The sequence below is a fragment of the Desulfitobacterium sp. THU1 genome (genome assembly GCF_038181555.1).
Taxonomy (GTDB): Bacteria; Bacillota; Desulfitobacteriia; order Desulfitobacteriales; family Desulfitobacteriaceae; genus Desulfitobacterium.
Genome location: NZ_JBBWUA010000002.1, coordinates 230,687 through 288,357, shown reverse-complemented (window position 1 = coordinate 288,357; position 57,671 = coordinate 230,687). Strand labels below are relative to the sequence as shown.

Here is a 57,671-nt window from a genome sequence, read left to right as displayed (position 1 = left end):
GACGAGGTCTCACAAGTGCGCAAGCTTTTACTGGAAAAGGGCGAGCTTCAACAGGAGGGGAAGCATCTTCTGCTCCTCGGCTATCGAGGTGGACAGGTTAATCCTAAAACAGGTGATTTTGTCTTCCAATGTGATGGAATTATTGATGTTGCAGACCCTGAGTTAACTATCTATCAACCGAGTATTTTCAGTGGGAAAATCCTCTCAGCCTTGCAGGCCATACGCGTCGGCTTAGGCGGAGGGTGTTATGATGCCATTGGAACCTGTGGTAAAGGGGGGCAATCCGTTCCTTCCAGCGGAGGGAGTCATCGCTACCTCCTTCTCGATCAAGATGAAAATGTAAGTTTGGGAGGGGAGTAAAGATGAAGCTCGTAGCTCAGCTTGAGGAATTTCTCCATAGCGCTAAAAGCACACCGAGTAGAAATGACTTGGGGATTCGTGATTGGAGGATTTTGGTTCACGAGGCCTCGGCCTTATCATTGGGTATTAAGGAAAACTCACCGGGTAGTGTCTATACTCCTCCTAGCTATCGACAGGGGGAGAGCGGCGACATCTATATTATCTGGGAGGATGGTCGCTTAACTCAAGCTCAAGTGCAAGTACCCCCTCAACATGGTGCGAGCGCTTATTGGCAAATGCAACTTGAGGAATGGCGACAAGCTTCATATGAAGATCCCGAGGGGGCAGATATCCCTCTTCCCGAGCCCTTACCGATCGTGGCCGTAGAGGATCGAGAGATAGAGCGGATTTTAGCTGGAGAAGACGAACTGCTTTTTGAACAACTGGCAAAGCTTTTGCAAGATATTCAGCCGGGTATTAACTTAAATGCTAGTATTCAAGCTGGCTGGGGATACCGCCATGTTCGTAATTCCAAAGGTCTTGCAGTCAGCTACCAACAATCGCAATATGCTCTTTCCTATTCCTTTGATAGTTTAGTTGGTTCAGGCTTTGCAAAGCGACGCTTGATTCGACCTGAAGAGTGGGATAATCTATGGAAGCGGACAAAAATATATTATAAAGCTTTGCAGGATAATGCTCCTGAAATTAATGCTAAGACAGTAGTTGTCTTCTCACCGAGTGTTGTTGGAAGCCTCCTTGGTCAGTTCATTTTTCCGAACCTGATTGGGCAAAGCATCTTAGAAGGACAAAGTGCCTTTAAGGCTGATGAATTTAAGGCAAATAAGCTGGTTTTCCACGAGGACTTGGACCTGTATGTAGACCCTCTGCGGCCACTTGAATGGGGTTCTTATCTCGTGACTCCTGAAGGAGTCCCCGCTCAAAAGACCGTTCTTATTAAGAATGGAAGTCTACAAACTCCAATTTTGCGGATCAAGGATGCGAAAAAATGGGGAGCATCGCCAACCGGGGTTTCCAGTGGGACATCGGGACTTTACCTCGAATCAAGGCAAGAAAAACCTTGGGAGGAAGTTCTCTCCGGCATTGAGGATGGCATCCTTATCTTATCCGTTCTAGGTATGCATACCCAAAATAGCGCCTCGGGAGATTACTCTTTAAGTGCTCCACAGAGTCTGCGTATTCTCAAAGGGAAGATCGTGGGCAAGCGAGATGTGAAGCTCAGTGGGAACTTTTTCAAGGATTTGGCTTTCTCGGAGACGATTTTAGGGCAAGAAGAGATGGAAACTAAGCCTTACCTGGTGGTAAGGACTGGGGTTCAGAATATGTAAGGATTTTACTTTACAACGATCACTCAGTAAGCTGCGCGGACAAAACTAATGCTCAAGCCATCCGCTCCATCGGGTCCACCTGCGCCGCATAAGATCCCTTTGTGGTCTGCGGCTTGGGCGAAATCCTCATCCGGATTTCGTGCCCAAATCGCTCCTGCTCAATGGGCGGTTGGAAACGTCCTGTTTCCAACCCGATTCCGCTGATTGCTTTTCGCAAAGTTTTGTTTCCGCTCGCTTAGAAGTCGTTCTCTGTTGTAAAGTAAAATCTGGTAATTTATAGAGTATGACTTTGGAGGAAAAGAATGATGCTAGACATGCATGTGCATTTAACAGGTCATGAGGACCGTTTAGCTACTGCCGAGAATATTCGGGAGTATCTTGAGCAGGCTCGGCGAATTGGCCTTAAGGAAATTGGCTTTGCAGATCATGATTATTACTATCAGGATTTGGATTTGCCCTTAATCCGTAAGGTGGCCACTGAGTATCCCGACTTGAAGGTCTCAATTGGCCTTGAGGTAGACTATCGACCAGAGGAAGAAGGGAAAATCAGAGCCATTTTAAGGCAGTTTCCCTTTGATTTTGTGATTGGTTCGGTTCATGAGGTAAATACGTGGATTTTTGATCTTCCCGAGGCAGAGCCAATGCATCATCAACGAGATGCTGATAAAATGTACGAAGAATATTTCGCTTGGGTCGAGCAGGCCGCTGCTAGTGGGCTGTTTACTACCCTAGGCCATTTTGATCTCATTAAATTATATGGTGTTCGACCGCAGACCGACGTCCTGAGTTTAGCGGATGCAGCCTTGACACGAATTCAAGAGATGGGGTTGGTCGTCGAGCTTAATACTGCAGGACGTTATAAGCCAGTGGGAGAGTATTATCCCGAGGTGAAAATTATCCGGGATATTCAACGTCGAGGAATAGGGATGACTATGGGCTCCGATGCCCATCAGGCAGGGCACGTGGGTCGTGATCTGGATCTTGCTACACAACTTCTCAAAGAGTGTGGCATCAAGGAATGCATAGGATTTTGCCAACGAGAAAAGGAATACTATTCTTTATAGTTGACAGTTTTATAGCTAATAGAATTCGATTGTTAGTATTCGTTACAGCATAGGTCATTAGAGGTTTCATGGAAAGGAAATTACTGTATGTACGGTAAGGAAATACGACTTCTTTTGCAAGATCTTGCTTGGGTAGATGACATTAGCTATTATCATAGCTTGCGGGTAGGATATTTGATGAGCTGTTTTGCAGAAGTTGAAGTAGGAAAACAGTTTGTAAAACAGGCTTGGGTTACTCGCAACGAGTTTGTCGCGACAGGTTTTTTGCATGATATCGGCAAGTTGCGTTGGCCTGCAGATGTGCTTCTTGAGGGAGGTAAGTTTGAGGATCTTAATCGGGAAATGCTGCTGAAGGTGTGGAATTTTATGATTGAGCACCCCTTAGGGTCAGCAGATATCGTCCTCGACTATTACAAAAAAACGGGTAACCGTTTCTGGGAAAGAATAGCCAAGGGAGTAATCTCCCATCATGAAGAATATTCAGGTGGTGGTTATCCCTATAAACTCAAAGGGACGGGAATTCCTTTATTAGCTCGCGGACTGCGGGTTTTTGACAATTATGCTAGGGGAATTGAGGTGCGTCGTCATAGGAAGACTCCTCAGAACCCCAATTTAGTGATTAAAGAAATGCGCCTCGCTTTGGGAAGTGTCTACGATCCATTCTGGGGCGAGAAGATTCTGGACTTCCTCGAGACCATTCCCAGCATCCCAAGCAATTTAGATGAATGGTATGTCGAGGAGATAAAAGTTTTTGACATTTAGCTAATCTTTAAAGATTGGGTCATGTAGCTTCTCACACATCGTTCACTATTGGGTTAGAAGCTACGCGAATGGGTCTTTGTAAGATAGCATTTCAAGCAGTAGTAAGGAGCCTTCCCAAAGTCCTCGGATAAAAGTCCTGCTCCTAAGCCAAACTATGCTAAGATTTGGTTTGGGTAAGGAGCGAGAGTATGCCTTGGATGGAATTATGTATAGATCCTCTGACAGATTGGAATGAAGAGGGCTTGGCTGATTGGGCTGAGGCTTTGGGTGCTTTTTTAACGGAGAGGGGAAGGGAGATAAAGACTTCTCTGCAGCGACTGCCGGGCTATCTCATCGTTCGCATGGGTGAAGAGGATGAGGCTGGAGAGCTACTGGTGAGCTCCTCTGAACGATTGATTGTGATGATGGGTTTAACTGTTAAAGATGATTCGGAGCGTGAGTTTGCGGAGATGCTAACTCGATTTGCTAAAGAAATGGGGGCAGTTGCTTTAAGAGCTCCTATCCATTATCTCGCCGAGAAGAAATTTTGGCAAAGGCTGGGGGCACTGGACGTTCCGGAACCCGTCCCTTTGCATGAAGAAATTCAAAGGAGTAAGGTTGGAGTTGAGCTTCTCTATAAGCAAAGTTTACTTGTGACTTATCGAGGCCAGCCTGCACTTTGTTTGGAACCGATCTTTTGCACGGCTCGGCCTGACGGTCCCCAAAGCCTAGCTGCCCGAAGAGTGGAGAGGCTTCTTGGCGGGGGACGCCCGATCGGGTTTGCCAGTCGAGTGTCGTCGTATTCGCCTTGGCAGTTCGAAAAAAAAGAATGGGACGAACTTTTAGCTTACAGTAGACTAGAATCCTACGAGAAGCTGGAACAGATCGTCAGCCAGAGCCTGCCTCAGGAGAATACTGCTTTCTTTTGATCGTGATTCCTATCCATAGCTTTTGTTTAGAAGCTGCAACTACCCGTTGGGTGCTTGCAGTTTTTTGTGTAGTACTGGCGGAGGTCAAGGTAATTTGTGAAAATATCTGAATTTTCAAAGGGGTCAACTCGTGATATGATGAGGGTAATTTAGTTCTGATCTGATCGTGATATAGAGAAAACTTGGCTGATGTTCGAAGACACTACAGAACATGCTTCTGAAGTGAAGTGGAGGAGGGGCCTTATGAAGCTGGATATGTCATTGAATGATTTTGAGCAGGCTTTGACGAGAGAGGGGTATATTACCGAAAAAGAAGATCGGATTGCTCTTACGGCTTATTTAGCGGCTCAGTTAGAAAAACCCATGCTTATTGCGGGACCGCCGGGGGTGGGAAAAACGGAGATCGCAAAAGCCTTGAGTCAGGTTTTCTCTGCCAACCTGATTCGGCTGCAGTGCTATGAGGGGCTCGATGAGAACAAGGCTCTTTATGAGTGGAACTATCAGCGGCAGCTTATTAGAATTCAGATGAAAGAAGCGAATCTCAGGGAAGAGGATCTCTTTGGTCTGGATTATCTCCTTCCTCGTCCTCTTTTGCAAGGACTCATGAGCGAAGAGCCCTCGGTATTGCTCATTGATGAGATTGATAAGACGGATGCTGAATTTGAGGCCTTTTTATTGGAGGTTTTAGGAGAGTTTCAAGTGACAATACCCGAGATGGGAACAGTGAAGGCTAGGCAACGACCCTTCGTGATCCTTACCTCGAATGGGGAGCGGGAATTATCCGATGCTTTGAAACGCCGCTGTGTCTTTCTTTATGTCAATCCACCCACCGTGGAGAAGGAAGTGCGAATTCTTCGCTCTAAATATCCGGAATTACCGGATAAATTAGCCTTTCAAGTGGCTAAAGCCGTGAGCATTCTTCGGGAAAGACTGGCGCTGCAGAAGATACCATCGATTGCTGAGACGATGGATTGGGCGAAGGCTTTATTGGTTATGGGTAAAACTGACCTTGATCCTGCGTGGGTTGATGCCACCTTGAATCTGCTCCTCAAAAGCAAGGAGGATCTCGAACTCTTTTACCGGGAGATGGGAGCAGAACGACTCTTAGGGGAGGCGAAAGGAATTTGAGGGGGGACCCTGAGTGGAACGAAGCGAGTTGGACCGGCATCTTTTAGAATTTATTCGTCTCCTTCGTGAAGGAGGCATCTCTGTCAGCCTTACAGAGGTTCAAGATGCCTTGCAAGGCTTAACGTTGATTGGGATGGCAGATAAATCGCAGGTTGAGGGGGTTCTACAAAGCACCTTAGTGAAATCCGTGAATCAACTACCCTGGTTCCAAGAAGTCTTTCGCGTGTTCTTCGCTACACCGGAAGCCCAATCCAATTGGCAGAAAGAGGCACAGGAAAAGGCGGAAAGCTGGGAGAAGGGGATGGCAGAAACCCGAAAAGAGTTGCGCTTTCAAGGCGAGGAATTAGAGCTTACAGATGAACAGCGGGCAACTTATATGAGTCTTCCTGAAAATGAAAAAGAGCGGCTGAAGAAGTTTCTTGAGCGTTCAGAGGAAGGGGTTAGAAATGGAATTCCCGTGGATCATTCCTTCCAGCCCGTGGTTGAGAAAATGTTTCACGGCTCCTTGGAATATTGGAAAAGAAAATTAGGAGAAGATTTTCTGATCGCACCGCCGGGCCAAGAAGGCCTATTGAGCGAAGTTGAGCGAGCTGTGCGTCAGAAGGAAATGCACTACCTAACTAAAGATTTAAAAGATATACCTCCCGAAGAGTGGCCGGAAGTGAGCAAACTAATCCGAAGATTGTCCCGAAGATTGGCTTCACAGGTCTCACGGAGACTTAGGCAAGGCAAAAGAGGAAGCTTGGATATGCGCCGAACAGTCCGAGAAAACCTTCGCTACGGAGGCGTCTTAATAAAACAGAGCTATCGCAAAAAGCGTAAAGGCAAGCCTAAGTTTGTTCTCATCTGTGACTTATCCGGGTCTATGGTAAAATATACAGAGTTTATTTTGCAATTCATTTATGGTTTAACTAGCTTAGTTGCTGGGATTGAGACCTATGTCTTCGCTAGTCATTTAGCAGATATCACGCCAAGAATACGGGGGGGGATTCAGTCCTTTCAGGGAATGGTGAATACATCCTTAACAGGTTTAGTCGAAGAATTTGGCGGTGGTACGAATTTAGCTGTGTCGCTAGAGGAACTCCACGAACAGCATGGGCATTCTCTTTCTCGTCGTACTGTTCTTTTTATCCTTAGCGATGCCCAAACTTTGGAGGGCGAGAAGGCAGCAGTCTATCTTAAAAAGACGCGCAGGAAGGTACGGGAGATTATTTGGCTTAATACTCTGCCCGAGAAACGCTGGAAGGATGTCAAATCCATTGATCTTTTCCGACCCTATTGTCAGATGTTTGAATGCAATACCTTGGAGCATTTGCAGGATATTCTAAAGAAATCACCGGGTTTTGTTTAAACTCCAACGTTGTGAGACATACTAGAGGTATAAATACATCGTTCATAAGCTCACAATCTAGGAGGTTAATCAGGTGTTAGAAAAATGTCGTTCTTGCGGATTTGAACATGAAGATTTAGAAAAAGTCCTTTTTCGGAGAAATCATGTAAGCAATCGAATGCTACCTTATTGTTCTCATTGTATGCGGAGACTTTATCAAGTACCTTATCGACCTGACCGGGATATCTAATTTTGCATAACACTTAGTATTTTGGACAAAATATTGAATTGCATATTGCCATACTTTCTTTTCCTATGATATAGTGACACTTGAGAATGGAGAGAAAGGGGTTGTATGCAATGGCATATTTTATTAATTCTGAGTGCATAAGCTGCGGAGCTTGTGAAGCTGAATGCCCAGCAGGAGCTATTAGCGCTGGAGATGACTCATACGTCATTGATGCTGACGCTTGCACTGATTGTGGATCTTGTGCTGAGGTTTGCCCAACTGGCTCACCAAATCCAGCTTAAATTGTGTACTAAAAAAGGAGAGTCGGTTAAAAGACTCTCCTTTTTTAAGTTGAAAACATTTCTATTGACAGTTGACATATATTTAATTAAACTAAAAGTAATAATAATTTTAAAGACTAAGGAGATGAGGTCATGACTGCAATAGAAATTCTTAAGCACCTCAAGGATAAAGGGGTGCGTTTTACGCCTCAACGTCAGGCTATCTTAGAATTTCTGTTAGGTACCGATACTCATCCAACTGCTGAGGAAATCTATCATCATGTCAAGGCAAAATTTCCTGGGGTAAGTTTAGGGACAATCTATAACACCTTGAATATGTTGAAGGAACATGGATACATCTTAGAACTTTCTTATGGGGATATGTCAAGCCATTTTGATGGGAATGCAAAGAACCACTATCATGTTGCCTGCACAGAGTGTGGGAGAATTGTAGATTTGCATCGTCCATTACTGGAGTTGGAGAACGAAGTTGAAGTGAAGACAGGCTTTCAAGTCCATGGACACCGCCTGGAGTTTTATGGGGTTTGTCCCAATTGTGCATCGCCTGATCTGAAGAAAATGAATTAAAATGTAAAGCTGTTTTATAAGTCTGATCCTAGATCAGGCTTTTCTTTATTAAAGGAATTTGAGAGCTTCTCTAGAAATTATAACGGACGAACAATCTTTTGTTTTCTAACAGGTTGATTAAGAAAGGCATTTGTCCATATGTTTAATAAACGTCTTTACATATTAATACTTACCCTTGCCATAACTTTAGGGCTGCTCCTCTGGAATTGGCATTCGGCTCCTGGAGTTTTACTAAAATCTGCCTCATCTTTAACCAGTGTAAATCGCTGGGAAATGGATTTGGGTGGGCAGTGGAAGATATATCCTTCTTTGAGACAAGCATGGATTACGGAAACGGATCTTGAGGGAAAAGAGAATAACTCACCGTTAACGGGTGGAGAGTACGGTTTTCTCCCTTCGAACTTAGATTTCCATGTTGCAACAAAAGCCTTTACCGTACCTGCGGAATGGAACGCTCGGAACCTCATGCTCCAAATCAATGGAGTGTACGGGGAGGGTGCAGTTTATCTCAACGGAATGGAGAGTGGCAACCGGATTGGGTATGTGGAAAGCGAGGGGGGGAGCAGCCGAATACAGGTGCCTGTTTCGGCTCTGCGACATGGTCAAGAAAACCTTCTTCTACTGGAGATTGCAGCTCCTTCATCTCAAAAAAACACTTTTTTAGGATCGCCATATCCGGCCAAAGGTAGGATAACGGGAGCAGTTTCTTTACAAGCGGTAATGGAGACAAGTATTGAGAGTCCTCGGCTTTATATTGATTGGGAGGGGGAGACCGCTCTTGTTCGAGTGGATTTTCAGCTTAGTCATCATGGATTCTCCGAATATGGCCCATGGACTGTTCAAGGGGTATTTTCTGACGGTTCGGCTGAGGTAGCTCAAATTACAACCCAAGTTCAAGCCGATGAGAGTCCGGTACAACCGGTGAGCGTCACTTTTCAGGTTCCCAACGGTCATCTATGGAGCCCTGAAGATCCCTTTCTGTACCAGGTTTATTTAACCGTAAGTAATACCCGTGGAGATCGTGATGATATCGCCTTTGCAGTCGGGCTTAAATCCTTAGGCTATCAGGATGGCAATTTCTCCTTGAATGGTCAACAGCGTGCAATCAGAGGATTGGCACTCTCTCCGACCATGGGGTATGAATTAAGAAATCGTGGCGAGGTTGCGGATTGGCTCAAGGAATGCAAAGCCCAAGGCTATAATCTCATCTATTTTCTAGGTGATTTACCCGATGAATATTGGTTACTAGAGGCCGACCGAGTGGGGATCGGAGTATGGACAGAATTGCCTAATAGCTTGATGATTCCTGCTCAGCGTCTCCCAGAACCTCGGATATGGGAAGATTGGGTTCGTGTAAGTAGCCTCCATCCCTCAGTTTGGGCCTATACCTCTGGGATGGGGTTGGAATATAATTCTCAAGCTGCGTTAAAAATCCACGAACAAGCAGTTCGGACTATCGTAGAACCGATACCGGTGTTTAATTTTAATTTAACCGACCAGGCATCCATTCAAGGTACTTGGGGAGAGGTTGAACAGCCACAAGCTACCCGAACAACTTCGGAGCTTTTATGGCCCGAAGAACAATGGGTAAGTTGGGTGTGGACTGCCCTGCTCATCATAGTAGCTTGGTCAAATTTGGTGGCGGTGACTTGGCGATACAAGGAGCTGCAAAATAGAAAGCCCAAAAGGGCTTTGCGGATGGCTTGGTTTTGGCAGTGCTTAGCCATGTTGACAAGAGAGATGACCATCGCGGGTTTGCTCACAGCTCTGGTTTTTAATACCCAGGTACCATGGGCACACTGGATTCCCAACCAATGGCCGATTTGGGAGGGGATACAGCTGCAATCACCATGGCTAACTTGGGTGATGATGGGTAGCTTATTTGCGCTGTTTAGATTGCTTCAAATTGGAGTTGTGGCACCAAGAATGCCAGGCACACCTGATGTCATGGGGCTTGCGGCGTGGCTGGAAAGAAGATATTTCTGGAACTGGATTGTGGGAGTCTTGTGGGTATTGCAAGGGTGGGGAGTTCCACGCTCCGTACCTATATTAGCTTATGCAGCTTTTCATATTCTCTTTCTCCCCTTTAAAATTCGGGACACTCATCGTGTAGGAGGTCGTTATGTAGACTTGCTTTGGGTTCCGGGAATTATTCTTGTGATTCTCGGTGTCGTAGCAGCTTTTCGCTGGGAAGATCTTCTCTACGGCCTACATTTAGTCCAACAATCCGACTGGCTTAAGGTAATTCTGTTTAAGTAGAAAGAGTTGAACTTCATATCAAAATACTTTATAATAAATCCGAGTGATTTAGTGAGAATTGAGAGATGATAGGAGGCCATTACATTGATTACCAAGGATATGACTGTGGGGCAAGTCTTACGTACCTATCCTCAGACGGTTCAAACCTTTCTTGAATTAGGTATGCACTGTTTGGGTTGCCCATCATCCGCGATGGAAAGCATCGAAGGTGCAGCGCTTACTCATGGTAAGAAACCAGATGAACTAGTGGAACATTTGAATAAAGTCATTGCAGCCAATTAGCGGTTTCGATTAAAGCTATTGATTTTGAATAATAAGGGAAGCCTATTTGTGAGTACCCACAAAATAGGCTTTTTTCACTATCAAATGTTGCGAAGGTAATGCCTTCATGGCATTCAATTACGAATAATAACTGAGTGGATTAATAAAGCGAGGGGAGAGATGGCGATGGAACGTTATCAGGTGGGTATCTTAGGGGGAGGGCCTGGAGGATATGTCTGCGCTTTACGTGCGGCCCAGCTTGGCTTATCTGTGATTCTCATCGAGGAAGGACGTCTTGGCGGGACCTGCTTGAACAAAGGCTGTATTCCTACGAAGACCCTGGTTAAAAGTGCTGAGCTTTGGCGGGAGCTAAAGCATGCAGAAGAATTTGGTATCACGATTCAGGGTGCGGGTTTTGATTTCTCGCGAATCATGGCAAGAAAAGATCAGGTGGTTAATACCTTGGTGGGTGGAATCGAACAGCTCATCAAAGCTAAGAAGATTAATGTGGTCAAAGCTTGGGGTGAGGTTAAAGAAGCCGGTTATCTGGAAGTCCATTCCGAAACTGGCGCGGATCGTATACAGGTCGATAACCTTGTTTTGGCTACGGGCTCACTTCCCGCAAGTATACCCATACCGGGGGTGGAGCTGCCGGGAGTGGTCACTAGCGAGGAAATTCTAGAACAAAAGACGCTGCCTGACAGCTTGGTCATCATCGGTGGGGGAGTCATCGGCTTAGAATTTGCCTCCATCTATCATGAGCTTGGGGTCCAGGTGAGCGTCATAGAGATGCTCCCTACCCTCCTCCCAATGATTGATGAGGAGATTCCTAAACGTTTAACTCCCTTGCTTAAGAAAAGTGGTATCCAGATTTTTACGAAAACCTCGGTCAGAGAAATTAGCGCCAGAAACGGGGGCTTAATTGTCCGTGTTGAAGATGCTAAAGGACTTAAGGAGTTGCCGGCTCAGCAAGTGCTTTTAGCCACCGGGAGAAAGCCAAATCTGCGCGGAGTTCATGCGGAGACCTTAGGGCTTGAGCTTGAACGGGGAGCCATCAAAATCAATGGACAGATGCAAACTTCCGTCCCGAGGGTCTATGCTATTGGGGATGTTGTCGGCGGGACAATGCTCGCCCATGTTGCTTCGATGCAAGGTATGATAGCGGCTGAGCATATTGCCGGGAGACAGGTTACGATGGAAGGTCGGGCGATTCCCAGTGCCATTTTTACATATCCAGAAATCGCTGCGGTTGGAGAAACTGAACAAGCCTTAAAGGCTTCTGGAAAAGCCTATAAGGTCAGCAAGTTTCCTTTCAGTGCCAATGGAAAAGCCTTAGCACTGGGAGAAGTCATGGGTTTGGTAAAGCTTCTTGCCAATGAAGAGGGCGTAGTGTTAGGTGCTAGTATCATGGGACCTCAGGCAAGCAGCCTGATTCAAGAATGTGTTCTCGCCGTGGAAAAAGGCCTATCTGCAGAAGACCTAGCGCAAACCATTCATGCCCATCCGACGTTGCCGGAAGCCATTATGGAGGCCGCACACGGAATCTTTGAGAAACCACTGCATTTAGCCTAGACGATCTAGTTGAGGGAGTACGGCGTAGCATCCAAAGAGCTTGCCTACTCCCTTTTTTGTCCTCCATTCATAGTGTCTGTTCAATTAGAAAAGAAGAAAGAAAAAAGGAAAGAAATCTCCGAACGAATCGCAGAAAGCATGGACTAACGTTCGGAAATAAAGTATAATAAATTCATTAAATAAATGCAGCTTGATGTCTGTTGAAGACGAAAAGCGGCAAAGATAACAATAAACAGGAGGAATCAGGGTGGAAAACTTCTTCAAACTAAGGGAAAACGGCACTAATGTTCGTACTGAGTTCGTTGCCGGACTAACTACTTTTTTCGCAATGGCCTACATCATTATGGTTAATCCAACAATGCTCTCACAAGCGGGTATGCCCTGGGGTGCAGTATTTCTGGCGACGATTATCGCGTCAGTGATTGGAACTCTGGTTATGGGACTGGTCGCTAATGTACCTTATGCCCAGGCACCTGGTATGGGTCTCAATGCATTTTTTGTATTTACGGTTGTATTCGGTCTCGGCTTTACATGGCAAGAAGCTCTCGCGATGGTTTTCTTATGCGGTATTATTAATATTATAATCACTGTAACAAGTATTCGGAAAAAGATTATTACGGCTATTCCTCCAAGCTTACAAAACGCTATCGGCGGCGGTATTGGTATTTTTATTGCTTATATCGGAATTAAAAACGCTGGCTTACTTTCTTTTACCTCTGATCCTGGAACCTATGTGCAACTGGGTGAGGCTGGAACCGTTATCGCTAGTTCGCGTGCCATTCCCGGGCTTGTGACCTTGAATTCTGCTCCGGTACTTCTAGCTATCTTCGGTCTTATCCTTACCGTTATCTTGCTTATTCGCAATGTTAAAGGTGCAATATTAATTGGAATTGTCGTAACTGCCCTAGCAGGTATTCCCCTAGGAATTACCCACATGGGTTCTTCCATCAGCTTTAGTCAAGCACTTGCGGAGTTACCGCAAACTTTCATGGCCGCTTTTGGTAACCCTGGCTTAGGTTCACTTTTTAGCGATCCTGCCAAGATTCCCCTCGTCTTAGTCACCATTTTTGCCTTCAGCTTATCAGACGTGTTTGATACTATTGGCACATTTATAGGAACGGGTCGCAGTTCGGGAATCTTCTCTGAAGCGGACCAAAAAGCCCTTGAAACCAGTAAAGGCTTTAATTCCAAAATGGACAAGGCTCTTTTTGCTGACGCCATCGCGACTTCCGTGGGCGCCATCTTCGGTACTTCGAACACGACCACCTATGTAGAGAGTGCGGCAGGTATCGGTGCTGGTGGACGCACTGGATTGACCAGTGTTGTCGTAGCCATCCTCTTTGCCATAAGTGCTTTCTTAGCTCCAGTGCTAAGTGCTATTCCAGGAGTGGCAACGGCTCCCGCATTGATTATTGTGGGTATCATGATGCTTTCTTCCTTTAAAGAAATTAAATGGGGAGATTTAAGTGAAGCTATTCCCGTTTTCTTTGCCGGTATTTTCATGGCTCTGTGCTACAGTATTTCCTACGGTATTGCTACAGGATTTATCTTTTACTGCATTGTTAAGATTGTTAAAGGTGAGGCAAAAGATGTTAGTCCCGTATTGTGGGTCTCAACCCTCCTGTTTATCCTGAACTTTATTCTCTTAGGGAGACTCTAAACGCAAAGATTCAATTAGCCTGACTCAGGGAGGATGGCAAGCTGCTTTCAAAGCAGTTTGCCATCCTCTCTTTTTTTGTTGGGATTGGGACAGGGCTATTGCCCCAGAGAAGTCTCCAGGATTTTGCTTTACGCGTTCACTCTGTAAGCTGCGCGCACCCGTTCTAATGCTCAAGCACTTCGCTCCGTCGGGACGCCGGCTAAATCGGCTCATGCCTCGTAGCCGGTTGGAAACGTCCTGTTTCCAACCCGACTCCGCTGTGTGCTTTTCGCGAAGAACGGGTAGTTGCTCGCTTAGAAGCCGTTCTCTGCTGTAAATCAAAATCCTTGGGATGTTTCTGGGGATTGGCTTCAGTCTAAATCTTAGTGGTGCAGTCAAGTTGAAGGCCCGGTTTCCTTGTCTGGCCCCAATCCATATTTCCCCAAAACCTATCTTGAAAAGACCCGTAAGCGTAGCTTCTCACACAATAGTGAACGATTTTAGCGGAGGGGCTGTTAAGCGAACGAGGATTTCGGGACGAAAGGCGGGCGAGCCTTTCGCACTTGTTTAGCGGCGCCGCCGGTTCACATGCAGAAAGCAAAAGGGTTTGGCAACGAAAGTGTCCAGTGGACATTTTCGCCGAGGCGGAATCCACCGATGATGCTTACCCGCCGAGGATTCTCCCCGAAATCGAAGTGAGGTGGCCCTGTAGCTACTGAGTACGTGAGATCCGAAGAAGAAAGCCTCCAGTGACGAAACCATCCAGTGAATGGTTTCGCTCAAGCCGCCCTGCTACAAACATGAACTTAGCGGCGCAGGTTGGTTTCAGGAGCTCACGCCCGAAGGTCCGATGTGTGAGAAGCTACTCGACCCAAACTTTTCAGCATTAGCGGATGGGCTAGTGACCCGTTCTCCCGGACTAGGACTTTCTTCCCTATTTCAAACTTTTTCTTAAAAAGAGGAGACAGAAAGAAGGAATATCCCTCCGAATGGAGAATAAGTGGGGTAAAGTGGAGTAAAGTGGAGCAAAGTGCGTACGCTGTGGGGTGAAAGAACATGTTCATGGGGGAATACCTCCATACGATCGATGGAAAAGGTCGGCTGATTGTGCCGTCAAAGTTCCGAGAAGCCTTGGGCGAGCGATTTATTGCCACGAAAGGCTTAGATCACTGTCTTTTTGTTTACCCTCAAGAGGAGTGGAAGATCCTTGAAGAAAAACTCCGCGCTTTACCCTTTACCCAACAGGATGCACGAGCATTTGTCCGATTCTTTTTTTCCGGGGCCACTGAATGCGAGATTGATAAGCAAGGTAGAATTCTATTGCCAGCAAATTTGCGTGAATACGCCCAGCTTGATAAAGATGTGGTATTGGTCGGAGTCTCCTCACGAGTGGAGATTTGGAGTCAAGGCCTTTGGGCAGACTATTCTCGTCAGGCTGAAGATGCCTATGCTAGTGCAGCAGAGTCTTTAGTGAACCTGGGAATATAGAGAAGAGGTCGAACGCTTTGGAGTTTCATCATGTCACGGTTTTGTTAAAAGAAACTGTCGAAGGGGTTATCAAGGATCCCTCCGGAACTTATGTGGATTGCACTTTAGGAGGTGCCGGACATAGCACTTTGCTATTGTCTAAACTAAGCAGCGCGGGCAAACTGGTGGGTTTAGATCAAGATCCTTTAGCCATCGCCAACGCACGACTTAAATTTAAGGAAGACCCTCGAGTTTTTTTGGTCAATCGCAACTTTGAATCCCTGGAAGAGTCATTACAATCTCTTGAGCTTTTGCCTGTTCAAGGTATTCTCTTTGATCTTGGGGTATCATCTCCTCAGTTAGATGAGGCTGAACGGGGATTTAGTTATATGCAAGACGCCGAACTGGATATGCGGATGAATCCACAGAATCCTATATCGGCAAAGGTTATAGTCAACGAATGGACCCCAGGACAACTCTCTGAGATCCTCTGGAAGTATGGAGAAGAAAAATGGTCGAAACGGATCGTTGAATTTATCGTTAATGCTCGAGAGGAAGGTTCGATCGAGACCACTGGGGAGTTAGTAGATATTATTAAAAAAGCGATCCCGGCAGGGGCTCGCCGAGAAGGACCTCATCCGGCGAAAAGAACCTTTCAAGCTCTTAGAATTGCCGTGAACGACGAGCTGGGAGTCTTAGAAAGGACCTTGGATCAGGTTATACGCTGTCTTGCCCCCGGTGGGAGGGTAGGAGTCATAACCTTTCACTCCTTGGAAGATCGCATTGTGAAAGAGAAGATGAACTCTTGGTTAGGGCGATGCAGTTGTCCTCCGAGTTTTCCCATATGTCAATGTAACGCAAAACCTTTAGCGCGTTTAATCAATAGAAAACCTATTTTACCTAGTTCTCAAGAGGTTGAGGGAAACCCTCGAGCCCGCAGTGCCAAGCTGAGAATAGCCGAAAAACTATGAACTAGAATTTGAAGTATAAAGAGAACGGAGGAGGAATACCTTTGGTAGTAGCGCAGGAAAAAATTGAATGGGAACAGCCCATAGAGGAATTACCCCGCAAAGCGAAAAGGCCCGTCCGTCGCCAGAGGCCCCGTTCTCACTGGAAAAGTATTCTTGTTTTAAGCTTAGTGGTGACCCTAGCAACGGTATTCGCTGTGGAAACCATTAATCTTACGGTGGTTAAGGGAGCCCAAATTCGGGGAATGCAAAGAGAGATTACGGCCCTTGAGGCGAACAATGATCTCTTGGAAGCGCAAGTGGATAAATTGCGTTCCGTAAGTCGGATTGAAAGTGCGGCACTTGCCATGGGCATGGAAAAACCTGCGGGAACGGTCTATGTGGCTGGAACATTACCTGTCGCCAAGATAGAAAAGGGCGTCCAGTCAGCTCCAGCCGTACAGGAAGAGGTTGTCCAAGAACCTTCTGCAATTGAGCAAATATCGCAGAAATTTACCAGTTTCTTTGCTTCTACACAACGATAATAGACAAAAGCGGTAGAGTTTACGGTGACGCCCTAAAATAGGGGGTGGGACATTGAGTCCTTATGTTGTCATGCGTAAACGTATCGCTTTTCTTTTTTTATGTGTAAGTGCTTTTTTGGTGGTATTAATTGTCCGGCTGGCCTTTGTACAATTAGCTCAAGGGGCAATTCTCAGTGATAAGGCTGATGAAAGTCATTTCCGAGGTGTACCGGTTGCCGCCAAAAGGGGTAATATTGAAGATCGCAATGGGGATGTTCTCGCTATGAGTGTGAGCACCGAGACAGTGTATGCCGTTCCGGCTCAAGTAAGGTCTTCGAAACGAGCTGAAGAAATTGCTCACACCTTATCAGGAATACTGGAAATGCAGCCGGAGCAGGTTCTTGAGAAAATCACCAAGCGCTCGGCCCTTGAGTATGTGAAAAAAAGAGTCACTGCAGAAGTTGCTACTCAAGTACGAGCCTTAGAGCTACCTGGGATCGGCGTTACCGAAGATAGTGTGCGTTATTATCCTAATGGGACATTAGCTGCCCATATTATTGGTTTTGCGGGGATTGACAACCAGGGGTTGGAAGGAATAGAGTTGACTAGGGATTCAGCGTTGATTGGTGTGCCGGGGGCAGTCTTGACTGAGTTTGCTGCCAATGGAATTCCTTTGCCGTTTGCCAATCAGATGTATGTCACGCCCAAAAACGGCAACACGGTGCGCTTGACCATCGATAAGAATATCCAAGCTTTTGCCGAGCGTGAACTGCAGAAATTAATGTCAGGACAAGGAGCGAATATGAACGGGCAAGCCCCCAAAAGTGCCTCCATCCTTGTTATGGACCCCAATACAGGGGAAGTCTTGGCATTAGCATCAGCGCCTACTTATGACCCGAATTATTACCAGAATTATGAACAAAGTACGCGACGCAATATTGCCATCCAAAATGGCTACGAGCCGGGATCGACCTTCAAGATTATCACCTTGGCAGCTGCTCTTGAAGAAAAGAAAATCAGCCCTAATGGTGGTTTCTTTGATCCGGGTGGCATTACCATCCTCGGTAAAACGGTTCATTGCTGGAAGCATGGGGGACATGGAAGTCAGACCTTCACACAAGTGGTTGAGAATTCCTGCAACCCGGGTTTTGTGGAAATGGGTCAGCGTTTAGGTACAGATAAATTCTATAAGTACCTTGCTGATTTTGGCTTTGGCAAGAAGACGGGAATCGAAATGTCCGGAGAAGCTGTGGGGATCTTAGCTAATAAGAAGAGAGCCACCGCCTTAGATTTAGCCACCATGTCCATTGGGCAAACCAATAATGTGACCGCGATTCAGCTTCTTACAGCTGTTTCAGCAGTGGCAAATGGTGGAACCTTAATGAAGCCACAATTAGTCAAAGAGATTGTGGGTCCCACCGGAAAAGTAATTGAGTCCTTTGAGCCCCAGGAAGTGCATCGCGTGATTAAGGAAGAAACCTCCAAAACAGCCCGCCAGATGCTAGAGTCTGTAGTAACTAATGGCACGGGGTATCGGGCCTTTCTGCCTGGCTATCGGGTAGCAGGTAAGACTGGGACCGCCCAGAAAGTTGCTAACGGGGCGTATATCCAAGGGGAGTATGTAGCTTCCTTCATAGCCTTTGCCCCAGCGGACAATCCGAAGTTGGCCATTCTTTGCGTGATTGACGGTGTGCCTTTTTATGGAGGTTCAGTAGCAGCCCCACCTGTAAGAGGAGTTTTGTTGGACTCCTTGAAATACTTAAATGTGGAGATGGATATGAAAGCTCCTTTGACCCTTGGCAAACCACGCCTAGATATGGTTATTCCTCCGATTAAGAAGGCTGCAAAGGTGCCTTCTGTGCTGGGTCTAACTTATGCCGAAGCCGATAAGGAGCTTAAGAAGGCTGGGTTTACAATTATGACCGAAGGAAACGGTAGTATTGTTTTGGATCAAATTCCCCATGCGGATTCACTTGTCGAAGCTCAATCATCAGTTCTGGTCTATCTTGGTTCGGAGGCGGGTTCTCCAACGACAGGAAATTGGTGGGCTATCGAGGAAGAACTGGATGTGGATATTCCAACTCTACTGCAAATGAACTGGAGGCTACCCTTAAGATAATAATGATTGCAATAAATTTTTAATGTCTATACTAGAGCTGAAAGGTAGTGATGAGGGTGAAGTCTGTTCAAAAAAAACTATCAGAGATTTTAACTGGTGTCGAAATAATCAAGAGCACCGGAGATCAAGAAACCCTAATTCAAGGGATTTCTATGGATTCTCGTCAGGTTGAGCCGGGAGATATATATGCCTGTGTTCCCGGAATGAACGTGGACGGTCATGACTTCGCGGCCAAGGCCATCGAAAATGGAGCAGTTGCCTTACTGGTGGAAAGGGTTCTCCCTCTGGATGTGCCTCAGCTCCAAGTACAACATGTACGCGAGGTTATGGGCGAGATCGCTGCTAATCTTTATGATCATCCTGCCGGCAAGTTGGAAGTCATCGGCGTTACGGGTACTAACGGAAAAACCACCATTACTTATCTGGTGGAGCGTATTGTTGCTGAGGAAGGGAAAAAGGTGGGTCTAATAGGGACCCTCGGGGCTCGCATTGCCGGAAGGGAGCTGCCGGGAAATCGCACTACTCCGGAGGCCATTGATCTTCAGAAGCTCCTGAAGGAAATGGTGGACGAGGAAGTTCAGCTGGCGGTCATGGAAGTATCCTCCCATGCTCTAGATTTAGGCCGGGTCAAGGGATGCGAATTTGATGCGGGGATTTTTACAAACTTGACACAAGATCACTTAGATTATCATAAAACAATGGAGGAATACCTCCAGGCTAAAACCAAACTATTTAGCGGCCTTAGCGGAGCAAAAAGCCCAAAGATCGGTGTTGTGAACGGAGATGATCCGGCAGCAGAGACATTAATTAAGGTTGCGGCTGCTCCCGTAGTAACCTACGGTGTGAAAGCTGCTCACCTGGATTATCGTGCTGAGGATATTGAGTTAACTGCTGACGGGGTCAGTTTTACAGTTCGTTTTAAAGGACGGACAGAGCAAGTGAACTATACAACGCCGGGCATGTTTAGTGTGTATAACGCGTTAGCAGCCTTTGCTTGGGGTGTAGAGAGCGGTCGCAGTCCGGAGCTTGTCAAAAGGGCCTTGGCTAATGTTCAAGGTGTACCGGGACGCTTTGAGAGTATAAGGATGGGGCAACCCTTCCAAGTGATTGTGGATTATGCTCATACTCCTGATGGGCTGGCTAATGTCTGCCAAGCTGCGCTAGAGTTTACGCCAGGACGCTTGATTACGGTATTTGGCTGCGGAGGGGATCGGGATAAAGGGAAACGCCCGCAAATGGGGGCTATCGCTGAGCAACTCAGTGATCACGTCATTGTTACTTCAGATAACCCCCGTACTGAAGACCCTCGGCAGATTATCCAAGATATCTTGGAGGGGATTGAGGGAATTGATTATACAGCTAATGTCAAACGACAGGAAGCTATCGAATGTGCCCTCATTCTTGCTAAAGAAGGAGATACGGTGCTCATAGCCGGGAAAGGCCATGAAGATTATCAGATTATCGGTAAAGAAGTATTGCCCTTTGACGACAGGGAAGTCGCCCGGGAAGCCTTGAGGAGGCTGGGTTATGTGGGATAGCCAAAAGATTGCCGCATTACTGAAAGAGGAATTATGGGGAAATTCTCAAGCCCTAGCTTTTGGCTGCTGTATTGACAGTCGCCTAGCCAAGGAAGGGAATATCTTTTTTGCCCTGGTGGGAGAAAAGGTCGATGGGCATGATTATATAGAAGCAGCTTGGCAAAAAGGCGCTAGCGTAGTAATTGCTGAGAAAGAGCGTTTAGAGAACCGACCTGCCTTTATTATTCCTGATGGAAAAGCGCTGATCCAAGTGGAGTCGTGCCTTGATGCTATGCAATCCCTAGCCCGATCCTGGAGCCGACAGTTGGGAGCCAAGGTCGTGGCTATCACTGGTAGCAACGGCAAAACCACCACAAAAGATATGGTGGCAGCGGTGCTCAGCCGAAAATACCGTGTTCATAAGAATCTGGAGAATCAGAATAATGAGCTTGGTTTTCCTATGACCATCCTGAATGCACCGGAGAACACGGAGATTCTTGTTTTAGAGATGGGTATGCGCGGATTAGGGCAAATTGCTTTTTTATGTAGTATTGCTCGCCCGGATATCGGTGTCATTACCAATATAGGCACAACTCATTTGGAACTACTAGGTACTCAAGAAAACATTGCCCGAGCTAAATGGGAGTTAATTGAGGCGCTTCCTCCCGGGGGATTCGCTGTGCTTAATAGTGAGGATGAGTGGAGTGGGAAACTCGCCCAAAAAAGCTCAGTTAAGCAGTTTTTCTATGGCTTAGCGGGGAAGTTCCATAAGCCTAATCTCCGTGGACTGAATCTAACCCCCTTTGGAGCCCTAGGCACCCACTTCACCTTGGAAAGTGAAAACTGGGGTCAGGTCCCTGTTTTCACTTCGCCGGTAACTGTCAAATTACCGCTACCGGGAGAGCACAATGTGCTTGATTCTCTGGCAGCCCTTAGTGTAGGAATGCTCTTGGAGGTCCCCCTTCAAGAGGGATGTGAGGGTTTGGCGACTATGGAGTTGTCCAGGATGCGGCTAGAACTACAGCCGGGTATCTACGAAAGCACTCTGATTAGCGATGTATATAATGCCAATCCGACCTCAATGAAGGCATCCTTGCAAGTTTTGCGGGAAAGAGGAGGGGCATCAACCCTAGCCATCTTAGGGGAGATGTATGAACTCGGTGAGACCAGTCGGGAAGGCCATTATGAAGTAGGGCAAGCTGTAGCCGACTTGGGAATTACTGAGCTGATTACCGTAGGAAAGCTTGCCGAGGAAACTGCTCGGGGGGCCCTTGCAAGAGGATTGTCTCCAGAGAGGATCTATTCTTTTCCTGAACGTGCAGGAGCAATAAAGAAGGCGCAAGAGTTACTCGCCCGATTAAGTCAAGGCACTTGGGTCTTAATCAAAGCTTCCCGTGGCATGAGAATGGAAGAAGTGACAGAAGCACTTCGTAGAGGTTAGGAGTAAAGGAAGGAATAACCCATGTCTGAACGTATATTTTTGGCTGCTGCTGTAGCGTTGATAATCACATTAATACTAGGGCCGTTATTGATTCCAATTTTACGGGTGTTGAAGTTCGGGCAGAATATTCGTGAGGAGGGCCCGAAACGCCATCTCGCAAAGGCGGGCACTCCCACCATGGGTGGTATTATCTTTTTAGTGGGAATTGTGGTAAGCGCCCTGACTATTGCTGAAAAGCCAACGTCCTTAGAAATGGTATTGGTTGTCAGTTCGATGCTCGGATACGGCCTAATTGGTTTTATTGATGATTTTATCAAAGTAGTCATGCATAGGTCTTTAGGGCTGAGAGCTTACCAAAAATTAATAGGACAATTTACCCTTGCTTTCCTTCTCACTTGGGTGGCTAATCGCTACTTAGGTCGAGGGACCGATCTCGTCATCCCTTTCACCACGATACATCTGGAATTGGGCTTGTTTTACTATCCTTTTGTTGCCTTAATCATTGTAGGGATCACCAACGCTGTGAATCTAACCGATGGACTGGATGGTTTAGCGGCAGGAACGACCTTGTTCAGTGCCCTAGGGTATGTGGCCATAGCTTGGTTGGCGGCAACCCAAGGGGGTAGGGTCGCAATTTTGGCTTATGAATCCGATCTTGCAGTGTTTGCTGCGGCCGTAGCAGGTGGATGCTTAGGCTTTTTGCGTTTCAACAAATTTCCGGCACGCGTTTTCATGGGTGATACAGGTTCCTTAGCTTTAGGTGGGGCATTAGTTGGTTTAGCTGTACTGACAAAAACAGAACTGATCCTCCTTATCCTTGGTGGTGTTTATGTGATAGAAGCCATCTCGGTTATTATTCAGGTTATCTCTTTCCAAACTACCGGTAAGCGGGTCTTTCGGATGAGCCCCTTGCATCATCACTATGAATTAGTGGGTTGGCATGAGTGGAAAGTCGTCATCGTTTTTTGGCTAGCCTCCCTGCTTTGTGCTGTGTTGGGAGTTATCGCCTATATTGCCGGGATGATATAAAGTATAAAGCAAGTAAGGCAGCCGTCTCGTCTAAGGGCAACAAGTGCGAAAGCAGTGCTGACCTAGCGCCGGCTAAGTTTTGTTAAGTGGGTGGAATCATGAATTTAAAAGATAAACAGGTACTCGTTGTGGGTGCCGGAAGAAGCGGGTTAGCTGCAGTTAAAAGGCTTAAGGCCATGGGCGCGAGGGTGAAATTAACGGATCGCCAAGGGCCCGATAAACTTAAGGATGTTTACGAGGTAGGCTTAACAGGAGGACAACTTATCTTAGGTCGTACACCTGAATGGGATGAGGTTCGGTCTGAAATTATCGTACTTTCGCCGGGGGTTTCCCCAGCACTCCCCTTTATACAAGTGGGTATCAGTCAAGGGGCACAAATCTGGAGTGAGGTGGAGCTTGCTTTGCGAGATCATCCAGCCTTCAAGATTGGGGTTACGGGTACAAATGGAAAAACAACCACGACCACACTCATCGGCGAACTAGCGAAAATAACAGGCCGTCCTACCCTAGTGGCAGGAAATATTGGTGTTGCTTTAAGCGATCAGGTAGGTGAGTTGAACGAACAGGGAATTGTAGTTGCCGAGCTTTCGAGCTTTCAACTAGAACATATCGATAGCCTGCGTATGAATGTAGGAATTCTACTCAATATGACGCCCGATCATCTGGATCGCCATGGGACCATAGAGAATTATCTGGCAGCCAAAGCTCGGATTTTTGAAAATCAGAGAGCTGAGGATTGTGCGATCTTAAATTGGGATGATACCCATGTTCGCGAGCTGGCGCCTCATCTCAAAGGTAGGGTCATCTTTTTTAGCCCCACTACCTTTCTGGGGAATGGTTATAGTGTGCAGGGGGATGAGCTTGTTTTCGCGGAAAATGGGAAGCTTACTCCTATTATGAATCGATGTGAACTACAGCTACGAGGTAATCATAATCTGGAGAATATTCTAGCCTCCATAGCAGCTGTTAGGGAATTGGGACTTTCCTGGAAACAGATTGTCCAAGGACTTCGTGAGTTTAAAGGGGTAGAGCACCGCCAAGAGGTGGTAGGGACTTATGATGGGATCCTCTTCATCAATGATTCGAAGGGGACCAATCCAGATGCAGCAGAAAAGGCCTTATACGCTTTTGCAGAACCAATCGTCCTCATTGCTGGGGGTAAAAATAAAGGCCTTGATTTCCATGACTTTATGAAGATCGTAAAGGAACAAGTCAAGAGTCTTGTCCTTGTCGGTGCAGCCGCCGATGAGATGGAAATTGCTGCTCAAGATGTAGGAATCCAGCACTATCTTCGGGCGAAAACCTTTGAGGAGGCAGTGGAGCTAGCCATAGCGGAAGCGAAGCCTGGAGATGTTGTCTTGCTCTCCCCGGCTTGTACAAGTTGGGATATGTTTAAGAGTTATGAAGAAAGAGGGGAATTCTTTAAGGAGTTAGTGCGTAGGCATTATAGGGAACCCATTCTCAAATAGTCAAAGGGGGAACTTAAAATGCCTAGACGACGTCGCCCTGATTTAGTCCTACTGGGAGCAATCCTAGCGCTCCTTGCTATAGGAACCGTCATGGTCTATAGCTCGAGTGCGGTTAAAGGATATGTGATGTATGACGATCCTTATCACTTTCTGAAGATGGAGGTGATCTGGGTTACAATTGGGTTAGTGGCGATGATTTTGGCAATGCGCTTCGACTTGCAGCTATTGCGCCGATGGGCTAAGCCGGCCCTCATTATGGCTATTGTCCTCTTAATTATGGTTAAAATACCCGGAATCGGACGTCGAGTTAATGGCGCTGACCGATGGATAGGTCTTGGCCCTTTGTCTATCCAGCCTTCAGAAGTCATTAAGTTAACCATGGTATTGGTCATGGCCAGTATTTTAGCGGTGGATCCCCATAAGATAAGATCTTTTCGCAAAGGCATGCTTCCTGTGCTGGGACTGCTTGGCCTAGTGGCAGGGCTCATTATGTTGCAACCTGATTTGGGAACAACTCTCGCCATTGCCGGTACGACCTTTTTTATGCTTATAGCTGCAGGTGCTAAGGTGAGTCATATTGTGGCTTTGGGCAGCGCAGGTGTAGGCTTGGTCGTGGCAGCGATTGCCGCAGCACCTTATCGAATGAATCGCATCTTCGCCTTTCTGGATCCATGGGCAGATCCTTCAGGCAAGGGGTATCAGACTATCCAGGCCTTACTGGCTTTGGGACCGGGAGGCCTTTTTGGTCTAGGTCTTGGGCAAAGCAAGCAGAAGTTCCTCTATCTCCCGGAAAATCATACGGATTTTATCTTCGCCATGATCGGGGAAGAGCTGGGCTTTGTGGGAGCCACCATCGTGATTTTGCTCTTCTTCCTATTTGCCTGGCGAGGATTCCGAACAGCCATGGGGGCACCGGATGCCTTTACCGGTTTCCTGGCAGTTGGCCTTACCTCAATGGTGTCCATCCAAGCTATGATCAATATGGGCGTGGTCAGCGGCGTACTTCCGGTCACGGGGATTACGTTACCGTTTTTGAGCTATGGCGGGACGTCGCTGGTGTTTACGATGGTAGGGGTTGGGGTGCTGCTCAATATTTCGCGGGAGTCGCGATAGAGTCGCCGGTTGATGTGCCTTATACCTGATTCTTCAGGATAAGTGAAAGTACAGCTTTGAGAGATTTCGTGCAAGAGAGTTGCGTTACAGACGCTCGGAGACTACGCTCGCAGAGCAAACTAAGGGCTAAACTGCCTCTTGCAAGCGGGCAGGGTTCCCGCCTAAATCGCCATCCTTGGCTCTCTAGGCGGCGTGCAACGTCCATGTTGCCCGCCCCGCTGTCTGGGGTGCAGTTTAGCCCAAGTTTGCTTAGCTGCCCCCGTAAAAACCTCGCTTTCTGTAATCGCAACTCACTTCGCAGGAAGGTTGGAGCATGCTTTCGGGAATTCGAAAGAGATTTTTGCTGGCAATTCTCGTGACTAGTTCTAAGCTACTTTTAAGAGTTCTTTGCGGTTCACGCAGTTCATTTAGCTCATGCAGTTCTTAAGAGCACGTCTGCAATTCTTAGCGTTTCATCCTCAGCAGTACCTCAAAGTCAGCTCGAGCATATACTTAAAAAGAAGACCCAGGGATTTTGATATACAGCAGGGAACGCCTTCTAAGCGAGCAGCTACCCGTTCTTCGCGAAAAGTTTTCAGCGGAGAAAGGTTGGAAACAGGACGTTTCCAACCCGCTACTAGGCAGGAGCCGATTTAGCGGGGGACCTTTCGGAGCTGAATACTTGAGCGTTAGAACGGGTGCGCGCAGCTTACAGAGTGACCGAGTATAGCAAAATCCTGGAGACAATACTTAAAACAAATACCAATAATGTCCTTAAAAGATACCCAAGAAAGACTAAAAAAGAGACACAAGAAACGACCCAGAAGCGATGACCCAAGAACCGCGAACCAACGAAAGGAGCATAAATTCCATGCGCGTGATTGTCACAGGTGGAGGAACGGGCGGCCACATTTACCCAGCCCTTGCGATCGCTAAGGGGATTCTCGCCAAAGTACCGGATAGTGAAATTCTCTATGTGGGTACCCGGGAAGGCATGGAAGCACGCCTAGTTCCTGAAGCCGGAATTAGCTTTAAAGGGGTGTCGGGGCAAGGACTTCCCCGCAAAATTAGCCTAGATACTCTCAAGGTAGGTGGCAAAACCATCAAAGCCTTATGGGAGACAAAGGAGATTCTCAAGAAGTATAAACCGGATCTCGTTGTCGGAACCGGAGGATATGTCTCGGGGCCTGTGGTATTAACTGCGGCCTTATTTGGGATTCCGACCTTGCTACATGAGCAAAACGCCTTACCGGGGATCACCAATAAAATCCTCACCCGTTTTGTGCGTAAGGTGATGGTGACCTTCCCAGAAAGCATTGCTCACTTTGGGGTGCGCAAGAAATTAATCTTAACCGGTCTCCCCGTGCGTCCAGAGATTGGTAGCATATCTCGGCAAAAAGGGGCTGAACGCTTGGGGTTACGTCCTGAGCATTTGACCCTACTCGTGACAGGAGGCAGTCGGGGTGCCCGCAGTATTAACCAAGCCATGCCTAAGGTGCTCAAGCAGTTAGCAACTCATCCGGAGATTCAAGTGATTTGGGCTACTGGCAAAGCAACCTATCAGGAGACTCTAGAGACCTTAAAGGCTGAAGGGATTCAATGGCAAAGAGAGAACTGGCGGGTATTAGAATATCTTAAAGATATGCCTGAAGCACTGGCTTGTGCCGATTTATTTGTAGGACGGGCTGGGGCGACGACCTTGGCGGAAATCATGGTAGCAGGTAAACCTGGGATACTCATTCCTTATCCCTTTGCGGCTGAAAACCATCAAGAATTTAATGCCCGGGCGTTGGAAAAAGATGGTGCAGCTCGTGTCATTTTAGATCGAGATTTAACCGGTGAGAATCTTTGGGCAGTGATTCAAGGCCTTGTAGAAAAACCTGAGCAATTAGCAGAGATGTCACGTTCTGCTCGAAATTCAGGGCAACCGAATGCTCTAGATAAAATTGTCAAGGTTTGCCTTGACACAGCATGGAAATAATTCGCTCCTTTCACACCTTCTGGCTTACGTGCATAACATATGACAGTCAGAAGAAAGGGAGTGGGTTAGTTATGTGGCCAAAGCAAAAAATATTACTTCTCGTTCCCCGAGGGTTAGACGGCTGGCAAGGGATTCTTTGTTTGTTGAATGCCCTACATAGAAGCGTGATGGTCAGAGAAACCTTAGGGGAGGGTCCAATGGACTTGGCGGATTTGACATCTTCCGGTCTCGAAGAGAGAGCCTTTGATTTAGCTGATGTTGGGCCCACGGAAATTCTCTATTGGTCTCAAATCCCATTGGAAGATCCCTATCGACAATGGGGCCTTTCTCGAGGACTTATGCAAACAGAGCTTACGGAATTCCTACATAGGTATTGGGCTGAAGAGATCCTCCTGCCAGTACCTCAGACTGAGACAAAAGATGAGCCCTTTTTATGGAGGATCTTAGAGAAGGCAGGGTTTGAACCTTCCTTGCTGTGGCAGAAGGAAGAGGGTCAATGGGATGTACGAATCGGCAGCGGTCTTCATTGGATTGTTCCCGCCGCTTGGCTTCTGAATTGCTTGGGCGGTGAGGAATTTGGGCGCCATCCTCAGTCGGTTTTCCCCGAGAGTTGCTGGATTCGCCGGGAAGATCGAGTGGAATTCTATGGAGATCAGAGGCATTACGAGTATCTGGGCAGTCTTTTGCCCTGTATAGATTATGCCAAGGAAGATAGAACATATTCCATAGTGCTGCAAGCACTGCAAATAGGAGTGCCTTGGGAGGCGATTCGACGTATTCACGATGCGAGTCTGAATATCCCCTTAGGTGCTTATCCTAGGGAAAACATAAGGTGGTATGCTAATGATGTTACATGGGATATTACAAGGAATGAAGGGACGGGTCGAACGCCAGTTTCCACTGAAGAACCTGAGTACATGGCGAATCGGGGGATTGGCTGAAGCAGTCTTTTGGCCTGAGAATGAAGAAGAATTATTGGCAGTTTGGTTGTCTTGTCAAGAAAAAGAGATACCTGTTCGGCTATTTGGGCGGGGGTCCAATGTTCTTTTTCCTGATGAGGGACTGACGGGGGTCACAATAATCAGTACTGGCTTGGCTCAGTGTCTTTGGGATGGGACGTTGGTTAGAGCGGGAGCGGGATATTCCTTAGCCCGTCTTTCTCTAGATGCTGCAGAAGCTGGATACACAGGTTTGGAATTTGCTCGCGGGATTCCCGGAACTGTGGGCGGTGCGATTGTGATGAATGCCGGGGCCCACGGAGGAAGCATCCAGAATGTTTTGGTAGAAGTGAAGATTATTAACCGACAGGGTAAAGTTGAAAGGCTTGCGAAGGAACATATAGACTTTGGTTATCGGGAATGTTCCCTTAGGGATCAAGCCATTGTTCTGGAGGGGGTCTTCTGCCTTAAGCCCGGTGACTTGGCAATGATTCGTCAAATCATGAGTGAGAATCTAGACAAACGAAAAGGAACTCAGCCTCTGGAACTCCCTAATGCCGGAAGTGTGTTTCGAAATCCTGCGGGGGATTCGGCGGGAAGATTAATCGAGGCAGCGGGCTGGAAGGGAAAAACGATAGGTGGGGCCCAAGTGTCCCTGAAGCATGCTAACTTTATAGTGAATCATGGCAAAGCCACAGCCCAGGAGGTTTTGACCTTGATTCATGGGATACAAACAGATGTACAAACAAAATTCGGTGTCGAGTTGAAGACAGAGGTGAGGTATATCTCACCAAACTGAGAAGGAGGAATCGGTCATGGCGATGGACCGCTATGTCATTACCGGAAAACAGCGATTAGAAGGCAAAATTCGCAATAGTGGGGCCAAAAACTCATCCTTACCCTTATTAGCAGCGTCCTTACTCGTTGCCGGCAAGACCACCTTATTAGACATCCCCCGATTAGCGGATATTGATCATATGATCGAAGTGTTGGAATGCCTTGGTGCTCATGTCGATACTCAGAATGCGGCCATTCTCGTGGATGCTTCAGATCTTAGTCGCTGCGAAGTTGATGAGGGACTCATGCGCCAAATGCGGGCCTCTAATCTCATTCTCGGTCCTCTGCTTGCACGCCATGGTCGAGTGAGGATTTCTAAGCCTGGGGGATGTGCCATAGGGTCTCGGCCTATGGACCAACATATTAAGGGATTGCAAGAGTTGGGAGTAAAGATTACAGAAAAACATGGATATATTGAGGCCTGGGTAGACCGGCTACAGGGCTCCAAAATCTATCTAGATGTTCCCAGTGTTGGAGCCACTGAGAATTTGATGATGACGGCAGTACTGGCTAAGGGAACCACTACGATTCACAATGCGGCTCGGGAACCAGAGATTATTGATCTGCAGAATTTCTTGAATAAGATGGGAGCGAAAGTCCGTGGTGCGGGCATGGATGTTCTGCGCATTGAGGGCGTTGACACACTCTATCCTGTTGAGCACACGGTCATCCCTGATCGGATTGAGGCCGGAACACATATGGTGGCAGCAGTAATGACACAGGGAGATATTGAGATTAGCAATGTGATCCCAGAGCATCTGGAGCCGGTAATAGCAAAACTTCGGCAAGCTGGAGCGGAAATTGTTGTGGGCGATGATTTTATTCGCGTCAGAGGTAAGGGAAGAATTAAGGGAGTGGATTGCAAGACCATGCCACACCCCGGCTTTCCGACGGATATGCAACCTCAATTCATGGCGCTTTTAGCGACAGCAGAGGGCACCAGTATTATGACAGAAACTATCTTTGAAAACCGTTTTCAACATGTGGATGAACTCCGACGGATGGGAGCCCAGATTACAGTAGAAGGGCGAACTGCGATTATTCGCGGGGTGGAGCGGCTGGAGGGGGCCTTTGTCGAAGCTACAGATTTGCGGGCGGGAGCAGCTCTATTCCTGGCAGCTTTAGCTGCAGAAGAGGCCACTGTACTGGAAAAGGTAGGGCATATTGATCGAGGCTATGATAATCTAGAAGATAAATATCGGAGTCTGGGTGCCAAGCTGAAACGAGTAAGCTCTTGATCAGAGCACGGTCGGATATGTTGAAAAGAAAAACATGACAGAGAGGGTTGTATTCGATATACTAGGAAGCTAGGAGGAGTGATCATGGAGTCTAGGAAATCGACTACATCCTTTCTGTATATTTCAATACTTGTTATACTTTTCGTAGTAGGTATGAGTTTTTTCTTCCAGTCAAGTTATTTTACGACTCAGACAGTGAAGATAGAAGGTCTGAAACAAATTCCTCCCAACGAAATTGAGCGTTTAATTACGGATGTAACAGGGCAGAATCTTTTCATGTTGGACTTAAAGCAACTTAGCCAGAAGGTGCAGCTCCATCCCCTTGTGGAGATTGTGGAGTTAAAAAGAAAGTTTCCCAACCAATTGGTCGTTCAGATTACAGAACGGACTCCAGTTGCTCTAGTTGCCGTCCCTCGAGGTGTAGTGGAGGTAGACCACAAAGGCATCTATCTACGCCGTCTTGAAGGATGGCCGGAACTAAGTTATCCTGTGATTAATGGATTGACCATCCCTGATACTGCTGGCCCGGGACTGGAGTTGGATATCCCTGGACTTAAGGCCGCCCTAAAAGTAGTCGGACAAGCCCCTGAGGAGTTAAAGCCATGGATTGGGGAAGTCTATGTGAATACGATCGAACAGATTACCCTTTATCTGACGGATGGAGTAGAAGTCCGCCTAGGTAAAGCAGACGCTTGGGAAGACAAGCTTAAGTCGCTTTTTGTATTGATCAATGATGAAGGGTATAAGTCTTTTAAGAACGGGGTAAGGTATATTGATTTTACCGCCGCAAAGCCAGTAATAGGTCGTTAAATGAGGAGGAATTTTTTGAATGTGGTTACCAATTTTAGGGCTCATACTTGGACTAGTTATTGGCTGGTTTAGTCCGTTCTCAGTTCCGGTAGAATATTCAAAGTATCTTTCTGTGGCCATCTTAGCTGCCCTGGACTCTGTCTTAGGAGGTATCCGAGCCGCTCAAGAGAACCATTTTGACTCTGTTGTGTTTCTTTCCGGTTTCTTTACCAATATTTTGTTGGCAGGAATACTTGCTTATGTAGGTGACCGAATCGGGGTCGACCTATTCCTAGCGGCTGTGGTGGCTTTTGGAGTCCGCTTATTCAACAACTTAGCGATAATTCGCAGACATTTGCTTCAAAAAAGAGTACATTAGGGGTAGACCACCCTTTTTGTTGAGAATCCATCTAATATAGCTTTGTGGATGATATTTCCTATTAAAAAAGTTGAAGTGAAAAGAAGGATAAACTGCTTGTTCATAGAATTTATCACGAGTACAGGTGTTTTTTTGTGTCATTATCACTTGAATGTGACCATGAATAGGTAATGCTCTAATACTAGCGGGGGGGTCGTAAGCTAAATGCTTGAATTCGACATGGACTTTAATCAATTTGCCCAGATCAAAGTGATTGGAGTTGGCGGTGGTGGAAATAATGCTGTAAATCGTATGATTACAGCCGGCTTAAAAGGTGTAGATTTTGTAGCGGTGAATACGGATGCTCAAGCGATCAACCTCTCACGTGCCGGAGAGAAGATCCAAATTGGTAATAAAATTACCAAGGGTCTTGGTGCGGGTGCGAATCCGGAAATCGGTCTGAAGGCCGCTGAAGAAAGTCGCGAAGAATTAATAAATGTCCTTAAAGGTGCAGATATGGTCTTTGTCACCGCCGGAATGGGCGGCGGAACTGGAACTGGTGCAGCACCAATCGTAGCTGAAATTGCTAAAGAATTGGGAGCCTTAACAGTAGGTGTAGTGACCCGTCCCTTTTCCTTTGAGGGAAGAAAAAGGGCTATGCAGGCAGAAAAAGGAATTGCCGAGCTTAAGTCTAAAGTTGATACTTTGATCACTATTCCCAATGATCGGTTGCTCCAAGTCGTGGACAAGCATACAGCTCTTCATGAGGCTTTTCGGATTGCTGATGATGTGCTGCGTCAAGGGGTTCAAGGGATATCTGACCTGATTGCTGTACCCGGCTTGATTAATCTGGACTTTGCCGATGTGAAGACGATTATGCGTAACACAGGTTCAGCATTAATGGGAATCGGAGCAGCTACCGGCGAGAATAGAGCGGCAGATGCTGCCCGTAAAGCTATTTCTAGTCCTTTGTTGGAGACCTCTATCGAGGGTGCACAAGGGGTCCTCTTAAACATTACTGGTGGTTCGAATTTAACCTTGTTCGAAGTTAATGAAGCTTCGGAAATCATTGCAGAGGCAGCTGATCCGGAAGCTAACATTATCTTTGGCGCCGTAATTGACGAAAGCCTCAAGGAAGAGATTCGGGTGACTGTCATTGCAACAGGATTTGAACAACAGAAATCTGCTACTGTTGGGTTAAGAGGTAGTGCTAATGAGGCGATTCGTCCCGTGGCAGCCACAGCTGAGGAGCTAGATATTCCAGAGTTTTTGCGTCGCAAACGTTAAGAGAGTGTTATCTTGTTTGAGTTTTGATAGCTGTTAGTTTTCTTTCGACTCATGTGACAAAACTTATCTAACAAAATCATGTGTAATATCAATTAAGTATCTAAGCCATAGTTTGGGCCCTTAAGGTCATAGACTATGGCTTTTTTGTGGTCAGGTGGTTTCAAACGCGATTTTTAGTCACAAGTCGCAATAGTTTTCTTAAATATTCCCGCCTATTCCGACAGCTTTTATTCTCCTTATTCGGTATAATTTGGGAGAGATGGTGGAAAGGGCTACTATGAGTTATGGAGAGGTATTTAGATATTGATCTAGTAGTAAATGGGAGTATGGATGCCTTGCTCATAATTCTCGTTGCCCACTTATTGAATTTTCCCCTCCGAGGCAAGAGGCTTGCGGCCGGAGTGATGGCTGGAGAAATTCCGGTAATTCTCTCTGCCTATGCTCCGGCCTCGTTCGTTTTTGAATTGAGCAAATTTCTCGTCCCTATGCTTATGATTGGGCTTGCATTTCCTTATCGAGGGATACGGCCTTATCTCAAGACACTATTATTATTTTGGATTGTCTCGGCGGGTCTTGGAGGGCTCGTCTATGCTGTCTGGGGCTGGGTTAGTTTCGATGGCATTCTTGGCAGCTCTTTACGCATAGGCATGAAAAACCTTTGGATCCTGCCTTTAGGGGTAGGATTATGGTGGGTTAGTCAAAATGCCTGGCAGAGCATTTTAGGATCAGCGGCCCAGACGAGAGCCACACTCTATGATCTCCGGATTGACCTAGGTGCAGAAATGGGTGATGAAAGTTCAATCACGGTGAGAGCATTACTGGATACGGGGAACCAATTGCGAGACCCCCTCACCGGTAATCCTGTCATTCTGGTGGAGGAGGAAATAGCTGCAACGGTCATGCCTGAAGAGCTGTTACCAGCTTTGCAGGGAGCTTGGCGCGACTTAGAAGATCCCTGGCCATGGCTCTGGCAGTCTGATTCCTTGTGGATTAAGTATTTTGTCTTTATCCCCTATCAAGGGGTGGGACATAAGAGTTGGCTTCTCGGCATCCGACCCCATAAGGTGGTTTGCACATCCTTGTCGGAACCGAAAGAAATGAAAGCAACCTTAGCTTTAGTGCAGCATGGGCTTAGTTCGGATAGAACCTACCAAGCCTTGCTGCATCCAGAGCATGTTCGAGGAGCGGAGGAAGGCTAATGAAAAGGATAGTAGAACACGTTAAATTATGGTTTTTTAAGATTAAATCGCTTTTGATACGCAAAATCGGTGGTTGGGATGAAATCTATTATGTGGGTAGCAGTGAAGCGCTGCCTCCTCCACTTAATTCAGATGAAGAAGGCGAGCTTCTATTACGCTTGGAGCAGGGGGATTTTAGTGTTCGTGATATTCTAATCGAGAGAAATCTGCGCTTAGTGGTGTATATTGCCCGAAAATTTGAGAATACCGGGATCGGTATCGAAGACCTCGTCTCCATCGGAACCATTGGCTTGATTAAAGCCGTAAATACCTTTGATCCTCAAAAGAAGATAAAGCTGGCCACCTATGCCTCGCGCTGCATAGAAAATGAAATTCTCATGCATTTGCGTCGCAATAATAAGACACGCACGGAGGTCTCCTTCGATGAACCCTTGAACATCGATTGGGATGGCAATGAATTGCTACTCTCCGATGTGCTTGGTACGGAAAATGATATTATCTCGCGACCACTGGAGGAAAAGGTGGATCGCCAGCTTTTGCATTTAGCTATGGCAAGGCTGACAGATCGGGAAAAAATGATTATGGAATTGCGCTTTGGCTTGGACAATGGTGAGGAAAAAACCCAAAAGGAAGTAGCGGATCGGCTGGGCATTTCCCAGTCCTATATTTCTCGTTTAGAAAAGCGAATAATCCGCCGTTTAAGGAAAGAATTCATTCGTTTGGAATAAGTTTCAATCCCATCGGGCATACTCTTCCAAGAGAAAATTGGCTTGGAGGGTGCTCAAATGGCTTTAAACAAAGTAGAAATCTGTGGAGTGAACACCTCAAAGTTGCCTGTTCTTAGTAGCGCAAAAATGAAGGAATTATTCATTGCCTATCAAAGCGGCGAAAAAGAAGCACGGGAGAAGTTGATTTATGGGAATTTAAGATTAGTCCTGAGTGTAATTCAACGATTCACTAATCGGGGAGAGTATGTGGATGATCTTTTTCAAGTTGGCTGTATTGGCTTGATGAAGGCCATTGACAATTTCGATCTTGGTCAAAATGTAAAATTCTCTACCTATGCGGTTCCCATGATCATCGGTGAGATTCGCAGATATTTACGGGATAACAACCCAATTCGGGTCAGTCGCTCCCTACGGGACATTGCTTATAAGGCGCTACAAGTTCGAGACCAATTGGTCAGTGAATGCTCACGAGAACCTACGGTATCGGAAATTGCTGCTAAGCTTACATTACCCAGAGAAGAGGTTATTTTTGCTTTAGATGCCATCCAGGAGCCGATTTCCCTGTTTGAACCGATTTATCATGATGGGGGAGACCCCATCTTCGTGATGGATCAAATCGGTGATGAGAAGCATTCCGATAACAGCTGGCTAGAAGGTATCGCAGTTCGAGAAGCCCTGCGGCGGCTAAGTGAAAGGGAAAAGCTTATTTTGTCCTTGCGTTTCTTCCATGGCAAAACTCAGATGGAGGTTGCCGACGAAATTGGTATTTCCCAAGCCCAAGTTTCCCGCTTAGAAAAAGCAGCCTTAGGACATATGCGTAAGTTCGTCTAGTTTAGAATAATCATCTTCCCTCTCGAATATAAATTTGGAGAGGGGAGGTAGAAGAAATGCGGATCTCTGAGCTACGCTTATTAGATATCGTAAATATCAAAGATGGTCGCCGCTTGGGCCCCATCAAAGATTTAGATCTGGATTTAGAACGAGGCTCCATTAAAGGGATCGTGGTGCAGGGCGCCTCTCGAAGCTGGGGTTTTTTCGGCGGGAGAAATGAGGATATTCTCATTCCCTGGGAGCGTGTGAAGAAGATTGGGGTCGATGTAATTTTGGTCGATGCTACTGATTTGCCGGACTTCAATGTCTTGGTGGATGATCGCCGTTAATGAGAATGAATTCTTGTTAAAGATAGAAGAGCCTTCTGAAGGAAAAATCCTTTAGGAGGCTTAAATCATGCCAAGAATAGGACTTTCGGGGAGTACATCCCTCAGGAACTTTATGGTATAGTTACAATAGGATGAATATGGGGGTAATCAAATGGCATGGAGTTGGCGCCAGGGAAAAGAACTAGTCTATCTTACTCTTCCCGTATGGGAATCGGAGGGTATTCAGATTGGATTTTCTACACGCTGGGGAGGGATTAGCTCATCTCCCTATGCGACCTTAAATCTTGGACTCCATGTGGGGGATTCCCCAAACCAAGTGGAAATTAATCGCAAGTTATGGTTTGCTGAATGGAATGCTCTGTCAGGAGAGGTCGCTCTAGGGGAACAGGTCCATGGAACAAAGATCCATCAAGTTACTGAAAGGGATGCCGGGCGAGGGAGTGATTCTCTTGACACCGTAATTACTGGTGTCGATGGATTAATAACTGTGACCCATACTGCTCTTATGGCCTTCTTTGCGGATTGCGTCCCGGTGTTTTTCTATCATCCTCTTCTCCAAGCGGTAGGGATTGCTCATGCGGGCTGGAAAGGTACTTCGGGGAAGATTGTGAGTGAGATGTTAGAAATGTTTCGTCTACGAGGGGGTGACCCTGCAGAATGTTGGGCAGCGATCGGACCGAGTATCGGGCCCTGCTGTTATGAAGTGGATGAACACGTACGGATGGAATTCGAGAAGAGCTTTTCAAAAACACCCTTTCTAAAACCTGGCCGACAAGGACATTCCCAGTTGGATTTGCAGGAGGCTAACTCGATGATCCTAAGGGAAGCGGGGATACCACCGGAAAAGATTTGGATCGCCCGTGAATGCACTGCCTGTCATACAGATTCCTTCTTTTCCCATCGCAGAGAGGGCCCGAAGACAGGAAGAATGGCGGGTTGGATTCGTCGCTTGCCAAAAAGGGAGGAGTAATCATGGCCGTTATCTTGGTCGTTGATGATGATGAACTAATTCAAGAGCTACTTAAGTTTAATCTGGAGAAGGAGGGCTATCAGGTACTGTTGGCTTCCGACGGATCTGAGGCTTTAAGTGTTATAGAGGAAAAGGTCCCCGATCTTGTGATACTAGACATTATGTTACCAGGTATGAGCGGACTTGAAGTATGCAACCAGCTGCGCAGGGTGCCAAAGCTTGCTGATCTACCGGTGATTATGCTTACCGCCAAGGGTGAGGAGATTGATAAAGTACTTGGGCTGGAGATCGGAGCAGATGACTATCTTACGAAGCCCTTTAGTCCTAGAGAGCTGGTAGCAAGAATTCGGGCAAGGCTGCGACGCAATAAGCCAAGTGAAGAGAAGACAGACATAGTTCGTCAGGACCTGCGTATTGATCTAGAACGTTTCCGAGTGTCTGTACGAGGGGAATACATAGAACTGACCCCCAAGGAATTTGAACTTTTGCGTGTATTAGCCACTCATCCTGGTAAGGTATATACCCGAGATGAACTCTTAGAACGAATTTGGGGCTATGAATATGCGGGAGATACACGAACTGTGGATGTTCATGTGAGACATCTCCGCCAAAAAATTGAGAAAGACCCTTCCGATCCCGAATATATCGAAACACTGCGGGGTATAGGATATCGGTTGAAAGGTTAGATTATGAGAATTAAATGGCTCATTATTGCAATCTACCTCTTGGTCTCAGCTCTTTCTCTTCTGCTTTTCTGGTTAGGTGCTCAAGAGCAAACTGGGATTAGTATGGAGATAGATCTCATGGCACTTGCCCTTGCCATACTTCTACCGGGTGGAATTGTTTACTTCTTTGCTGACCGGCTCGGGGAACGGATAGAAAGGATTTACAGTGCTGTTAGAGGGATTGCGCAGGAACAGTCCCTACCCACGAATTTACCGGAGTTTACTTATGAATTGGGAAGCTTGTCCAGAGAGGTGGCTGAGCTTGGGCAGAGACTCAAGGCCAGTATATCCACTAACCGTCAAGAATCACAAAAGATCCAAGCGATTCTTGCAGGAATGCAAGAAGGGGTCATTTCCCTAGACCATGTGGGACGAATCGTCCTTCTGAATCGCGCTGCAGAGAAGCTTTTCGGTAAAAAGCAGGAAGCGGTAAGGAATAGATACCTTACTGAATTAAGTGGGTTTGAAGAGTTAGAAGAGCTTATCTCCACGGCTTTAGAGAAAAGTCTCCCCGGACAAACCGAGCTTCTTATGCGTTCCAAAATGATGATTCGCGTTCAGGTCAGTCCGATTTTGGGAGAGAAGGATCGTTCCCAGGGAGCGGTTATCGTCTGCTATGATATAACAGAGCTTCGTCGTTTAGAGCAGTTGCGGACAGAGTTTGTTGGCAATGTATCTCATGAACTAAGAACACCTCTGACTTCGATCAAGGGATTTGTGGAGACCCTTATGGATGGAGCGGCAGAGGACCCCGACTTGCGGGAGCGCTTTCTTAATATTATTCATAAGGAGACTCTACGCCTACAACGCTTAGTGGATGAATTGCTGACCCTATCTCGAATTGAAAACCAACGCCCAGATGTCAGCAGCGGTAGAAGTAGGGTCCAAGAGGCATATGAAAAGATTAAACCGGTGATAGAACCCTATGCAGAAGCTAAAAGTATTGATCTTGAAGTCGTAATTCCTAGTAAATTGCCGGAAGTAGCTATGGGAATCGATTTGTTGAGCCAAGTACTTCTCAACCTGATGGAGAATGCTGTGAAATATACTGCAAAAGGTGAAGTGTGGCTACATGCGTCTTATGTTAACCAAGCCATTCGATTAGAGTTTGGTGATTCAGGCTGTGGTATTCCTAAAGAAGATCTCCCCCGTGTCTTTGAGCGTTTCTATCGAGTGGACAAGGCTCGTTCTCGTGAGCAAGGAGGAACAGGGCTGGGATTAAGTATTGTTAAGCATATTGTCGAAGGAGCTGGAGGGAAGATTTGGGTGACATCGAAGTTGGGCTCGGGATCCGTCTTCATCTGCGAATTACCGACTAGAAATGGAGGGATAACAATTGAAGAGGAGCCCAAGGACACTAGTCTATAGCCTGATACGAGTCGTTGGGGTGGGGGCTCTTCTACTACTCCTCATCGGTTCGTTGGGCTGGGTTTACCGTTCAAATTTCTTAACAGGCTCTCTCAAGGTGGAATTGGCGAAGCAAGGAGATATTAAACATCAGCAGATAGTCTCCGTGGTATTTGCCAGTGAAGAAACTCTCCTCAAGGCGCCTGCTGCAGGAACACCAAAGTTTTTGGTTCAAGAGGGAGAACGAATCCGCAAAGGAGACCCTGTTGCAACGATTCAATCGGGAGGAGTTGTCCTTGGGCAGGATAACCTAGCCCAGTCGAATACCCTAGTCGCACCGATCGGTGGACTTGTATATTCCGCAACAGATGGTCTGGAAACATTTTTGACTCCTGAGCATCTTCTTTCCATGGATGTCAGCAAAATTCTTCAACAGACGGTTGCCGGTAGCTCTGAATCCGGCGCAGAGACCACAGCACCTGCACCTCAGAGCAATCCGAGCGATAGAGAAGCTCAAGCTTCTCAGCCTAGTCAGGATGCTCAGAGGGCGCAGAGTTCAGGGGTCAGCGTGGACAGCGGCAAGGTTATCGGTAAAATCGTCAATAACCTTCTGCCTACGGTAGCGGTAATCAAGGTGGATACTCAGGGGTATGAGGTGGGTAAGAATGTAAAGTTGCTTATCAACGATCAAAGCTTCACTGCTAAAATCATGCGCCTTCTTGATGATCCCCAGGGGTTGGTGGTTCAATTCAACCAATATATCGATGGGACAAGCCGGCAAAGATTTCAGGAGATTGCCCTGGTTGTGAAGCCTACCGTTAGCGGAATTCTGATTCCTAAAAGTAGCCTTTGGATTAAGGGGGAAGAACAGGGAGTTTATGTAGTCCAGGAAAGTGCTATCCAATACCGCAAGGTAAAAATACTGGATGAAAATGACGAATTCGTCTGTGTTGAGAATTTACCCCATGGTATTCCTGTCATTATCAATCCCCGTACGGGTCTAGATGGTCTTACTATCAATATAAAAAATGTCACACAATTATAAACTGTGGTCTAGAAGTAGCAGGAAATAGGCATTCTTTGTAGAATTGAATCAAAATGGACGGTGTTCGAATTGGATATAAATGGAAATATCTCAGATATCCGTCAGAGGATGAATCAGGCGGCTGCTATGAGTGGACGCAACCCTTCCGAAATAAAGCTTCTGGCAGTGAGCAAGACTATGAGTTCCGATGTGGTTCGCTGTGCTTATGAAGCAGGACAACGTGCCTTTGCTGAAAATAAGGTTCAGGAATGGCAAGAGAAGGTGGATCATCTCCCTGAGGATTGTGAATGGCATCTGGTTGGCCGTTTGCAAACCAATAAGGTAAAGTATTTAGATACTAGGATTACGCTTATTCATTCCCTTGATAGGATAAGCTTGCTTAAAGCATTGGAACATCACGGTGCACAGCGGCAGATGATTTGGCCAACCCTGGTCCAGGTTAATATCGCTCGCGATCCTCAGAAAGCAGGATTATTAGACGAGGAAGTGGAAGATTTTCTGTCGGAAGTGGCTCGTTGCGAACATGTCCGGGTCCACGGCCTGATGACTATAGGGGCATTAGGTGCTTCTCAGGAAGAGACACAAGGTTATTTTCGTCAACTGCGTTTGCTGAACGAGCGACTTCAGGTGAACAATATACCTCATGTCGCCCTCAAGGAACTTTCTATGGGGATGAGCCATGATTTTGAGTGGGCAATTCAAGAGGGTGCCACGATGATCCGAGTTGGCAGGCAGATATTTGGTGAACGCTCTTAAGGGACATAGTTTGTTAACTTGATTCACATAGAAGTATTCATTTATTGATTTTAAGGAGGTTACTAAAATGGCAAAGTTGTTAGACAAAGTGATTGGAATTATGGGTTTTGCTGATGAAGACTTTGAAGACGATTATTTTGAAGAAGATGACCAAGAAGAGGTTGTCCGAGAAGAAACAAGAGCAACAAACAATCGCAAGGGGGCACAAGTAGTAAGTATCCATACCCAAAAGCAGGTTAAAGTCGTTGTACTCGAACCCCAAGCTTTTGAAGATTCCCAGAACATTGCTGATCAGCTAAAAAATCGCCGTCCGGTGATTGTGAACCTGGAAAATGCAGATCGTAATTTGGCAAAAAGGATTGTCGACTTTGTGAGTGGGACGACCTATGCTTTGGGTGGAAACATGCAAAAGGTTGGCAATGGCATTTTTCTTTTTGTTCCCAATAATGTAGATATTTCCGGGGAAATGAAGGATGATTTTAAGGAAAAGGGATTTTTCTGGTCTTTAACAAAATAAGGAGTGATTAATATACTATTCGTTTATCAAGTAGTTCACACCGTCATCACGATCCTTATGTGGGCTATCATTGCGCGGGCCTTGCTCTCTTGGTTTCCTAACGTACCATATAATAGTTTGGTACGGGCACTTTATGAGATTACAGATCCTCTGCTGAAGCCCTTTCAGCGTTTTCAGTTTGGGGGACCTGGATTTGGCATCGATATTTCGCCGATCCTTGCCTATTTTACGCTTATGATTATTAAGACGGCTGTTTTGCCCGGCTTATTACGTCTTCTGCTTTCCTTTTAGAGGCACATTATGAACCATCGTATGGATCGCACTAGCTTGAATTTTTGGTCTGATAAAGAGTTGAAGCTTGAAGCAGCACATCTCTTGGATTTGTGCGAGGATGCCCTCAACACCTCAAGGCCGGTTTGGACTCCCTTTTTAAGTCAAGCCTTAGGGAACTGGTTTGAAGGGATTCTGCGACGGGAAGGTCTCGTTTTTCGAGCCGAGGGCGGACTGCCTGACGCGGAAAGAGCCCGGTTTTTGATTGGTGACGATCATCGTATGCTCGATAGTGTTGCCAGTGAGGTTAAGGTTTTAAGAGCAAAGACCCTTGATCCCCATGGGACGATGGAACATCGTCAGATTTTGGGTTCTCTGATGGGTATGGGATTAAAACGAGAAGTGATTGGGGATATTCGCGTCGGTGAACACTGCGCTTTTGTAGCAGTAGCCCATGGTATAGCTGATGTTCTGCTCAGCCAATGGGATAAAGCCGGACGGGAACGGATCCAAGTGGAGCTTGTCGAAGGAGATCAGGAGATTCCAGCTGAACAGGGAGAAGAGCGGCGCATTACCGTAGCATCATCAAGGATAGACGCAGTTGCTTCCAGTAGTTTTAATGTCTCCCGCTCTATCTTCCAAGAGCACATTAAACAGGGGAAGGTAAAGCGTAACGATCTAGTAGTTTCCAAAACAGATCTAGAGGTTAAGCAGGGAGATATTCTATCTTGTCGGGGCTACGGTCGAGTTCGTTTAGTAGAATCGATGGAGACTCGCAAGGGGAGAATTGCTTGGAACATCATTCGCTATATACCTCGGAAGACATAAGAGGGGGATGAATTATGGCATTAACTCCTATCGATATTCAAAATAAAGAGTTCCGCAAAGGGGTCCGAGGTTATCATACGGAAGAAGTGGAGAAGTTTCTGGAAAGCGTCAGCAAGGAATTTGAGGTTGTTTACGCCGAGAATTTTGAACTGAGAGATAAGGTCCAACGTTTGGATGCGGAGCTAAGGCAATACAAGCAATTAGAATCCACCTTGCAGCAGACGATGGTGCTAGCTCAGCAAACTGCTGATGAAGTCAAACAAGCTGCTCGTCATGAGGCTGAACTTATTCTCAAGGAAGTTGAACAAGAGAAAGTAAGACGAATAACCGAAGCTCAGAATAAGCTGCAATATGTTAATGATGAAATAGAAGAATTGCAAAAACGTCGGGAAATGATTCGTACTCAACTAAAATCCTTTTTACTTGCCCAATTGGATTTGGCGGAAGCCTTTGAAAAGGATCGTGTTTCCTAAACTATCGTGATTCCTTAACAATCCTGTCTCATGAATGCTTGCACTACCATAAGAGATTGTGCTAGAATGAAATCTAGACATTTTTAAAGGGGAAGAAGATTTCTTATGAAGAGCATTTTGTTTTCGGAGCTTGACTCCGACTTTCTTGTGCAAGGTTTAGGAATGCATAAGGAGGAACAAGGTTTTTTCACAGGGAAGATTGGGCGCCACGAAACAGAGCTGACCTCTTCGCCTGATACTCTGAAGGATATTGAAGAAGCTCAAGTCATTTATATTGGCAAGGCAGAGCCTGGTCCTTATCGTGAGGGCGATATCTTGATGGCTGGCAGTGATGATCTTTTGGATCGTGCGTTCCGTGCTTTAGATGAAATGGAGCAACGGGGTGTGGTGGTGGGCTTATCGACTGAGCCGGATTCTTATCCTATGACTTTAAAGCGCGAGGATCTTAATCAATTCACCATCGTGTGGAAAGATAGAAAGACCCCCTATCTCTGCTTGTTTATGGGGGAACCAGTTAATCTTGAAGGCCAAGCCAAGCTGGTTACGATTGTTCGCAAGGTGTTGAATGACTAAACCTCACTAGGTATGGGTATTATTATTGGTATCATAAAGTTCTAAATAATTAAGTGCGTTGAAAAGGACTGTCCTTGAATGGAGCCTCTATAGCGAGCAGGAGATGGTGAAAGCCTGTGAGGTGAACCAAGGAGTATCCCCTTTGAGTGAAGTGCTGAAACTTTGAGTAAGCCTTCCGCCTCGTCCCCGTTAAAGGACTCCGAGTGGCCGGGACATCCGGCAACAAGGGTGGTACCGCGAGTAATATCCCGTCCCTTTTTAGGGATCGGGATTTTTTATACTTTAACTCATCACAGGAGGAATCTACTATGGATTATCGGGATACGTTGAATTTACCGGAAACAGAGTTCCCTATGCGTGGAAATCTTCCCCAGCGGGAACCGGAAATTATGCAAAAATGGGAAGATCAAGACATCTATGACACGGTGCAAAAGGCAAGGGACGGCCGTCCGAAGTTTATTCTCCATGATGGGCCGCCCTATGCCAATGGGGATATTCACCTTGGCCATGCATTAAATAAAGTTATCAAAGATATTATCGTCAAATATAAAACCATGAATGGCTTTGATGCCCCATATGTCCCCGGTTGGGATACTCATGGTTTGCCTATTGAGCAACAGGTCATAAAGAAGTTAGGCGTCAACCGTCATGCGGTCTCCGTGGTTGAGTTCCGCAGAATGTGCAAGGAGTACGCCAAAAAGTATGTCGGCATTCAGCGTGAGCAATTTAAACGGCTAGGTGTACGGGGAGATTGGAAAAAACCCTATTTGACCTTGGAAAAAGAGTATGAGGCGGCTCAAATCGGTGTCTTCGGTAAAATGGCACGCAAGAACTATATCTATAAGGGCTTGAAGCCCGTCTATTGGTGTCCCTCTTGCGAAACGGCTCTGGCTGAAGCAGAGATCGAATACGCAGAGAAAACATCGGATGCTATTTTTGTGAAATTTCCTGTCAGGGAAGGAAAGGGCGTCCTTACAGAGGACAACACTTATGTTATCATCTGGACCACAACCCCTTGGACGCTTCCAGCAAATTTAGCGATTACCTTGCATGAGGAGTTTACCTATGTACAGGTTCAGGTAGAAAATGAACATTGGATTGTGGCGGAGGGGCTACTAGATAGCTTACGCTCGACTTGGGATTTAGAACTTCCTATTGAAAAGCGCTTTGTGGGTAAAGAATTGGAAGGTGTGATAGCTAAGCATCCTTTCATCGATCGGGATTCCGTACTCATCCTTGGGGATCATGTAACCCTGGAAGCCGGTACCGGGTGTGTTCACACGGCTCCCGGACATGGAGAAGAGGACTTTAACGTGGGCAAAGAATATGGCCTGCCAGTCCTTTGCCCTGTTGACCATCAAGGGAAATTTACTGCTGAAGGCGGAGCTTATGCCGGCATGAAGGTAGATAAGGCAAATCCGGTGATTATTGAAGACCTCAAGAATCTTCATGCCTTGGTTCATGAGGCTAAGATTAAGCATAGCTATGCTCACTGTTGGAGATGCAAAAACCCCATCATCTATCGGGCAACTGAACAGTGGTTCGCCTCCATTGATGGTTTCCGCAAGGAAGCTCTGAACGAAATTGATCATGTCCAATGGATTCCTACCTGGGGTAAAGACCGCATCTATAACATGGTAGCGGATCGAGGAGACTGGTGTATTTCCCGTCAACGGACTTGGGGTGTGCCCATTCCCATTTTCTTCTGCGAGGATTGTGGAAAAGAGATTATCACCGATGAAACCATCACCAAGGTTCAAGAAATCTTCCGTGTCGAAGGCTCAGATGCGTGGTTTGTCCGTCCGGCCGAAGAACTCTTGCCGGAAGGCTTCACCTGCTCCTGCGGTGGCAAGTCCTTCCGCAAGGAAACGGATATCATGGATGTTTGGTTTGATTCTGGTACCAGCCATACAGGAGTGTTGATGGAGCGAGAAGAGCTTGCTTGGCCAGCTGATCTTTACCTGGAAGGTTCGGATCAACATCGGGGTTGGTTTAATTCCTCCCTTTCAACATCCGTTGCTGCCTATGGCAAGGCCCCTTATAAAGCCGTCTTAACCCATGGCTTCATTGTGGATGAGAAAGGCCGAAAAATGTCCAAGTCTTTAGGTAACGGTGTGGATCCCTTACAAGTTACCAAGGATATGGGTGCGGATATTCTGAGACTCTGGGTTTGTTCAACAGACTACAAAAATGACGTTGCCGCCTCACCGCGGATCATGAAGCAGATGACGGAAGCCTATCGTAAGATCCGCAACACGTTAAGATTCTTACTCAGTAATCTCAATGACTTTGATCCTGCTAAGGATCGGGTCGCCTATGAGGAGTTACCGGAAATCGACCGTTGGGCTTTGCTCCAACTGGGAAAAGTCATTGACCGTGTTTTGCAAGGGTATGAAAAATATGAATTCCACTGGGTTTATCATAGCGTTCATAACTTCTGTGCTGTAGAATTGAGCGCGATTTACCTAGATATCGCCAAAGATCGCCTTTATGTGGAAGGCAAGAATTCGGCTCTGCGTCGCGCATCTCAGACCGTACTCTATGATGTCCTTGATGCTCTTGTACGCCTGATTGCTCCGGTATTAACCTTTACGGCAGATGAGATCTGGCCATATATCCCAGCAATAGCTGAAGGCTCGAATATCCAAACTGAGGAAATGCCAAAGGTTAATCCCCAATGGATGGATGCAGTTTTGGAAAAGAAATGGGATACTCTATTGGCTGTGCGTTCAGAAGCAACGAAGGCCCTCGAAAAGGCTCGTCAAGATAAGCTGATTAACCACTCGTTGACAGCTCGAGTCGAGATTTACCCGAATGCAGAACTCGAAGCATTCTTGAAGGCTATTCCGAACTTGGCGGAGATTTTTATTGTCTCTGAGGTTTATGTACACCAAGCAGGAGAGGGAAAACCAGAAGGAATCACCATGGCGGAATCCATTGAAGGGCTTGGCATCGCAGTGGGCTCGGCGGCCGGTGATAAATGTGAACGTTGTTGGATTTATGATGCTAAAGTGGGTCAAGATCAAGACCATCCGAGTCTATGCCCAAGATGTGCATCGGTGGTAAGCCGCCTCTAGAACTTAGATAAATAATTGGTTGTTATTTAGAAAGACTTCTTGGAACTTTACCAGGCAAGTCTTTTCTCTTTTATTTAATACCCAAAATAATACCCAAATTAGAGTAATAGGTCACAATTTATTCCTTAAATCATTGGACAATTATTAGATAAGTGAGTATTATAAAAATAATAGGAAAATTGCGCGTTTTATAATTTTTTCGGCCCCTTAAGGAGTTGACACTAAGACGCACAGCAGAGGTAGGAGAGAGGATTATGAAAAAAGTCACGGAGAATCTGGCCAACCGAATTGTTGATTTGATTTACTCGGAAAGTGGATACCACGGCATCGTCTGTGACCCCCATGGCATTATTATTGCTGATTCAGCAAGGCTACGGGTAGGCGTTTTACATGCGGGCGCTCAGCGCATTATGAGTACTCCAATCAACGAAATCAAGATTACAGCGGAAGATGAAGCCAATGGTTCAGGACAGATCCGCGAGGGCTTGAATCTTGCTATTTTTTTAGAAGAAGAAAAGGTGGGAACCTTTGGAGTTGCCGGACCCCTCGCCATCGTGACTCCTGTGGCTAAGGTTGCTGCTGCCATGGTTGCTTATTTGCTACGTGATGAAGAGCTTAAGGAAATTCTTAAGAAGCATGTCGATCATATAGGAGAGTCTATCGAGCAGGCTGCCGGAGCACTGGAAGAAATGGCTGCCTCTTCTGAAGAGGTTGCCAGTGTGAGCCAGACTGTCGCTACTGTCGCCCAAGAGGCTAAGCAGCAAGTAAAGGCTACAGAAGGGGTCACTGAATTTATTCGTCGTGTGTCGAAGCAAACGAATCTCTTGGGCCTTAATGCAGCAATTGAGGCGGCTCGAGCTGGTGAGTTGGGTAAAGGGTTTTCAGTGGTTGCCGGTGAGGTCCGGAAGCTAGCCGAGGAAAGCAATCGTTCAGCTAATGAGATCAATGACCTTCTGATGAAGTTTCAAGAAACCATGGAAGAAATCGTTAAGGGTGTATTTCAAAACAATGTGATTGCCCAAGAACAAGCAAAAGCTACTCAAGAAATAGCGATGATGGTTCAAGAATTGCAACACGTGGGCAATGATTTGAACGGTATCGCTCACAAGCTTTAAGGGGCAGTACATCGTTAGTTTTGCATAATGAATTTTACATAATTAATTATTAGAATCTTAGGGCAATAGTCTAGACGAATCTCAGTTTCCTGACTATAATTAAAGCAGATAATTGTATAGGTTTCGAATGATTCTAGCGGGAGAGACTCATGTGTTGAGCGCCGAAGGAGAAACGGCCAGAATGTCGCACTATTCTGGGGGAAACTCTCAGGCAAAAGTACTGCTGGAAGACGAAACTCTGGAGAGCTTCTCAGATGAGAACACCAAAGGGGTAGCCGCTAGGTAATCTCTCAGGTTAAAGGGACAGAGGTAACGCGACGCGTTATTCCCTCTGTTTTTTTATTTATTTTCATCTTTTTAGCTGAATTAGTAAATACTCATATTTTAGGAGGTGGTTGAAGTGGCAGAACTCAAAAGAACTCCGCTCTATGAAGAACATCAAAGGTTGGGAGCCAAGCTCATCGATTTTGGCGGTTGGGAAATGCCCGTTCAGTATGCAGGAGTTATTGAAGAACACAAGGCAGTACGCAATCAGGCAGGACTTTTTGACGTCTCTCATATGGGTGAAGTAGAGGTCAAGGGTCAGGATGCTCTAGCATTTATTCAATACATACTCACCAATGATCTATCCCACCTGAAGGATGGACAAATTCAATATTCCCCCATGTGCTACCCGGATGGAGGAATCGTCGATGACCTGCTCGTATATCGAATGCGTGAGGGCCATTATTTAATTGTCGTCAATGCCTCTAATACGGATAAAGATTTTGCCTGGATGCAGGAGCAAACCAAGAATTTTGCGGTGAAGCTGGAGAATCGTTCCCAAGAGTATGCGCAATTGGCCTTACAAGGTCCCCAAGCAGAGAGAATTCTCCAAAAGCTGACAGATCTAGATTTGCAAGAAATCAAGTATTACTGGTTCAAGCAAGGGGAAGTGGATGGCGTGCCTTGTCTGGTTTCACGGACGGGGTATACCGGGGAAGATGGGTTTGAAATTTATCTATCTCCTGAACAGGCACCGCAAATGTGGCGGAGAATCTTAGAAGCGGGAAGTGAAGTGGGTGTGCAGCCCATCGGACTCGGGGCTCGCGATACGCTGCGTTTTGAGGCTCGCTTACCCCTATATGGCAATGAATTGGGTCCAGATATTACTCCTTTGGAGGCAGGACTTGGCTTCTTTGTGAAGTTGGCTAAAGAAGATTTCATCGGCAGGGAGGTCCTTTTGGCTCAGAAGGAAAAAGGGGTGCCCCGTAAGCTCGTCGGTCTGGAAATGATCGAGAGGGGAATTGCTCGTTCCCACTATCCCCTTCAGAGGGAGGGTAAAGAAATTGGGTTTATTACTTCAGGCTCTTTTTCTCCAACCTTAAATAAAAACATTGCTTTAGGTCTCATTCCCGCGGAGTATGCCCAACTAGGAGAAACACTCGATGTTATGATTCGGGGCAAAGCAGTCAAGGCTCAGATTGTGCCTTCTCAGTTCTATAAGCGGCCCCACTGATGAATGAGAATATTTTCTGGGTCGAGTAGCTTATCCACTCCGTGGATAAGTCAGCTAGGGCTTCTGTTCATTCTTCACACAAGCCGAGTTTCCTATAACGCCCTTCCGCGCTAAAGAAAGCTTGGCTTATGGCGAGTGAAGCGAGGCAGAAGCCTTAGCTGCCTTTTACACAGTGAAATCGCTCTCACCGGTATGTTAAGCTACGCTCATGGGTCACTTTTTCTCAGAGTAGTAATAACAGATGCAAGTATTGGGGACTGTAGTCCCACATAATTAAGGAGGATGATCATATGAATCCAGTGGAATTAAAGTACAGCAAATCTCATGAGTGGACTAGGGTAGAAGGAGATACAGTAGTTTTAGGAATTACCCAACATGCCCAAGAAAGCTTGGGAGATGTAGTATTTGTTGAGTTACCGGAGGTCGATACGACCGTGGTAGCAGGGCAAGCTTATGGAACAGTGGAATCTGTGAAGGCGGTATCGGATATTATCTCCTCTGTCGGGGGCAAGGTCATCGAATTCAATCAAGAGGCCCTGGATTCTCCCGAGCTACTGAACAACGATCCCTATGGAGAGGGTTGGTTAGTTAAAGTAGAAGTTGATGACTTAAAGGATTTAGATGGATTAATGTCTGCCGCCGAATATGAAGCGTTTCTCGCGGAGGAGGGCCATTAATATGAATTATGTGCCGAACACAGTGGACCAGCAAGAACAGATCCTGGCCCGAATAGGAGTCAACTCGATTGAAGAGCTTTTTGCGGATATCCCAGAAAGCGTTCGGCGCCAAGCTCAATTAAAGATTCGGCAAGGCATGTCTGAATATGAATTGGTGAAATCAATTCAAGGACTTGCTGCCCAAAATACTACGGTCGAAGAGTATGATTCTTATCTGGGAGCAGGGGCCTATGAGCATTTCATCCCCAGTTATGTAGACCAACTTCTGCTCCGCTCGGAGTTTTATACGGCCTATACTCCGTATCAACCGGAGATTAGCCAAGGGACCCTGCAAGCGATCTATGAGTTTCAGACTCTTGTCTGCGAATTGACGGGCATGGACGGGGCCAATGCTTCCATGTATGATGGAGCATCTGCTTTAGCTGAAGCAGCCCTGATGGCTTGCGATGCTACCCGTCGCAAGAAAGTGCTTGTGCCGCAAACACTTCATCCGGAATATCGAGAAGTACTCCAAACCTATCTGCTTCCTCGCGGTGTGGAAGTTGAGTCTATTCCCTCCACCAACGGCGTCATTAACCTCGACGCATTAGAAGGCGCGCTTAATCAAGAGGTGGGAGCAGTCTTGTTGCAAAGCCCAAATTTCTTTGGGGTTATTGAACAAGCTGAGGAGATTGGCAAGTTAGCACACGCCAAGGGGGCGCTACTGGTCATGGCGGTGAACCCAGTATCCTTAGGATTGCTTAAATCTCCTGGCGAGCTCGGTGCGGATATCGTGGTGGGAGAAGGACAGCCCTTTGGCAATCCTTTGAATTTCGGTGGTCCCTATCTTGGTTTCTTAGCATGTCGTGAAAAATACATACGGCGGATGCCGGGGCGGATTGTCGGAGCCACTAAGGATAAAAACGGCAAGAAGGGTTATGTACTCACCTTGCAGGCTAGGGAACAGCATATTCGTAGAGAGAAGGCAGCGTCAAATATCTGTTCAAATGAGGCCCTTTGTGCCCTTGCGTTTACCATTCACCTCTCGGGATTAGGTAAAAAGGGGCTCAAGGAGATGGCCCACCTTAATCTGCAAAAAGCCCATTATGCGGCTCAAGAGATTGGGAAGCTCCCCGGAATGTCCCTAGCGTTTAGCAGTCCGTTTTTTAACGAGTTTGTGATCAAAACCCAAATCAGTCCTCAGAGAGTCAATGAACACCTTTTACAGCATAAGATCATCGGCGGTCTCGATTTATCCCGTTTCGACCCGGAACTGAATCAGCATCTTCTTTTCTGCGTCACAGAGACCAAGAGCAAGGAAGATATCGATCGGCTAGTGGCCAGAATGGGGGAGATACAATGAAAGCACTAGAACCGCTTATTTTTGACCTGAGCCAAGAGGGCAGGACAGGAGTTAGTTTGCCCCCCTGTGATGTTCCGGAGGTCTCCTTAGAGACCCTAGTTCCAAGAGAATTCTTGAGAGAGAAGGAAGCGGAGCTCCCCGAAGTCTCGGAAGTGGACGTGGTCCGTCACTTCACCAGACTGTCCACCTTTAACCATGGGGTGGATACAGGCTTCTATCCCTTAGGCTCCTGCACTATGAAGTATAATCCCAAGGTTAATGAAAGACTGGCACGTCTGCCGGGCTTTAGTCAGATTCATCCCTATCAACCGGAAGCCTTAGTTCAAGGTGCTCTGGGTTTGATGGTTGAACTTCAAGAGGATCTGGCGGAGATTACGGGTATGGATGCCTTTACCCTCCAGCCGGCTGCTGGCGCTCATGGTGAAATGACGGGAATTCTCATCATAAAAGCCTACCATGAGCAACAGGGGGATTTTAAGCGAACGAAGGTTATTGTACCGGACTCTGCCCATGGAACGAATCCCGCGACAGCGGCCATGGCGGGCTTTGAGATTGTGCAAGTACCTAGTAATGAACGTGGCGGGGTGGATATTGAGGCCTTGCGCCAAGCGGCCAATGAGGAAGTAGCGGCCTTAATGCTGACTAATCCGAACACCCTAGGTCTTTTTGATGAGAATATCTTAGAGATCGCTAAGATAATCCACGATGTGGGTGGTCTAATTTACTACGATGGGGCCAATGCCAATGCAATTATGGGGATTGCCCGTCCTGGAGATATGGGCTTTGATGTGGTCCATATCAATCTTCACAAAACCTTCTCTACTCCACACGGTGGAGGCGGTCCGGGGTCAGGACCTGTAGGAGTCAAAGAGTTTCTCGCACCCTATTTGCCGAAGCCTGTGGCAGTGCGCACGAGCGATGGGAAATTCACCCTCGACGCAGATCGTCCTCTTTCTATTGGACGGGTCAGAGCTTTCCAAGCTAATTTTGGGGTATTGGTTAGGGCCTATGCTTATATCAGGGCTCTAGGGGGAGAAGGGTTGACTGCTGCGTCTCAAAATGCTGTCCTCAATGCCAATTTCCTAATGAGCATCTTAAAAGAGCACTATCATCTGCCCTATGACCGAATCTGCATGCACGAGTTTATTATTACTCCGCAAAATCTCAAAGGATACGGTGTTCATACTTTGGATATCGCCAAACGACTTTTGGATTATGGCTATCATCCGCCCACGATTTACTTCCCACTCATCGTGGAAGAGGCGATGATGCTTGAACCTACGGAAACGGAAAGCATGGAAACCCTTGAACAATTTGCTCAGGTCATGATAAAAATTGCTGCCGAAGTTCAAGATGATGTAGAAATGGTGAAAAACGCTCCCCATCATACGTTGGTCACTCGCTTGGATGAGACAGGCGCAGCCAGAAAACCCGATCTCCGTTGGCGAAAAGTTGAAGATTGAGCAGTATTGAATTGCAATTTTAAAGAAGCAATTTTCTGATGCAGATTTTTAGCGAAATATGGAGTATAATTATAAGTTGTAGATTAGCATAGAGATAGCGTCTAGAAACTTTAACCAGGAGGTCATGTTCATGAAAACCTTTCAAGTACCCGTCGGAATTTCTAACCGTCACATTCATCTCTCTGAGGAACATATCGGTATCCTTTTTGGTGCCGGACACCAACTCACTCGGACAAAGGATCTATCTCAACCGGGTCAATTTGCCTGTGAAGAGACTGTAACCTTAGTAGGACCTAAAGGTTCGATGCCCGGTGTGCGTGTGTTAGGACCTGCTCGTAAAGCCACCCAAGTGGAGCTTGCAGCTACAGATACCTTTAAGATTGGGGTAAAACCCCCGGTTCGTGATTCGGGAGATATTGCAGGCAGCCCTGGATTGGAAGTAGTCGGCCCCGCCGGAAAAGTCCAAGTTGAGGCTGGAACGATTATTGCAGCTCGTCATATTCATATGACACCGGAAGATGCTGAAAAATATGGCGTGAAAGATGGGGACCATGTTAAGGTTCAAGTGAATGGACCACGGGCAGGAGTTTTTGAACGCGTTCTGATCCGGGTAAGCCCTAATTATGCCTTAGATATGCATGTGGATACAGACGAAGGCAATGCCTTTGGCTTAAGAAATGGAGATTTGCTGGACGTCATTGTCGGTTAATCCTTTCGCTTTACAATATCTAAAAATAGAAAGATAAGAAAACCTGAAATATTCACGGATAAGAGCTACGGTGTTTGATCAAGAGCACCGTAGCTTTTTTATGCTTTTGACTTCGCCTTAAAATTGCTCTATTCCATAAAAATGGTGTATGATATAAAGTGATTTAGACCGTGAGGGGGATACCAATGCCTAAGGGGAAACAACTCAAAGTCGTCGTGATCGGCGGCGGGGCCGCTGGTTTGTTTGCTGCAATCATTGCCGGTCAGGCTGGAGCGGCGGTGACTATCTTAGAGAGAAATCAGCGGGTCGGCAAGAAAATCTTAGCCACGGGTAATGGGCGTTGTAATCTAACCAATACGGATCTGCAACTATCGCATTATCATGGTCAGAATCCGCGATTTGCTGTGAAGGCTTTGCAAGCCTTTGATAATAATCAAGCCATTGAGTTTTTTGAGGGCCTTGGCATTGCTCATAAGGTGGAAGAGGAAGGTAAAGTATTTCCTTTTTCTAATCAAGCCTCCAGCGTCTTAGATGTCCTACGCTATGAAGTGGAACGTTTAGGAATTGAAGTGGTATTGGAAGCGGAAGTGAAAGGACTTCGCAGACTGGACAAAGGCTTTGAGGTCTTGACGAAGGATGGAAAAGAGTACTTTGCCCATCGAGTCATTCTCGCGACAGGAGGGAAGGCTGCTCCAAACTTGGGTTCTACCGGGAGTGGCTATGCCTTGGCTGAGAGTTTGGGGCATCGTCTTGTAGAGCCGTTTCCGGCCTTAGTACAGCTTAAGCTTGCCGAACCCTTTCTGAAGCAGATCAAAGGTATCAAATTCGAGGGGTTGGCTGAGATTATTGTCAAAGATAAATCCCTGGCCCAAGCCCAAGGGGAATTGCTATTCACGGAGTACGGAATTTCCGGACCGCCAATTTTTCAATTAAGCCGTGCGGCTGCCGAGAAATTAAAAAGTAAACAAGAGGTATGCGTTAAGGTCTCGATGCTTCATACCTGGACAAAGGATAAGCTGGCTCACTACCTGCAGAAACGCTGGCAAGATCAGCCGGAAAAAAGTGTGCACTTTAGCTTCGTTGGCTTTATTAACAAGCAATTAACACCTGTTGTTTTGAAACAGGCGGGTATTGAGGATATGCACAAATTGGTCGCGGAGCTTACTTCCCGCGAGAAGGAGGCTATCCTGAATATACTGCAGGACTGGCGTTTTCAGATTACCGGAACCAACACTTGGACAGCTGCTCAAGTGACGGCCGGTGGCATTGACGTTCGCGATATCCATCCGGCGACTATGGAATCCAAGCTTGTGGCGGGACTTTTCTTTGCTGGAGAAGTTATGGATATAGACGGGGACTGTGGCGGCTATAATCTTCAATGGGCTTGGTCCTCAGCCCATTTGGCGGGTAAAAACGCCGCTGCCGATTAAGGAGTTGGGGAATGTTGATATCAAAAGCCATTGCACATCCTGATGTGTTTGAGCATATTAATCCAGATGACCATCAAGTGGCTTATGGTTCCTGTCAGAGATGGTATCCGACGACTTTCCAGCGTCTGGCGGGCTGTGGCCCTTGTGCAGCTACAAATATTTTTTATTATTTAACCTACGAGCAGCGTTCACCTGCGGATCGGCTGCAAAGTCAAAAGGATTGGGTTGCTTTGATGAAGGAACTGTGGCACTATGTTACTCCTTCATTACGAGGAGTTCATAAACTAAGCATGTTTTACAAACCAATGCTGGCTTTTGCTCAGACCAAGGGGATTGAGCTGGAATATTATCTTTGCGAAGTACCTGAGGCAGTCTACAGACGCCCGAGTTTAGCTAAGATGATTGATTTTTTGGCGGACGCACTGGATAACAATGCGCCGATTGCCTTTTTAAATTGGCATAATGGTGAGGTAAAAAACCTGAGCCGTTGGCACTGGGTCACCATTATTCAACTCGACTATGAGGAGGATAAGGGCAAGGCCAGCGTTACGATTTTGGATGAAGGTATCTTAAAGAAGGCTGACCTAGCCTTGTGGATTAAGACAACGACTCTAGGTGGAGGTTTTGTTTATTTCACAAAAAGTAACGGAGACTAAGAGGAGCCACTGGGCTCCTTGAATTTTTTCCTTTATTGACATTCGGGTATTGGTTATAATAAGTAAGGTTAGGTTTGTCTCGAAGTTTAGGTAGGAATAGGATGTTAGTTTTATCAGAAATAAGCTTATTGTCGATTGTTGTTAATTTGTTAAGCTATAAATGGATGGATTACCCTTGTTGCGTGGTAAAGTCCTAAAAGAGGAGAAAGTTATGAAGGTAGAGCACAACGATGCACATTCAAATAAGAAAAACTGGAAGATATGGTGGGAGTTGATCCGGCCCCATACTTTGACAGCGGCCTTTGTGCCGGTTCTCTTGGGCTCGGTTCTGGCACTGTTGGAGGGCAAAACAAACGCTTTGCTCTTTGCAGCGATGATGGTGGCTAGTGTGCTTATTCAAGCAGCAACCAATCTCTTCAACGAGTATTATGATTTTAAGCGAGGGTTGGATACAGAGAAATCAGTAGGTATCGGCGGTGGCATTGTGCGCCATGGGATGTCGCCACGCTTAATCATGACCCTAGCCCTGACGATGTATGGGATTTCCGTTCTTTTGGGTGTTTATATCTGCGCATCTTCCTCTTGGTGGTTGGCAGTGGTGGGCTCGATTTGCATGCTCATGGGTTATCTCTACACTGGAGGACCCTACCCCATTTCCTACACTCCTTTAGGAGAACTATTTTCCGGCTTGTTCATGGGTTTCTTGATTATTTTGATTGCGTTTTTTATCCAAACAGGTTATGTTTCCGGTATAGCGGTCTTGGTTGCTGTACCCAGCGGTATTTTAGTAGGTCTCATCAATTTAGGGAATAATCTCCGCGATCATGATGGGGACAAGGCCAATGGGAGAAAGACTATCCCGGTCGTCTTAGGACCGCAAAACGCCGTAAAATTTATGGCTGTGATGTTTGGACTTGCTTATTTATGGCTGGTGGGACTTGTGGTGTCAGGGACGATTACTCCTTGGATTCTTTTGTCCCTGCTGAGTATTCCCAAAGCGATCCAAGCGACCCAAGGCTTTGTCGGCAAGACCGAGCCTATAACCATGATGCCGGCGATGAAAGCCACGGGACAAACGAATACCTATTTCGGATTATTGATGGTTATAGGACTTTTTATCAGCTATTTGCTAGCTATTTAACACCGGACTAACCCTCCTTGAGTTCCATAGCTAGGCTGAAGAATTGTTTTTCTTAGGGTGTGCTTCAACATGTATCCGACCTTAGAATTTCGAAGAGATTAAGTGAAAGGTTTCTGAATTCAGAAATAGGATTTTGAGAAATAGAATGCGAAAAGTTAGAGCGCTCCTCTTGAGGTAGACAGTTAAGACGCAGTAACTGTTGATGACAAAGAGGAGCTCTTTTTTTCGCCTTCAGTGATGCTTGTAATCTACGTCATAGCGAAGTCAGATTTCTTTATCACTGAACGGTAAGGATATTAATTTTTCTGCTTGGGAAAACTGAGTTTGAGAATCGTGAGGTGAATGAGTTGACGACCGATCATAACAAGGCCTTAAGCCGGTCAGAAGAAGGACCAGAGCTAAGAAAACAGGTTCAGGATTTATCACTGATCTTGGAGAAAATAAACCTGACGGAATATATTAGTTACCTGAATAATCCTCGACGTCTGCTTTGGCTTAACTTTGGGGTGGGACTTGTCAGGGGCCTCGGCGGTGCTATAGGGGCGACGATTCTCTTGGGATTACTGGCGATGTTTTTGAAAAATCTGGTGCTCTTAAACTTACCGGTGATCGGTGGAGTTATCGGAGAGCTTGTGGAGCTTGTAAATGCGCATAATGGGTATTAGGAAATAAGAGGAGGCTCATCATGACAGAAAGCAAATACTCAAAACTTATTGAACAGCTAAAAAAAGATAAAGAAGAAGCGATGGAAATGGCAGCCGAACTGATTACTGGGGATATGCGAGAATCCCTTGGTGAGCTTTCGGTAATCGACAATCATCCCGCGGATATTGCCACGGAGGTCTATGAACGTTCTCGGGACGTGGCAAGCCATGATCGCCTCCAGCACAGGGTTCATGCTATGAATTCGGCATTGCAGCGCTATGAAGAAGGTAAGTATGGAATCTGTGAGCATTGTCAAAAGGACATTCCCTTGGAGAGGTTAGAAGCCTTGCCCTATACCACCGTTTGTACCGCCTGCAGTCGTTTAGAGGAAAAAGAAGAGCAGCATTCCCTGCATCGAGAGCCCGTGGAGGATGAGCTCCTTCATAATCCTTTTTCAAGATCCTTTAACGATGGAACCGATCGCGTTGGCTTTGATGGGGAGGATTCTTGGCAAGCCGTCGCCAGCTTTGGGACCTCTGATTCGCCTCAAGATTTAGGTACGAATCGAGACCTGAGTGATCCCAATAC

At 46.5% G+C, this 57,671-nt stretch carries 56 protein-coding genes, 2 riboswitches and 1 other annotated feature (2 of these 59 running past the window's edge); of the genes, 55 read left to right on the top strand and 1 reads right to left on the bottom strand.

Annotation, left to right across the window (positions count from 1 at the left end):
- From AAC978_RS03630 to AAC978_RS03570, 13 genes are all read left to right on the top strand, one after another.
- Positions 1-360: the 3' portion of a TldD/PmbA family protein gene (locus tag AAC978_RS03630; RefSeq protein ID WP_341546605.1), read on the top strand. It extends 1,137 nt beyond the left edge of the window; only the last 360 of its 1,497 coding nucleotides appear in the window; its start codon lies off the left edge, out of view; the stop codon is at positions 358-360.
- Positions 361-362: 2 nt separating this feature from the next.
- Complete coding sequence (locus AAC978_RS03625) at positions 363-1,685, top strand: metallopeptidase TldD-related protein (protein WP_341546604.1); 1,323 nt, start codon at positions 363-365, stop codon at positions 1,683-1,685.
- Positions 1,686-1,990: 305 nt separating this feature from the next.
- Positions 1,991-2,749, top strand: coding sequence for a histidinol-phosphatase HisJ family protein (locus AAC978_RS03620; RefSeq protein WP_341546650.1), 759 nt, complete (start codon positions 1,991-1,993; stop codon positions 2,747-2,749).
- 87 nt (positions 2,750-2,836) lie between these two features.
- Positions 2,837-3,511: an HD-GYP domain-containing protein gene (locus AAC978_RS03615; RefSeq protein ID WP_341546603.1), complete on the top strand. Its 675-nt coding sequence runs from the start codon at positions 2,837-2,839 to the stop codon at positions 3,509-3,511.
- A 188-nt stretch (positions 3,512-3,699) separates the two neighbouring features.
- Entirely contained in the window at positions 3,700-4,419 is a 720-nt protein-coding gene (locus AAC978_RS03610; RefSeq protein WP_341546602.1) for a hypothetical protein, read from the top strand.
- A gap of 243 nt (positions 4,420-4,662) precedes the next feature.
- On the top strand, positions 4,663-5,547 hold the full coding sequence (locus tag AAC978_RS03605; RefSeq protein WP_341546601.1) for an AAA family ATPase: 885 nt from the start codon (positions 4,663-4,665) through the stop codon (positions 5,545-5,547).
- Between the two features lie 13 nt (positions 5,548-5,560).
- Entirely contained in the window at positions 5,561-6,898 is a 1,338-nt protein-coding gene (locus tag AAC978_RS03600; RefSeq protein ID WP_341546600.1) for a vWA domain-containing protein, read from the top strand.
- Positions 6,899-7,237: 339 nt separating this feature from the next.
- Positions 7,238-7,408: a 4Fe-4S binding protein gene (locus AAC978_RS03595; protein ID WP_341546599.1), complete on the top strand. Its 171-nt coding sequence runs from the start codon at positions 7,238-7,240 to the stop codon at positions 7,406-7,408.
- 132 nt (positions 7,409-7,540) lie between these two features.
- A complete protein-coding gene (locus AAC978_RS03590) occupies positions 7,541-7,975 on the top strand; it encodes a Fur family transcriptional regulator (protein ID WP_341546598.1) in 435 nt (144 codons plus the stop codon).
- Positions 7,976-8,113: 138 nt separating this feature from the next.
- A complete protein-coding gene (locus AAC978_RS03585; protein WP_341546597.1) occupies positions 8,114-10,234 on the top strand; it encodes a beta-galactosidase in 2,121 nt (706 codons plus the stop codon).
- A gap of 84 nt (positions 10,235-10,318) precedes the next feature.
- Entirely contained in the window at positions 10,319-10,516 is a 198-nt protein-coding gene (locus AAC978_RS03580; protein WP_341546596.1) for a DUF1858 domain-containing protein, read from the top strand.
- A 165-nt stretch (positions 10,517-10,681) separates the two neighbouring features.
- Entirely contained in the window at positions 10,682-12,067 is a 1,386-nt protein-coding gene (gene lpdA, locus AAC978_RS03575) for a dihydrolipoyl dehydrogenase (RefSeq protein ID WP_341546595.1), read from the top strand.
- A gap of 247 nt (positions 12,068-12,314) precedes the next feature.
- Positions 12,315-13,727, top strand: coding sequence for an NCS2 family permease (locus AAC978_RS03570; protein ID WP_341546594.1), 1,413 nt, complete (start codon positions 12,315-12,317; stop codon positions 13,725-13,727).
- A 24-nt stretch (positions 13,728-13,751) separates the two neighbouring features.
- Here the strand turns inward: AAC978_RS03570 and AAC978_RS03565 are convergent, their stop codons facing one another.
- On the bottom strand, positions 13,752-14,048 hold the full coding sequence (locus AAC978_RS03565; protein WP_341546593.1) for a hypothetical protein: 297 nt from the start codon (positions 14,046-14,048) through the stop codon (positions 13,752-13,754).
- Positions 14,049-14,762: 714 nt separating this feature from the next.
- Here AAC978_RS03565 and mraZ point away from each other — a divergent pair.
- From mraZ to AAC978_RS03355, 42 genes are all read left to right on the top strand, one after another.
- Entirely contained in the window at positions 14,763-15,194 is a 432-nt protein-coding gene (mraZ, locus tag AAC978_RS03560; RefSeq protein WP_341546592.1) for a division/cell wall cluster transcriptional repressor MraZ, read from the top strand.
- 17 nt (positions 15,195-15,211) lie between these two features.
- The gene (gene rsmH / locus AAC978_RS03555) at positions 15,212-16,144 is read left to right on the top strand and encodes a 16S rRNA (cytosine(1402)-N(4))-methyltransferase RsmH (protein WP_341546591.1); all 933 of its coding nucleotides are present in this window, start codon (positions 15,212-15,214) and stop codon (positions 16,142-16,144) included.
- A 41-nt stretch (positions 16,145-16,185) separates the two neighbouring features.
- Entirely contained in the window at positions 16,186-16,665 is a 480-nt protein-coding gene (locus AAC978_RS03550; RefSeq protein ID WP_341546590.1) for a septum formation initiator, read from the top strand.
- A gap of 52 nt (positions 16,666-16,717) precedes the next feature.
- The gene (locus AAC978_RS03545; protein ID WP_341546589.1) at positions 16,718-18,763 is read left to right on the top strand and encodes a stage V sporulation protein D; all 2,046 of its coding nucleotides are present in this window, start codon (positions 16,718-16,720) and stop codon (positions 18,761-18,763) included.
- Positions 18,764-18,813: 50 nt separating this feature from the next.
- Positions 18,814-20,301 (top strand): UDP-N-acetylmuramoyl-L-alanyl-D-glutamate--2,6-diaminopimelate ligase, encoded by a 1,488-nt coding sequence (locus AAC978_RS03540; protein ID WP_341546588.1) that lies wholly within the window; start codon positions 18,814-18,816, stop codon positions 20,299-20,301.
- Positions 20,291-21,721, top strand: a complete 1,431-nt coding sequence (locus AAC978_RS03535; protein WP_341546587.1) for a UDP-N-acetylmuramoyl-tripeptide--D-alanyl-D-alanine ligase — start codon at positions 20,291-20,293, stop codon at positions 21,719-21,721. Before AAC978_RS03540 ends, AAC978_RS03535 begins: the two co-directional genes overlap by 11 nt.
- A gap of 21 nt (positions 21,722-21,742) precedes the next feature.
- Positions 21,743-22,750, top strand: a complete 1,008-nt coding sequence (gene mraY, locus AAC978_RS03530; protein ID WP_341546586.1) for a phospho-N-acetylmuramoyl-pentapeptide-transferase — start codon at positions 21,743-21,745, stop codon at positions 22,748-22,750.
- Between the two features lie 98 nt (positions 22,751-22,848).
- Positions 22,849-24,219: a UDP-N-acetylmuramoyl-L-alanine--D-glutamate ligase gene (gene murD, locus AAC978_RS03525; protein ID WP_341546585.1), complete on the top strand. Its 1,371-nt coding sequence runs from the start codon at positions 22,849-22,851 to the stop codon at positions 24,217-24,219.
- Positions 24,220-24,237: 18 nt separating this feature from the next.
- Positions 24,238-25,332 (top strand): stage V sporulation protein E, encoded by a 1,095-nt coding sequence (gene spoVE / locus AAC978_RS03520; RefSeq protein WP_341546584.1) that lies wholly within the window; start codon positions 24,238-24,240, stop codon positions 25,330-25,332.
- Positions 25,333-26,182: 850 nt separating this feature from the next.
- On the top strand, positions 26,183-27,292 hold the full coding sequence (gene murG / locus AAC978_RS03515; RefSeq protein ID WP_341546583.1) for an undecaprenyldiphospho-muramoylpentapeptide beta-N-acetylglucosaminyltransferase: 1,110 nt from the start codon (positions 26,183-26,185) through the stop codon (positions 27,290-27,292).
- 71 nt (positions 27,293-27,363) lie between these two features.
- Positions 27,364-28,233: a hypothetical protein gene (locus tag AAC978_RS03510; protein ID WP_341546582.1), complete on the top strand. Its 870-nt coding sequence runs from the start codon at positions 27,364-27,366 to the stop codon at positions 28,231-28,233.
- Entirely contained in the window at positions 28,163-29,029 is an 867-nt protein-coding gene (gene murB / locus AAC978_RS03505) for a UDP-N-acetylmuramate dehydrogenase (protein WP_341546649.1), read from the top strand. Before AAC978_RS03510 ends, murB begins: the two co-directional genes overlap by 71 nt.
- Before the next feature lie 16 nt (positions 29,030-29,045).
- The gene (gene murA, locus AAC978_RS03500) at positions 29,046-30,305 is read left to right on the top strand and encodes a UDP-N-acetylglucosamine 1-carboxyvinyltransferase (protein WP_341546581.1); all 1,260 of its coding nucleotides are present in this window, start codon (positions 29,046-29,048) and stop codon (positions 30,303-30,305) included.
- Positions 30,306-30,389: 84 nt separating this feature from the next.
- Entirely contained in the window at positions 30,390-31,115 is a 726-nt protein-coding gene (locus AAC978_RS03495) for a cell division protein FtsQ/DivIB (protein ID WP_341546580.1), read from the top strand.
- Positions 31,116-31,134: 19 nt separating this feature from the next.
- Complete coding sequence (locus AAC978_RS03490; RefSeq protein WP_341546579.1) at positions 31,135-31,473, top strand: small basic family protein; 339 nt, start codon at positions 31,135-31,137, stop codon at positions 31,471-31,473.
- A 204-nt stretch (positions 31,474-31,677) separates the two neighbouring features.
- A complete protein-coding gene (gene ftsZ / locus AAC978_RS03485; protein ID WP_341546578.1) occupies positions 31,678-32,739 on the top strand; it encodes a cell division protein FtsZ in 1,062 nt (353 codons plus the stop codon).
- A gap of 284 nt (positions 32,740-33,023) precedes the next feature.
- Positions 33,024-33,938 (top strand): sigma-E processing peptidase SpoIIGA, encoded by a 915-nt coding sequence (locus tag AAC978_RS03480; RefSeq protein ID WP_341546577.1) that lies wholly within the window; start codon positions 33,024-33,026, stop codon positions 33,936-33,938.
- Positions 33,938-34,666, top strand: coding sequence for an RNA polymerase sporulation sigma factor SigE (sigE, locus tag AAC978_RS03475; protein ID WP_341546576.1), 729 nt, complete (start codon positions 33,938-33,940; stop codon positions 34,664-34,666). The genes AAC978_RS03480 and sigE overlap by 1 nt, the downstream gene beginning before the upstream one ends.
- Before the next feature lie 57 nt (positions 34,667-34,723).
- Complete coding sequence (sigG, locus tag AAC978_RS03470) at positions 34,724-35,497, top strand: RNA polymerase sporulation sigma factor SigG (protein WP_015263175.1); 774 nt, start codon at positions 34,724-34,726, stop codon at positions 35,495-35,497.
- Positions 35,498-35,553: 56 nt separating this feature from the next.
- On the top strand, positions 35,554-35,826 hold the full coding sequence (locus tag AAC978_RS03465) for a YlmC/YmxH family sporulation protein (protein ID WP_341546575.1): 273 nt from the start codon (positions 35,554-35,556) through the stop codon (positions 35,824-35,826).
- A gap of 151 nt (positions 35,827-35,977) precedes the next feature.
- Positions 35,978-36,796 carry a peptidoglycan editing factor PgeF gene (gene pgeF, locus AAC978_RS03460; RefSeq protein WP_341546574.1) on the top strand — a complete coding sequence of 273 codons (819 nt, stop codon included), beginning with the start codon at positions 35,978-35,980 and terminating at the stop codon, positions 36,794-36,796.
- 2 nt (positions 36,797-36,798) lie between these two features.
- Positions 36,799-37,482 (top strand): response regulator transcription factor, encoded by a 684-nt coding sequence (locus AAC978_RS03455; RefSeq protein ID WP_341546573.1) that lies wholly within the window; start codon positions 36,799-36,801, stop codon positions 37,480-37,482.
- Positions 37,483-37,485: 3 nt separating this feature from the next.
- Positions 37,486-38,889: a two-component system histidine kinase PnpS gene (pnpS, locus tag AAC978_RS03450; RefSeq protein ID WP_341546572.1), complete on the top strand. Its 1,404-nt coding sequence runs from the start codon at positions 37,486-37,488 to the stop codon at positions 38,887-38,889.
- The gene (locus AAC978_RS03445; RefSeq protein ID WP_341546571.1) at positions 38,858-39,913 is read left to right on the top strand and encodes an HlyD family efflux transporter periplasmic adaptor subunit; all 1,056 of its coding nucleotides are present in this window, start codon (positions 38,858-38,860) and stop codon (positions 39,911-39,913) included. The genes pnpS and AAC978_RS03445 overlap by 32 nt, the downstream gene beginning before the upstream one ends.
- Before the next feature lie 69 nt (positions 39,914-39,982).
- Positions 39,983-40,669, top strand: a complete 687-nt coding sequence (locus AAC978_RS03440; protein ID WP_341546647.1) for a YggS family pyridoxal phosphate-dependent enzyme — start codon at positions 39,983-39,985, stop codon at positions 40,667-40,669.
- A gap of 67 nt (positions 40,670-40,736) precedes the next feature.
- Positions 40,737-41,186: a cell division protein SepF gene (locus AAC978_RS03435; RefSeq protein ID WP_341546570.1), complete on the top strand. Its 450-nt coding sequence runs from the start codon at positions 40,737-40,739 to the stop codon at positions 41,184-41,186.
- Between the two features lie 3 nt (positions 41,187-41,189).
- On the top strand, positions 41,190-41,477 hold the full coding sequence (locus AAC978_RS03430) for a YggT family protein (protein WP_341546569.1): 288 nt from the start codon (positions 41,190-41,192) through the stop codon (positions 41,475-41,477).
- A gap of 9 nt (positions 41,478-41,486) precedes the next feature.
- Positions 41,487-42,284, top strand: a complete 798-nt coding sequence (locus tag AAC978_RS03425) for a YlmH family RNA-binding protein (protein WP_341546568.1) — start codon at positions 41,487-41,489, stop codon at positions 42,282-42,284.
- A 14-nt stretch (positions 42,285-42,298) separates the two neighbouring features.
- Complete coding sequence (locus AAC978_RS03420) at positions 42,299-42,757, top strand: DivIVA domain-containing protein (RefSeq protein WP_341546567.1); 459 nt, start codon at positions 42,299-42,301, stop codon at positions 42,755-42,757.
- Positions 42,758-42,862: 105 nt separating this feature from the next.
- Positions 42,863-43,330, top strand: a complete 468-nt coding sequence (locus AAC978_RS03415; RefSeq protein ID WP_341546566.1) for a hypothetical protein — start codon at positions 42,863-42,865, stop codon at positions 43,328-43,330.
- Positions 43,331-43,379: 49 nt separating this feature from the next.
- Positions 43,380-43,589: a binding site (T-box leader), on the top strand.
- 49 nt (positions 43,590-43,638) lie between these two features.
- Entirely contained in the window at positions 43,639-46,407 is a 2,769-nt protein-coding gene (gene ileS, locus AAC978_RS03410; protein ID WP_341546565.1) for an isoleucine--tRNA ligase, read from the top strand.
- A 254-nt stretch (positions 46,408-46,661) separates the two neighbouring features.
- Positions 46,662-47,522, top strand: a complete 861-nt coding sequence (locus AAC978_RS03405) for a methyl-accepting chemotaxis protein (protein ID WP_341546564.1) — start codon at positions 46,662-46,664, stop codon at positions 47,520-47,522.
- A gap of 127 nt (positions 47,523-47,649) precedes the next feature.
- A riboswitch (glycine riboswitch) is annotated at positions 47,650-47,755 on the top strand.
- A gap of 1 nt (position 47,756) precedes the next feature.
- Positions 47,757-47,833, top strand: a riboswitch (glycine riboswitch).
- A gap of 89 nt (positions 47,834-47,922) precedes the next feature.
- Complete coding sequence (gcvT, locus tag AAC978_RS03400) at positions 47,923-49,020, top strand: glycine cleavage system aminomethyltransferase GcvT (RefSeq protein ID WP_341546563.1); 1,098 nt, start codon at positions 47,923-47,925, stop codon at positions 49,018-49,020.
- Between the two features lie 290 nt (positions 49,021-49,310).
- On the top strand, positions 49,311-49,697 hold the full coding sequence (gene gcvH / locus AAC978_RS03395) for a glycine cleavage system protein GcvH (RefSeq protein ID WP_341546562.1): 387 nt from the start codon (positions 49,311-49,313) through the stop codon (positions 49,695-49,697).
- A gap of 1 nt (position 49,698) precedes the next feature.
- Positions 49,699-51,039, top strand: a complete 1,341-nt coding sequence (gene gcvPA / locus AAC978_RS03390) for an aminomethyl-transferring glycine dehydrogenase subunit GcvPA (RefSeq protein WP_341546561.1) — start codon at positions 49,699-49,701, stop codon at positions 51,037-51,039.
- Positions 51,036-52,502 (top strand): aminomethyl-transferring glycine dehydrogenase subunit GcvPB, encoded by a 1,467-nt coding sequence (gene gcvPB / locus AAC978_RS03385; protein ID WP_341546560.1) that lies wholly within the window; start codon positions 51,036-51,038, stop codon positions 52,500-52,502. Before gcvPA ends, gcvPB begins: the two co-directional genes overlap by 4 nt.
- A gap of 130 nt (positions 52,503-52,632) precedes the next feature.
- Positions 52,633-53,211, top strand: coding sequence for a phosphate propanoyltransferase (locus AAC978_RS03380; RefSeq protein WP_341546559.1), 579 nt, complete (start codon positions 52,633-52,635; stop codon positions 53,209-53,211).
- A 185-nt stretch (positions 53,212-53,396) separates the two neighbouring features.
- Positions 53,397-54,641: a BaiN/RdsA family NAD(P)/FAD-dependent oxidoreductase gene (locus AAC978_RS03375; protein WP_341546558.1), complete on the top strand. Its 1,245-nt coding sequence runs from the start codon at positions 53,397-53,399 to the stop codon at positions 54,639-54,641.
- Positions 54,642-54,652: 11 nt separating this feature from the next.
- A complete protein-coding gene (locus AAC978_RS03370; RefSeq protein WP_341546557.1) occupies positions 54,653-55,297 on the top strand; it encodes a hypothetical protein in 645 nt (214 codons plus the stop codon).
- Between the two features lie 211 nt (positions 55,298-55,508).
- Positions 55,509-56,438 carry a 1,4-dihydroxy-2-naphthoate polyprenyltransferase gene (locus tag AAC978_RS03365; RefSeq protein ID WP_341546556.1) on the top strand — a complete coding sequence of 310 codons (930 nt, stop codon included), beginning with the start codon at positions 55,509-55,511 and terminating at the stop codon, positions 56,436-56,438.
- Between the two features lie 347 nt (positions 56,439-56,785).
- Positions 56,786-57,103: a DUF5665 domain-containing protein gene (locus AAC978_RS03360; RefSeq protein WP_341546555.1), complete on the top strand. Its 318-nt coding sequence runs from the start codon at positions 56,786-56,788 to the stop codon at positions 57,101-57,103.
- Between the two features lie 20 nt (positions 57,104-57,123).
- Positions 57,124-57,671, top strand: the 5' portion of a protein-coding gene (locus tag AAC978_RS03355; protein ID WP_341546554.1) for a TraR/DksA C4-type zinc finger protein. The gene runs 121 nt beyond the window's last position; only the first 548 of its 669 coding nucleotides appear in the window; the start codon lies at positions 57,124-57,126; its stop codon lies beyond the right edge, outside the window.

What these genes read in the sequence shown, in the direction of transcription:
- AAC978_RS03625 (WP_341546604.1), top strand. Translation starts at nt 363, where the DNA reads ATGAAGCTCGTAGCTCAGCTTGAGGAATTTCTCCATAGCGCTAAAAGC.
- AAC978_RS03620 (WP_341546650.1), top strand. Translation starts at nt 1,991, where the DNA reads ATGCTAGACATGCATGTGCATTTAACAGGTCATGAGGACCGTTTAGCT.
- AAC978_RS03615 (WP_341546603.1), top strand. Translation starts at nt 2,837, where the DNA reads ATGTACGGTAAGGAAATACGACTTCTTTTGCAAGATCTTGCTTGGGTA.
- AAC978_RS03610 (WP_341546602.1), top strand. Translation starts at nt 3,700, where the DNA reads ATGCCTTGGATGGAATTATGTATAGATCCTCTGACAGATTGGAATGAA.
- AAC978_RS03605 (WP_341546601.1), top strand. Translation starts at nt 4,663, where the DNA reads ATGAAGCTGGATATGTCATTGAATGATTTTGAGCAGGCTTTGACGAGA.
- AAC978_RS03595 (WP_341546599.1), top strand. Translation starts at nt 7,238, where the DNA reads ATGGCATATTTTATTAATTCTGAGTGCATAAGCTGCGGAGCTTGTGAA.
- AAC978_RS03590 (WP_341546598.1), top strand. Translation starts at nt 7,541, where the DNA reads ATGACTGCAATAGAAATTCTTAAGCACCTCAAGGATAAAGGGGTGCGT.
- AAC978_RS03585 (WP_341546597.1), top strand. Translation starts at nt 8,114, where the DNA reads ATGTTTAATAAACGTCTTTACATATTAATACTTACCCTTGCCATAACT.
- lpdA (WP_341546595.1), top strand. Translation starts at nt 10,682, where the DNA reads ATGGAACGTTATCAGGTGGGTATCTTAGGGGGAGGGCCTGGAGGATAT.
- mraZ (WP_341546592.1), top strand. Translation starts at nt 14,763, where the DNA reads ATGTTCATGGGGGAATACCTCCATACGATCGATGGAAAAGGTCGGCTG.
- AAC978_RS03540 (WP_341546588.1), top strand. Translation starts at nt 18,814, where the DNA reads ATGAGGGTGAAGTCTGTTCAAAAAAAACTATCAGAGATTTTAACTGGT.
- AAC978_RS03535 (WP_341546587.1), top strand. Translation starts at nt 20,291, where the DNA reads ATGTGGGATAGCCAAAAGATTGCCGCATTACTGAAAGAGGAATTATGG.
- mraY (WP_341546586.1), top strand. Translation starts at nt 21,743, where the DNA reads ATGTCTGAACGTATATTTTTGGCTGCTGCTGTAGCGTTGATAATCACA.
- murD (WP_341546585.1), top strand. Translation starts at nt 22,849, where the DNA reads ATGAATTTAAAAGATAAACAGGTACTCGTTGTGGGTGCCGGAAGAAGC.
- spoVE (WP_341546584.1), top strand. Translation starts at nt 24,238, where the DNA reads ATGCCTAGACGACGTCGCCCTGATTTAGTCCTACTGGGAGCAATCCTA.
- murG (WP_341546583.1), top strand. Translation starts at nt 26,183, where the DNA reads ATGCGCGTGATTGTCACAGGTGGAGGAACGGGCGGCCACATTTACCCA.
- AAC978_RS03510 (WP_341546582.1), top strand. Translation starts at nt 27,364, where the DNA reads ATGTGGCCAAAGCAAAAAATATTACTTCTCGTTCCCCGAGGGTTAGAC.
- murB (WP_341546649.1), top strand. Translation starts at nt 28,163, where the DNA reads ATGAAGGGACGGGTCGAACGCCAGTTTCCACTGAAGAACCTGAGTACA.
- murA (WP_341546581.1), top strand. Translation starts at nt 29,046, where the DNA reads ATGGCGATGGACCGCTATGTCATTACCGGAAAACAGCGATTAGAAGGC.
- AAC978_RS03495 (WP_341546580.1), top strand. Translation starts at nt 30,390, where the DNA reads ATGGAGTCTAGGAAATCGACTACATCCTTTCTGTATATTTCAATACTT.
- AAC978_RS03490 (WP_341546579.1), top strand. Translation starts at nt 31,135, where the DNA reads ATGTGGTTACCAATTTTAGGGCTCATACTTGGACTAGTTATTGGCTGG.
- ftsZ (WP_341546578.1), top strand. Translation starts at nt 31,678, where the DNA reads ATGCTTGAATTCGACATGGACTTTAATCAATTTGCCCAGATCAAAGTG.
- AAC978_RS03480 (WP_341546577.1), top strand. Translation starts at nt 33,024, where the DNA reads ATGGAGAGGTATTTAGATATTGATCTAGTAGTAAATGGGAGTATGGAT.
- sigE (WP_341546576.1), top strand. Translation starts at nt 33,938, where the DNA reads ATGAAAAGGATAGTAGAACACGTTAAATTATGGTTTTTTAAGATTAAA.
- sigG (WP_015263175.1), top strand. Translation starts at nt 34,724, where the DNA reads ATGGCTTTAAACAAAGTAGAAATCTGTGGAGTGAACACCTCAAAGTTG.
- AAC978_RS03465 (WP_341546575.1), top strand. Translation starts at nt 35,554, where the DNA reads ATGCGGATCTCTGAGCTACGCTTATTAGATATCGTAAATATCAAAGAT.
- pgeF (WP_341546574.1), top strand. Translation starts at nt 35,978, where the DNA reads ATGGCATGGAGTTGGCGCCAGGGAAAAGAACTAGTCTATCTTACTCTT.
- AAC978_RS03455 (WP_341546573.1), top strand. Translation starts at nt 36,799, where the DNA reads ATGGCCGTTATCTTGGTCGTTGATGATGATGAACTAATTCAAGAGCTA.
- pnpS (WP_341546572.1), top strand. Translation starts at nt 37,486, where the DNA reads ATGAGAATTAAATGGCTCATTATTGCAATCTACCTCTTGGTCTCAGCT.
- AAC978_RS03435 (WP_341546570.1), top strand. Translation starts at nt 40,737, where the DNA reads ATGGCAAAGTTGTTAGACAAAGTGATTGGAATTATGGGTTTTGCTGAT.
- AAC978_RS03425 (WP_341546568.1), top strand. Translation starts at nt 41,487, where the DNA reads ATGAACCATCGTATGGATCGCACTAGCTTGAATTTTTGGTCTGATAAA.
- AAC978_RS03420 (WP_341546567.1), top strand. Translation starts at nt 42,299, where the DNA reads ATGGCATTAACTCCTATCGATATTCAAAATAAAGAGTTCCGCAAAGGG.
- AAC978_RS03415 (WP_341546566.1), top strand. Translation starts at nt 42,863, where the DNA reads ATGAAGAGCATTTTGTTTTCGGAGCTTGACTCCGACTTTCTTGTGCAA.
- ileS (WP_341546565.1), top strand. Translation starts at nt 43,639, where the DNA reads ATGGATTATCGGGATACGTTGAATTTACCGGAAACAGAGTTCCCTATG.
- AAC978_RS03405 (WP_341546564.1), top strand. Translation starts at nt 46,662, where the DNA reads ATGAAAAAAGTCACGGAGAATCTGGCCAACCGAATTGTTGATTTGATT.
- gcvH (WP_341546562.1), top strand. Translation starts at nt 49,311, where the DNA reads ATGAATCCAGTGGAATTAAAGTACAGCAAATCTCATGAGTGGACTAGG.
- gcvPA (WP_341546561.1), top strand. Translation starts at nt 49,699, where the DNA reads ATGAATTATGTGCCGAACACAGTGGACCAGCAAGAACAGATCCTGGCC.
- gcvPB (WP_341546560.1), top strand. Translation starts at nt 51,036, where the DNA reads ATGAAAGCACTAGAACCGCTTATTTTTGACCTGAGCCAAGAGGGCAGG.
- AAC978_RS03380 (WP_341546559.1), top strand. Translation starts at nt 52,633, where the DNA reads ATGAAAACCTTTCAAGTACCCGTCGGAATTTCTAACCGTCACATTCAT.
- AAC978_RS03375 (WP_341546558.1), top strand. Translation starts at nt 53,397, where the DNA reads ATGCCTAAGGGGAAACAACTCAAAGTCGTCGTGATCGGCGGCGGGGCC.
- AAC978_RS03370 (WP_341546557.1), top strand. Translation starts at nt 54,653, where the DNA reads ATGTTGATATCAAAAGCCATTGCACATCCTGATGTGTTTGAGCATATT.
- AAC978_RS03365 (WP_341546556.1), top strand. Translation starts at nt 55,509, where the DNA reads ATGAAGGTAGAGCACAACGATGCACATTCAAATAAGAAAAACTGGAAG.